Source organism: Erythrobacter sp. W302b (assembly GCF_046452395.1).
Taxonomy (GTDB): domain Bacteria; phylum Pseudomonadota; class Alphaproteobacteria; order Sphingomonadales; family Sphingomonadaceae; genus Erythrobacter.
This window is the reverse complement of sequence record NZ_JBKFDH010000001.1, coordinates 2,699,203-2,754,286: the sequence shown is the minus strand read 5'-3', so window position 1 is coordinate 2,754,286 and position 55,084 is coordinate 2,699,203. Positions and strand designations below refer to the sequence as shown.

57 protein-coding genes (2 of these 57 running past the window's edge) are annotated in these 55,084 nt (G+C 65.2%); 43 read left to right on the top strand and 14 right to left on the bottom strand.

Going from position 1 to position 55,084, the window contains the following annotated elements:
* Together ACLBKT_RS13045 and ACLBKT_RS13040 are read left to right on the top strand one after the other, a co-directional pair.
* On the top strand, positions 1-1,826 hold the 3' portion of the coding sequence (locus ACLBKT_RS13045; protein ID WP_410183342.1) for a class I SAM-dependent methyltransferase. The gene continues 217 nt to the left of window position 1, outside the view; the window shows 1,826 of its 2,043 coding nt (coding positions 218-2,043); the start codon falls outside the window, past its left edge; the stop codon is at positions 1,824-1,826.
* 17 nt (positions 1,827-1,843) lie between these two features.
* Complete coding sequence (locus tag ACLBKT_RS13040) at positions 1,844-2,245, top strand: DUF2147 domain-containing protein (protein WP_410183341.1); 402 nt, start codon at positions 1,844-1,846, stop codon at positions 2,243-2,245.
* Positions 2,246-2,359: 114 nt separating this feature from the next.
* Here ACLBKT_RS13040 and ACLBKT_RS13035 read toward each other — a convergent pair whose 3' ends face one another.
* Positions 2,360-3,898, bottom strand: coding sequence for an ABC transporter permease/substrate-binding protein (locus ACLBKT_RS13035; RefSeq protein ID WP_410183340.1), 1,539 nt, complete (start codon positions 3,896-3,898; stop codon positions 2,360-2,362).
* Complete coding sequence (locus ACLBKT_RS13030; protein ID WP_410183339.1) at positions 3,898-4,668, bottom strand: ATP-binding cassette domain-containing protein; 771 nt, start codon at positions 4,666-4,668, stop codon at positions 3,898-3,900. Before ACLBKT_RS13030 ends, ACLBKT_RS13035 begins: the two co-directional genes overlap by 1 nt.
* A gap of 114 nt (positions 4,669-4,782) precedes the next feature.
* Between ACLBKT_RS13030 and ACLBKT_RS13025 the strand changes: the two genes are divergently transcribed.
* The 7 genes from ACLBKT_RS13025 (at position 4,783) to ACLBKT_RS12995 (ending at position 11,121) form a co-directional block, all read left to right on the top strand.
* Positions 4,783-5,949: an isovaleryl-CoA dehydrogenase gene (locus tag ACLBKT_RS13025; protein WP_410183338.1), complete on the top strand. Its 1,167-nt coding sequence runs from the start codon at positions 4,783-4,785 to the stop codon at positions 5,947-5,949.
* A gap of 5 nt (positions 5,950-5,954) precedes the next feature.
* On the top strand, positions 5,955-6,623 hold the full coding sequence (locus ACLBKT_RS13020) for a TrmH family RNA methyltransferase (RefSeq protein ID WP_410183337.1): 669 nt from the start codon (positions 5,955-5,957) through the stop codon (positions 6,621-6,623).
* The gene (locus ACLBKT_RS13015) at positions 6,620-8,269 is read left to right on the top strand and encodes a carboxyl transferase domain-containing protein (RefSeq protein ID WP_410183336.1); all 1,650 of its coding nucleotides are present in this window, start codon (positions 6,620-6,622) and stop codon (positions 8,267-8,269) included. Before ACLBKT_RS13020 ends, ACLBKT_RS13015 begins: the two co-directional genes overlap by 4 nt.
* The gene (locus tag ACLBKT_RS13010) at positions 8,266-8,832 is read left to right on the top strand and encodes a hypothetical protein (RefSeq protein WP_410183335.1); all 567 of its coding nucleotides are present in this window, start codon (positions 8,266-8,268) and stop codon (positions 8,830-8,832) included. The genes ACLBKT_RS13015 and ACLBKT_RS13010 overlap by 4 nt, the downstream gene beginning before the upstream one ends.
* Before the next feature lie 97 nt (positions 8,833-8,929).
* Positions 8,930-9,565, top strand: a complete 636-nt coding sequence (locus ACLBKT_RS13005) for a lysophospholipid acyltransferase family protein (protein WP_410183334.1) — start codon at positions 8,930-8,932, stop codon at positions 9,563-9,565.
* Positions 9,558-10,358, top strand: coding sequence for a DUF1295 domain-containing protein (locus tag ACLBKT_RS13000; protein ID WP_410183333.1), 801 nt, complete (start codon positions 9,558-9,560; stop codon positions 10,356-10,358). Before ACLBKT_RS13005 ends, ACLBKT_RS13000 begins: the two co-directional genes overlap by 8 nt.
* A 124-nt stretch (positions 10,359-10,482) precedes the next feature.
* Positions 10,483-11,121: a hypothetical protein gene (locus ACLBKT_RS12995; RefSeq protein WP_410183332.1), complete on the top strand. Its 639-nt coding sequence runs from the start codon at positions 10,483-10,485 to the stop codon at positions 11,119-11,121.
* Here ACLBKT_RS12995 and ACLBKT_RS12990 read toward each other — a convergent pair.
* The 5 genes from ACLBKT_RS12990 to ACLBKT_RS12970 all read right to left on the bottom strand — a co-directional run bounded on the left by ACLBKT_RS12990 (position 11,118) and on the right by ACLBKT_RS12970 (position 17,096).
* Positions 11,118-11,627, bottom strand: coding sequence for a nuclear transport factor 2 family protein (locus ACLBKT_RS12990; protein ID WP_410183331.1), 510 nt, complete (start codon positions 11,625-11,627; stop codon positions 11,118-11,120). The genes ACLBKT_RS12995 and ACLBKT_RS12990 overlap by 4 nt on opposite strands.
* A 47-nt stretch (positions 11,628-11,674) precedes the next feature.
* Positions 11,675-12,460, bottom strand: coding sequence for a M50 family metallopeptidase (locus ACLBKT_RS12985; protein WP_410183330.1), 786 nt, complete (start codon positions 12,458-12,460; stop codon positions 11,675-11,677).
* 5 nt (positions 12,461-12,465) lie between these two features.
* The gene (locus ACLBKT_RS12980) at positions 12,466-13,608 is read right to left on the bottom strand and encodes an AI-2E family transporter (RefSeq protein ID WP_410183329.1); all 1,143 of its coding nucleotides are present in this window, start codon (positions 13,606-13,608) and stop codon (positions 12,466-12,468) included.
* A gap of 71 nt (positions 13,609-13,679) precedes the next feature.
* Entirely contained in the window at positions 13,680-16,256 is a 2,577-nt protein-coding gene (gene gyrB, locus ACLBKT_RS12975; RefSeq protein ID WP_410183328.1) for a DNA topoisomerase (ATP-hydrolyzing) subunit B, read from the bottom strand.
* A gap of 96 nt (positions 16,257-16,352) precedes the next feature.
* Positions 16,353-17,096 carry a PIG-L deacetylase family protein gene (locus ACLBKT_RS12970; protein ID WP_410183327.1) on the bottom strand — a complete coding sequence of 248 codons (744 nt, stop codon included), beginning with the start codon at positions 17,094-17,096 and terminating at the stop codon, positions 16,353-16,355.
* An 84-nt stretch (positions 17,097-17,180) separates the two neighbouring features.
* On the opposite strand from ACLBKT_RS12970, the gene ACLBKT_RS12965 reads away from it, so the two are divergent.
* Positions 17,181-18,743, top strand: a complete 1,563-nt coding sequence (locus tag ACLBKT_RS12965; RefSeq protein ID WP_410183326.1) for a class I adenylate-forming enzyme family protein — start codon at positions 17,181-17,183, stop codon at positions 18,741-18,743.
* 76 nt (positions 18,744-18,819) lie between these two features.
* On the opposite strand, the gene ACLBKT_RS12960 is transcribed toward ACLBKT_RS12965, so the two are convergent.
* Both ACLBKT_RS12960 and ACLBKT_RS12955 read right to left on the bottom strand, forming a co-directional pair.
* Positions 18,820-18,990: a hypothetical protein gene (locus ACLBKT_RS12960; RefSeq protein ID WP_410183325.1), complete on the bottom strand. Its 171-nt coding sequence runs from the start codon at positions 18,988-18,990 to the stop codon at positions 18,820-18,822.
* Positions 18,991-19,500: 510 nt separating this feature from the next.
* Entirely contained in the window at positions 19,501-19,827 is a 327-nt protein-coding gene (locus tag ACLBKT_RS12955) for a UrcA family protein (protein WP_410183324.1), read from the bottom strand.
* A 266-nt stretch (positions 19,828-20,093) separates the two neighbouring features.
* Here ACLBKT_RS12955 and guaA point away from each other — a divergent pair, with 266 nt between their 5' ends.
* The 3 genes from guaA to ACLBKT_RS12940 all read left to right on the top strand — a co-directional run bounded on the left by guaA (position 20,094) and on the right by ACLBKT_RS12940 (position 23,688).
* Complete coding sequence (guaA, locus tag ACLBKT_RS12950) at positions 20,094-21,695, top strand: glutamine-hydrolyzing GMP synthase (protein WP_410183323.1); 1,602 nt, start codon at positions 20,094-20,096, stop codon at positions 21,693-21,695.
* A 109-nt stretch (positions 21,696-21,804) separates the two neighbouring features.
* Positions 21,805-22,446 (top strand): YceI family protein, encoded by a 642-nt coding sequence (locus ACLBKT_RS12945; RefSeq protein ID WP_410183322.1) that lies wholly within the window; start codon positions 21,805-21,807, stop codon positions 22,444-22,446.
* A gap of 267 nt (positions 22,447-22,713) precedes the next feature.
* Complete coding sequence (locus tag ACLBKT_RS12940; RefSeq protein WP_410183321.1) at positions 22,714-23,688, top strand: NAD(P)H-dependent flavin oxidoreductase; 975 nt, start codon at positions 22,714-22,716, stop codon at positions 23,686-23,688.
* A 33-nt stretch (positions 23,689-23,721) separates the two neighbouring features.
* On the opposite strand, the gene ACLBKT_RS12935 is transcribed toward ACLBKT_RS12940, so the two are convergent.
* Entirely contained in the window at positions 23,722-24,183 is a 462-nt protein-coding gene (locus ACLBKT_RS12935; protein ID WP_410183320.1) for a hypothetical protein, read from the bottom strand.
* A gap of 74 nt (positions 24,184-24,257) precedes the next feature.
* Positions 24,258-24,518 carry a zinc-finger domain-containing protein gene (locus ACLBKT_RS12930; RefSeq protein ID WP_410183319.1) on the bottom strand — a complete coding sequence of 87 codons (261 nt, stop codon included), beginning with the start codon at positions 24,516-24,518 and terminating at the stop codon, positions 24,258-24,260.
* Positions 24,519-24,590: 72 nt separating this feature from the next.
* Here ACLBKT_RS12930 and ACLBKT_RS12925 point away from each other — a divergent pair, with 72 nt between their 5' ends.
* On the top strand, positions 24,591-25,544 hold the full coding sequence (locus tag ACLBKT_RS12925; protein ID WP_410183318.1) for an ABC transporter ATP-binding protein: 954 nt from the start codon (positions 24,591-24,593) through the stop codon (positions 25,542-25,544).
* A 53-nt stretch (positions 25,545-25,597) separates the two neighbouring features.
* Positions 25,598-27,199, top strand: a complete 1,602-nt coding sequence (gene nadB, locus ACLBKT_RS12920) for an L-aspartate oxidase (RefSeq protein ID WP_410183317.1) — start codon at positions 25,598-25,600, stop codon at positions 27,197-27,199.
* Positions 27,200-27,211: 12 nt separating this feature from the next.
* Here nadB and ACLBKT_RS12915 read toward each other — a convergent pair whose 3' ends face one another.
* On the bottom strand, positions 27,212-27,874 hold the full coding sequence (locus ACLBKT_RS12915) for a hypothetical protein (RefSeq protein WP_410183316.1): 663 nt from the start codon (positions 27,872-27,874) through the stop codon (positions 27,212-27,214).
* On the opposite strand from ACLBKT_RS12915, the gene ACLBKT_RS12910 reads away from it, so the two are divergent.
* The 10 genes from ACLBKT_RS12910 (at position 27,873) to ACLBKT_RS12865 (ending at position 38,627) form a co-directional block, all read left to right on the top strand.
* Complete coding sequence (locus tag ACLBKT_RS12910; protein ID WP_410183315.1) at positions 27,873-28,826, top strand: TraB/GumN family protein; 954 nt, start codon at positions 27,873-27,875, stop codon at positions 28,824-28,826. The genes ACLBKT_RS12915 and ACLBKT_RS12910 overlap by 2 nt on opposite strands.
* Positions 28,827-28,860: 34 nt before the next feature.
* Entirely contained in the window at positions 28,861-29,751 is an 891-nt protein-coding gene (locus tag ACLBKT_RS12905; protein ID WP_410183314.1) for an alpha/beta fold hydrolase, read from the top strand.
* 67 nt (positions 29,752-29,818) lie between these two features.
* A complete protein-coding gene (locus tag ACLBKT_RS12900; RefSeq protein ID WP_410183313.1) occupies positions 29,819-31,684 on the top strand; it encodes an ATP-binding cassette domain-containing protein in 1,866 nt (621 codons plus the stop codon).
* 513 nt (positions 31,685-32,197) lie between these two features.
* On the top strand, positions 32,198-34,231 hold the full coding sequence (locus ACLBKT_RS12895) for a ribonucleoside-diphosphate reductase subunit alpha (protein WP_410183312.1): 2,034 nt from the start codon (positions 32,198-32,200) through the stop codon (positions 34,229-34,231).
* A gap of 85 nt (positions 34,232-34,316) precedes the next feature.
* On the top strand, positions 34,317-34,502 hold the full coding sequence (locus ACLBKT_RS12890; protein ID WP_160760003.1) for a hypothetical protein: 186 nt from the start codon (positions 34,317-34,319) through the stop codon (positions 34,500-34,502).
* A 68-nt stretch (positions 34,503-34,570) separates the two neighbouring features.
* Positions 34,571-35,620: a ribonucleotide-diphosphate reductase subunit beta gene (locus tag ACLBKT_RS12885; RefSeq protein WP_410183311.1), complete on the top strand. Its 1,050-nt coding sequence runs from the start codon at positions 34,571-34,573 to the stop codon at positions 35,618-35,620.
* 45 nt (positions 35,621-35,665) lie between these two features.
* Positions 35,666-36,463: a HipA family kinase gene (locus tag ACLBKT_RS12880; RefSeq protein WP_410183310.1), complete on the top strand. Its 798-nt coding sequence runs from the start codon at positions 35,666-35,668 to the stop codon at positions 36,461-36,463.
* Entirely contained in the window at positions 36,447-37,346 is a 900-nt protein-coding gene (locus tag ACLBKT_RS12875; protein WP_410183309.1) for a hypothetical protein, read from the top strand. The genes ACLBKT_RS12880 and ACLBKT_RS12875 overlap by 17 nt, the downstream gene beginning before the upstream one ends.
* A gap of 637 nt (positions 37,347-37,983) precedes the next feature.
* Positions 37,984-38,280 (top strand): DUF1294 domain-containing protein, encoded by a 297-nt coding sequence (locus tag ACLBKT_RS12870; RefSeq protein ID WP_410183308.1) that lies wholly within the window; start codon positions 37,984-37,986, stop codon positions 38,278-38,280.
* A gap of 92 nt (positions 38,281-38,372) precedes the next feature.
* The gene (locus ACLBKT_RS12865) at positions 38,373-38,627 is read left to right on the top strand and encodes a YdcH family protein (protein WP_410183307.1); all 255 of its coding nucleotides are present in this window, start codon (positions 38,373-38,375) and stop codon (positions 38,625-38,627) included.
* Positions 38,628-38,693: 66 nt separating this feature from the next.
* Here ACLBKT_RS12865 and ACLBKT_RS12860 read toward each other — a convergent pair whose 3' ends face one another.
* The gene (locus ACLBKT_RS12860; RefSeq protein ID WP_410183306.1) at positions 38,694-38,870 is read right to left on the bottom strand and encodes a hypothetical protein; all 177 of its coding nucleotides are present in this window, start codon (positions 38,868-38,870) and stop codon (positions 38,694-38,696) included.
* Positions 38,871-39,017: 147 nt separating this feature from the next.
* On the opposite strand from ACLBKT_RS12860, the gene argB reads away from it, so the two are divergent.
* The 17 genes from argB (at position 39,018) to ACLBKT_RS12775 (ending at position 53,838) form a co-directional block, all read left to right on the top strand.
* Positions 39,018-39,941 (top strand): acetylglutamate kinase, encoded by a 924-nt coding sequence (gene argB, locus ACLBKT_RS12855; RefSeq protein ID WP_410183305.1) that lies wholly within the window; start codon positions 39,018-39,020, stop codon positions 39,939-39,941.
* Between the two features lie 114 nt (positions 39,942-40,055).
* Positions 40,056-40,337 carry a YggT family protein gene (locus tag ACLBKT_RS12850; protein ID WP_410183304.1) on the top strand — a complete coding sequence of 94 codons (282 nt, stop codon included), beginning with the start codon at positions 40,056-40,058 and terminating at the stop codon, positions 40,335-40,337.
* Positions 40,337-41,233: a bifunctional methylenetetrahydrofolate dehydrogenase/methenyltetrahydrofolate cyclohydrolase FolD gene (folD, locus tag ACLBKT_RS12845; protein ID WP_410183303.1), complete on the top strand. Its 897-nt coding sequence runs from the start codon at positions 40,337-40,339 to the stop codon at positions 41,231-41,233. Before ACLBKT_RS12850 ends, folD begins: the two co-directional genes overlap by 1 nt.
* Before the next feature lie 123 nt (positions 41,234-41,356).
* Positions 41,357-42,130, top strand: a complete 774-nt coding sequence (locus ACLBKT_RS12840; RefSeq protein WP_410183302.1) for a hypothetical protein — start codon at positions 41,357-41,359, stop codon at positions 42,128-42,130.
* Between the two features lie 54 nt (positions 42,131-42,184).
* Positions 42,185-42,808: a MarC family protein gene (locus ACLBKT_RS12835; RefSeq protein WP_410183691.1), complete on the top strand. Its 624-nt coding sequence runs from the start codon at positions 42,185-42,187 to the stop codon at positions 42,806-42,808.
* Positions 42,809-43,028: 220 nt separating this feature from the next.
* On the top strand, positions 43,029-43,610 hold the full coding sequence (locus ACLBKT_RS12830; protein ID WP_410183301.1) for a TerD family protein: 582 nt from the start codon (positions 43,029-43,031) through the stop codon (positions 43,608-43,610).
* Between the two features lie 60 nt (positions 43,611-43,670).
* The gene (locus ACLBKT_RS12825; RefSeq protein ID WP_410183300.1) at positions 43,671-44,840 is read left to right on the top strand and encodes a TerD family protein; all 1,170 of its coding nucleotides are present in this window, start codon (positions 43,671-43,673) and stop codon (positions 44,838-44,840) included.
* Between the two features lie 44 nt (positions 44,841-44,884).
* Positions 44,885-45,937: a DUF475 domain-containing protein gene (locus tag ACLBKT_RS12820; protein WP_410183299.1), complete on the top strand. Its 1,053-nt coding sequence runs from the start codon at positions 44,885-44,887 to the stop codon at positions 45,935-45,937.
* 78 nt (positions 45,938-46,015) lie between these two features.
* Entirely contained in the window at positions 46,016-46,594 is a 579-nt protein-coding gene (locus ACLBKT_RS12815; protein ID WP_410183298.1) for a TerD family protein, read from the top strand.
* A gap of 67 nt (positions 46,595-46,661) precedes the next feature.
* Entirely contained in the window at positions 46,662-47,243 is a 582-nt protein-coding gene (locus tag ACLBKT_RS12810) for a TerD family protein (RefSeq protein WP_410183297.1), read from the top strand.
* Positions 47,244-47,262: 19 nt separating this feature from the next.
* Positions 47,263-48,420: a S1C family serine protease gene (locus tag ACLBKT_RS12805; protein WP_410183296.1), complete on the top strand. Its 1,158-nt coding sequence runs from the start codon at positions 47,263-47,265 to the stop codon at positions 48,418-48,420.
* Positions 48,413-49,555 (top strand): phosphoribosyltransferase domain-containing protein, encoded by a 1,143-nt coding sequence (locus ACLBKT_RS12800; protein ID WP_410183295.1) that lies wholly within the window; start codon positions 48,413-48,415, stop codon positions 49,553-49,555. Before ACLBKT_RS12805 ends, ACLBKT_RS12800 begins: the two co-directional genes overlap by 8 nt.
* Positions 49,552-50,301 (top strand): sucrose-6-phosphate hydrolase, encoded by a 750-nt coding sequence (locus ACLBKT_RS12795; RefSeq protein ID WP_410183294.1) that lies wholly within the window; start codon positions 49,552-49,554, stop codon positions 50,299-50,301. The genes ACLBKT_RS12800 and ACLBKT_RS12795 overlap by 4 nt, the downstream gene beginning before the upstream one ends.
* A complete protein-coding gene (locus tag ACLBKT_RS12790) occupies positions 50,285-51,385 on the top strand; it encodes a cysteine protease StiP family protein (RefSeq protein ID WP_410183293.1) in 1,101 nt (366 codons plus the stop codon). Before ACLBKT_RS12795 ends, ACLBKT_RS12790 begins: the two co-directional genes overlap by 17 nt.
* Complete coding sequence (locus ACLBKT_RS12785) at positions 51,385-52,299, top strand: HpcH/HpaI aldolase/citrate lyase family protein (RefSeq protein WP_410183292.1); 915 nt, start codon at positions 51,385-51,387, stop codon at positions 52,297-52,299. The genes ACLBKT_RS12790 and ACLBKT_RS12785 overlap by 1 nt, the downstream gene beginning before the upstream one ends.
* 11 nt (positions 52,300-52,310) lie before the next feature.
* Positions 52,311-53,282 carry a toxic anion resistance protein gene (locus ACLBKT_RS12780; protein ID WP_410183291.1) on the top strand — a complete coding sequence of 324 codons (972 nt, stop codon included), beginning with the start codon at positions 52,311-52,313 and terminating at the stop codon, positions 53,280-53,282.
* A 79-nt stretch (positions 53,283-53,361) separates the two neighbouring features.
* A complete protein-coding gene (locus ACLBKT_RS12775; protein ID WP_410183290.1) occupies positions 53,362-53,838 on the top strand; it encodes a hypothetical protein in 477 nt (158 codons plus the stop codon).
* Positions 53,839-53,919: 81 nt separating this feature from the next.
* On the opposite strand, the gene ACLBKT_RS12770 is transcribed toward ACLBKT_RS12775, so the two are convergent.
* Positions 53,920-54,207 (bottom strand): YciI family protein, encoded by a 288-nt coding sequence (locus tag ACLBKT_RS12770; protein WP_410183289.1) that lies wholly within the window; start codon positions 54,205-54,207, stop codon positions 53,920-53,922.
* Positions 54,208-54,359: 152 nt separating this feature from the next.
* Between ACLBKT_RS12770 and putA the strand changes: the two genes are divergently transcribed.
* Positions 54,360-55,084 carry the start of a bifunctional proline dehydrogenase/L-glutamate gamma-semialdehyde dehydrogenase PutA gene (gene putA / locus ACLBKT_RS12765; RefSeq protein WP_410183288.1) on the top strand. The gene runs 2,410 nt beyond the window's last position, so only the first 725 of its 3,135 coding nucleotides appear in the window; the start codon lies at positions 54,360-54,362; its stop codon lies off the right edge, out of view.

The following is a 55,084-nucleotide window of genomic DNA, read 5'->3' as shown; positions in this document are numbered from 1 at the left end:
GCGAATTGGCCAAGGCCGAAGCCCGCGCCCGGAGCGAAGCTGCTGCCCGCGCCAAGGCCGAAGACCTCGCCCGCGCCAAGGCTGAAGCCGAAGAGCGCGCCCGCGCATTGAAGGAAGCCCGCGCGCGCGAAAAGGCGGAGGCTGAAGCGCGCGCCGCTGCCGAACGCGAGGCTCGCGAAAAAGCCGTCGCCGAAGCGCGCGCCCGCAAGCAGGCCGAAGCCGAAGCCCGCGCGCGGGCCGAGGCCGAAGCGCGGGCCAAGGCTGCCGAGGAAGCGCGGCTGCGCAAGGAAGCCAAGGCCCGCGAAATCGCCGAGGCCAAGGCGCGCGCCGAAGCCGAGGAACAGGCCCGCCGCGAGGCGGAGGCCGCGGCCGCCGCCGCAAAGGCCGCCGCCGAGGAAGCCGCGCGCCGCGAAGCCGAAGAGCGCGCGCGCGCAGAAGCCGAAGCGCGGGCCAAGGCCGAAGAAGAAGCCCGTCTGAAGAAGGAAGCAGAAGCCCGCGCCAAGGCAGAGGCCAAGGCCCGGGCCAAGGCGGAAGCGGAAGCCCGTGCCAAGGCTGAAGCCAAGGCCAAGGCCGAGGCTGAGGAAGCCGCTCGCCTCGCCGCGGAACAGGCCGCGCGGCTCGCCGCCGAGGAACAGGCCCGCCGCGAGGCCGAAGCCGCCGCCGCCGCTGAAGTGGCGCGCCTCGCCGCAGAAGCCGCCGCAGCCGAGGCTGCCGCCCGCGCCGAAGCCGAGGCCAAGGCGGCCGAGCAAGCCCGGCTCGAAGCCGAAGTCCTCGCCCGCGCGAATGTCGATGTCCCCGCCACGCTCAAACGCCTGATCCGCGAGACCGGCCCAATCAGCCTCGCGCAGTACATGGGCGAGTGCAACGCGCGCTATTACGCCAGCCGCGATCCCTTGGGCGAGCAGGGCGATTTCATCACCGCGCCCGAAGTCAGCCAGATGTTCGGCGAGCTGATCGGGCTGTGGCTGGCGGACCTGTGGGTCCGCATGGGCAGCCGCAAGCGCATCCACTATGTCGAGCTTGGCCCCGGCCGCGGGACGCTGGCGAAGGACGCGCTGACGGCGGCACGGCGTTATGATTTTGCGCCGGAGATCCACTTTGTCGAAACCTCGGCAAGCCTGCGGAAACTCCAGCGCGAGGCCTTCCCCGATTGCCACCATCACCACGACATTTCGACCCTGCCCGACGATGCCCCGCTGCTGATCGTCGCCAATGAATTCTTCGACGCGCTGCCGGTGCATCAACTGATGCGGTCCGCCGACGGCTGGTTTGACCGGCTGGTCGGGCTGGATGGCGAGGATTTTGTCTTCGTGGCGGGCAAGGAGCGGATGGATCATCTGGTGCCCCCCAGCTGGGTCACGGCGGCGCAAGGCGCGATGATCGAGACCAGCCCCGCCGCAGTCGCATTGATGGCGGAGATCGCGCGCCGCTTGAAGGAACAGGGCGGCGCGGCTCTGGTGATCGATTACGGCCACATGGAACTGCGCTCAGGCTCGACGATGCAGGCGCTGAAGTCACACAAAAAGGTCGATATTTTCGCGCATCCCGGCGATTCCGATCTTACCGCGCATGTCGATTTCGAACTGCTCCAGCAGGTCGCCGCCGATAACGGCGCGGATGTGATGGGACTGCAATATCAGGGCGAGTGGCTGCGCCAGATGGGGATCGACACGCGGATGGAAGCGCTCCAGCGCCGCAACCCCTACGAGAAAGACAAGATCAAGCGGCAGCGCGACCGGCTGGTCGAGGATTCGCAGATGGGCACCTTGTTCAAGGTGCTCGGGATGTGTGGGCGGCGCTGGCCGTTTGGCGTGGGGTTCGATTGATGATGCGACTTCGGCAAATGATACTCGTGGCCGGCCTGGCGCTGGCGGTGCCTGCCAGCGCGGCCGAGCCGGTTGCGGGGCGCTGGCTCACGGCCGAGAAAGACGCGGTGATCCTGATCGCCCCCTGCGGCAAGACGATGTGCGGCACGATCGAGAAATTCCTCGTCCCCCCGCCGCAGGGCAATGATCAGCGCGACGTCAACAATCCCGACCCCGGCAAGCGCAAACGCCGCCTGCTGGGCATCGCGATCCTCTCGGCCTTCACCGCGGATGGCGATGTCTGGCGCGGGCAGATCTACGACCCCAAGAGCGGCAAAAGCTACCGCTCGGTGATCCGCCGCAAGGGGGCAGGCGTGCTGGAGGTGAAGGGCTGCATCGGGCCGTTCTGCCAAACGCAGGTGTGGAAGAAGGCGTCCTGATTTTTGGCACGCCAACCGGCGTGCCGCATCCTCGCTCACGCCGCCTGACGGCGACATCGCTGCGTGCGGCCGGTCGGCCTTGCGGTCGCTTTGCGACCGTCGCAGCGCAACCTCCTAACGCCCAAGCTTCGCGCCCAATTCCGCCGCCGCTGCCTTTGGGGTCAGCTTCTTGGCATCCTCACGATCGACCGCAAGGTTCGCCTCGCGCATCGCTTCGACGCTGATCGCGCCCAGCAGGGGTTCGAGCGCGGCGATCACGCCCTTGTTTTCGGCGATGCGGGGGGAGAGCATCAGCAGCGCATCATAGCTCGGCAGCGCGCCCTTGGGGTCGGCGAGCACCACCAGCCTGTCCGCCGCGATGCGCCCATCCGAGGTGTAGGCGCTGATCACATCGGCCTCGCCCGAGGCGAGCGCGTTGTACATGAAGGTCGGCGCGAAATTGCGCGATTGGCCGAAGCGCAACCCATAGGCATCGCGTACCGCGAGCCATTCGGGCCGTTCGAAGAATTCGGGGTCCCCGCCGACGGTGAGCTGCGGCGCCTTGCCCACCAGATCGGTGAGCGAGGTAACGCCCAGTTCCTTGGCCCGGTCGCCGCGCATCGCGAAGGCATAGGCGTTTTCGAACCCGAGGCGGCCCAGCACCTTCACCCCGTTCTGTCGCCACTCCCAGTCTCGGATCGTCTCATACATCGCTTCGCGGCCGGGATTGTCGGCGCGTTTGAGATAATTCGTCCAGATCGTTCCGGTGTAATCGACCGAGATGTCGATGCTGGAGGCAGCGACCGCGGAATGCACCACCGCGCTGCCCAGCCCGTCGCGATATTCGACCGCGTAACCCGCTGCCTCCAGCCGCGCGCCAATCAATTGGGCGAGAATATATTGCTCGGAGAATTGCTTCGAGGCGATGACGATGCGGCGCTCGTCGCTCCCCGTACTCTGCGCCCACAGCGCGGCAAGGATGCCGAGCGCGACCACCGCCATCCCGCCGAAGGTCATCGAGCGTGATCGCTTCGCCAGCCCGACCTCGATCACCCAAAGCAGGTTGTCCGCCGCCAGCGCCAGCCCCGCGCTCGCCAGGCACCCGGCGAGCACCAGCGCCCAGTTCTGGGTCTGGAGACCCGCAAAGATCGGATCGCCAAGGCTCGGCTGGCCGATGGTCGTCGCCAGCGTCGCAGCGCCGATGGTCCAGACGCTCGCGGTGCGGATGCCGGCCATGATGAAGGGGGCCGACAGGGGGGCTTCGACCAGATAGAGCTTCTGCCACTTGGTCATGCCGACGCCGTCGGCGGCCTCGAGCACGCCCTCGTCGAGGTTGGCCTGCGCGGTCACGGCGTTCCTGAGGATCGGGAGCAGCGCATAGAGCGTCAGCGCCATCAGGGCTGGCAGGAAGCCGAGGGTCGGCAACCCCTCACCGAACACGGCGCGCAAGGACAGCAGCAGCGGGAAGAACAGCGCCAGCAAGGCGAGCGCAGGGATGGTCTGGACGAGGCTGGCGAGGCTCAGGGCAAGGCGCGAGACGATGGCGGAACGGCTCGCCCATACCGCCATCGGCAGCGCGATCAGCATCGCGAGACCGATCGCGCTGGCCGACAGCACGACATGCGCAGCGAGTTTGTCACCCAGGCCGGGGAGGATATCCCAGATGTCCTGCATCAGCCTTGCGCTTCCATCGCGGCGAGCCGCTCCGCCTGATGGCGCGGGACGGCGACAAGGCGCTGCGCCACTGCCCCGCCCGCACCGGAGAGCAAGGCGCGCGGCGTCTCGTCGGCGACCAGCTGGCCTTTGTCCATCACCAGCACCCGATCAGCCAGCAACAGCGCTTCGGCCATGTCATGCGTCACCATCACCGTGGTGAGGCCGAGCGCATCGTGCAATTCGCGCACCTTGCGGCCCAGCGCGTCGCGGGTGACGGGATCGAGCGCGCCGAAGGGTTCGTCCATCAGCAGCAGCTCCGGCCCGCCCGCCAGCGCCCGGGCCACGCCGACCCGCTGGCGCTGTCCGCCGGAGAGTTCGTCGGGCATCCGGGTGGCGTAGGCCGGGTCAAGCTCCACCAGCGCGAGCAGCTCGGCGATCCGCTGCGGGGCGAGTTTCTCCCCGGCGAGGCGCGGGCCGATGGCGATATTCTCGGCCACCGAGAAGTGCGGGAACAGGCCGATGCTCTGGAACACATAGCCGACCCGGCGGCGCAGATGCGCAGGCTTGAGACCCGCCACGTCGTCCCCGCCGAACAACACCCGCCCCTCGCTGGGCGCGACGAGTGTGTTGACCGTTTTCAGCAGCGTCGACTTGCCCGAGCCTGACGCCCCGACGAGCGCGACGAAGGTGCCGCTCGCAATTTCGCACGTGACGCCGCCGACTGCGGTGACCTCGCCGAAGCGGCAGGTGACGCCGTCGAAGCGGAGCAGGGGCGGCGCGGTTTCCATTCCTGCACGGGATTAGCGATTGTCGCAGCCCTGCGCCAGCGCCAGCGATTGGCCTTTCGCCGATCGCTTGCTATGCGGCATCACAGAACAATCATTACACCCGCAGGACATAAAATGCGCGCGACCCCCGATTTCGACTTCCACCTTGGCGAGGCCGCCGCAATGATCCGTGACACCACGGCGCGCTTTGCCGACGAGCAGATCATGCCGCTCGCGGAACGCACCGACCGCGAGGACCGCTTTCCGCGCGAATTGTGGGAGCCGATGGGCGCGCTGGGCCTGCACGGCATCACGGTGGAGGAAGAATGGGGCGGGCTGGGACTCGGCTATCTCGAACATGTCATTGCGGTCGAGGAAGTCAGCCGCGCCTCTGCCAGCATCGGCCTCAGCTACGGGGCGCACTCCAACCTGTGTCTGAACCAGATCCGCCGCTGGGGGAATGACGAGCAGAAGGCCAAGTATCTGCCCAAGCTTATCAGCGGCGAACACGTCGGCAGCCTCGCCATGTCCGAAGCGGGCGCGGGCAGCGACGTGGTCTCGATGAAGCTGAAGGCCGATGAAGTGCAGGGCGGTTACGTCCTCAACGGCACCAAGTTCTGGATCACCAACGCGCCCGAGGCCGATACGCTGGTGGTCTATGCCAAGACCGACGGCCACGCCGGGTCGCGCGGCATCACCGCCTTCCTGATCGAGAAGGGCGACGAGGGTTTCGCCATCGGCCAGAAGATTTCCAAGGTCGGCATGAAGGGCTCGCCCACCGCCGAGCTGGTGTTCACCGATTGCTTCATCCCCGAAGACCGCATCATGGGCCCCGTCAACGGCGGGGTCGGCGTGCTGATGAGCGGGCTCGATTACGAGCGCGTGGTGCTCGCGGGGCTGCAATTGGGCATCATGCAGGCGTGCCTCGACACGGTGATCCCCTACCTGCGAGAGCGCAAGCAGTTCGGAAAGCCCATCGGCTCGTTCCAGCTGATGCAGGCCAAGGTCGCCGATATGTATGTCGCCCTGCAATCCGCACGCGCCTACACCTATGCGGTGGCGAAGGCGTGTGACGCAGGCCAGACGACGCGCTTCGATGCGGCAGGCGTGATCCTGCTCGCCTCCGAGAACGCCTTCAAGGTCGCCGCAGAGAGCGTGCAGGCGCTGGGCGGCGCGGGCTACACCACCGACTGGCCGGTGGAACGCTACATGCGCGATGCCAAGCTGCTCGACATCGGCGCGGGCACGAACGAGATCCGCCGGATGCTGATCGGGCGCGAGTTGATCGGGGCGGCGGGGTGAGCGACATGCCAATTATTGAAGGCGAGGAACCCAAGAAGTCGAAGCCCTCGGTTCGTGGTCGGGCCGACGCAATAAAGCCGTTCGTCTGCAAGAACCTGATCGCGGTGATCGAAGACCCCGCCGACATCAAGAACATCGGCACAGTGATCCGCAACGTGAACGCGCTCGGTGCCGAAAAGATCTATATCGTCGATCCGCGCAAGTCGCTTCCTGACGATTGGCAGGATATGCGTGAGAAGCCTTCGCTGTCCAAAACGTCGGTCTCCGCGGTGAAATGGAGTTTCGTCAAACGTTTCGACAGCACCGATGACTGCTTCGACCACCTCGAAAAGAACAACTTCCGTTCCATGGTCACCTCGCCGCATGTGAAGGGACAATTGAACATCATTCTCCACGAGGGCGATTATACCGAGCACGCCAAGCTGGCGGTCTGGTTCGGCAACGAGAAGCGCGGGATCAGCGACCGCGCGGTCGAGCGCAGTGACGCCTGTGTCTCGATCCCGATGTTCGGAATGATCGAGAGCCTCAATCTCGGCACTTCCTCGGGCATTGTGCTCTATGAAGTGTGCAAGCAGCGCCGCGAATATCAGAGCAAGTATCGCAAGCGTGACAAGCGGGGCAAACGGGCCACGCCGTTGCCGACTGTGATGCCGCTGGAGGACAGCCAGAAATGACCGCCCCCACCCTTTCGACCAAGCTCGACCGCGAGAGCCCCGAGGCCAAGGCCCGCTTTGCGCATAACCATGCCCTCGCGCAGGAACTCCGCGCCCGCGTGGCCGAGGCCGCGCTTGGCGGGCCGGAGAAGCATCGCGAGCGCCACGTCAGCCGTGGCAAGCTGCTCCCCCGTGAGCGGGTGGAGCGTCTGCTCGATCCGGGTTCGCCCTTCCTTGAGGTCGGCCAGCTTGCGGCGAACGGGATGTACGAGGGCGACGTCAACGGCGCCTCGATCATCACCGGCGTGGGGCGCGTCTCGGGGCGGCAGTGCATGATCGTGTGCAACGACGCCACCGTGAAGGGCGGCACCTACTACCCGATGACGGTCAAGAAGCACCTGCGGGCGCAGGAGATCGCGCAGGAGAACCGCCTGCCGTGCATCTATCTGGTCGACAGCGGCGGCGCGAACCTGCCGCATCAGGCGGAAGTGTTCCCGGACCGCGACCACTTCGGGCGGATCTTCTTCAATCAGGCCAACATGAGTGCGCTGGGCATCCCGCAAATCGCCTGCGTGATGGGCAGCTGCACCGCGGGCGGCGCCTACGTCCCCGCCATGTCCGACGAGACCGTGATCGTCCGCAACCAGGGCACCATCTTCCTCGCCGGACCGCCCTTGGTGAAGGCGGCGACCGGCGAGGAGATCACGGCGGAAGACCTCGGCGGCGGCGATCTCCACGCCAAGAAATCGGGCGTGGTCGATCACTTGGCCGAGAATGACGAGCACGCGCTCACCATCGTGCGCGATATCGTCAGCCACCTCAATTCGCCGTTCGGTTCGAGCGCAGTCGAGAACCGTGGGCTCGGCAGTGTCTCGACGACGCTCGACACGAACGGGTTGCGCGACCCCCGCCCGCCGAAATACGATGCCGACGACCTCTACGCCCTCATCCCCGAGGATGTGCGCGCGCCCTATGACGTCAAGGAGGTGATCGCGCGGCTGGTCGACGGCTCCGAGTTCCACGAATTCAAGCAGCACTATGGCAGCACCCTCGTCTGCGGCTTCGCGCACATCTGGGGGATGCCGGTCGCGATCCTCGCCAACAACGGCGTGCTGTTTTCCGAAAGCGCGCAGAAGGGGGCGCATTTCATCGAGCTCGCCTGCCAGCGCCGCATCCCGCTGCTGTTCCTCCAGAACATCTCGGGCTTCATGGTCGGCGGGAAATACGAGGCGGAGGGTATCGCCAAGCACGGCGCGAAGCTCGTCACCGCGGTCGCCACCGCGACCGTGCCCAAGGTCACCGTGCTGATCGGCGGCAGCTTTGGCGCGGGCAATTACGGCATGTGCGGGCGGGCCTATTCCCCGCGCTTCCTGTTCACCTGGCCCAATGCGCGCATTTCGGTGATGGGCGGGGAACAGGCGGCCTCGGTGCTCGCCACCGTCCACCGCGATGCCGACAGCTGGACACCCGAGCAGGCCGAGGCGTTCAAGGCTCCGATCCGCCAGAAATACGAGGACGAAGGCAATCCCTACTACGCCACCGCGCGCCTGTGGGACGACGGCGTGATCGACCCGGTGCAGACGCGGGATGTGCTGGGGCTGGCGTTTGCTGCGTGCCTTGAGGCCCCCATTGCCGAGCGGCCGGCGTTTGGGGTGTTCCGGATGTGATTGTTTACGATTTCGATCCGAACGGCATCCCGGATGATTATCTCCGTGCGATTGGTCGCGTTATGCTATGTGCAGCACAGGCTGAAGACAGTGTGCGAACCGCAATCGGTGTTTTTCTGAAGATCGACAATATCGAGACTTTGGCACTCACAAACCAACTGTCCGGCCCGCTAAAAGACAAAATCCTACGAGCTGCCGCTGAGCTAAACGCTGCCTCAGCGAGCATGGTCGACACGCTCGATGATATCTTAGACGACATCAATGAGGCGATGGTGAGCCGAAACGCATATGCTCATCGGTCACTATGCCGACACCCTGACACTGGGGAAGTGTTGATTTGGAAAGAAAAAGTGAGCGGAAGCATTGAGTTAGAGCTTCAAGCGATAACCTTGGCGGAGATCAACGCTGTCGGAGATAAGCTTTTAGAAGCGTCTCACCGCCTGACCATTTTTCTTCAGCTCTGTGGCGGCCCTAAGAACAGAGAAATTGCGCTTCGTGATCCATTGAAACGCACAAAGGCAGCACGCAATGAGAGGCGTTCTGCACACGGCGATCACTATTAGGAGTAATTGAAACCCTCCCCCGCCCCCTTGCGTATCTAACCCAAGTTAGGCCACAAGGGGCCAAGCCTTTTGGGAGAGGGCAGGGACATTGCCGCACATGCCGACCGCCGCCGCGCACACCCGTGCGCCAACTCTGCTTTCGCGCATCGTGCGCCGCATCATCCTCGCGATCTGGTATGTCAGGGGGTGGAGGATCGACTCCCCGCTGCCCAAGCATCTCAAGAAATATGTGCTCGCCGGCGCGCCGCATACCTCGAACTGGGACTTCGTGTTCTTCACCGGGGCGACGCATGAAGAGGGCGTGCGGCCCAATTTCATGGGCAAGCACACCCTGTTCACAGGCGTCATGAAGAACTTCATGCTCGACATGGGTGGCATCCCGGTCGATCGCACCGCGAAGGCCAATGCCACCGAGCAGGTCGCCGCCGAATTCGCGCGCCGCGACGAACTCGCGCTGGTGATCGCCTGCGAAGGGACGCGCAAGTCTGATGGCAAGTGGAAGTCCGGATTCTACCACATTGCCCGCGCGGCGAATGTCCCGATCGTCCCCGCCTTTGCCGACAATGTGAAGAAGATCATCAGCTTCGGCCCGCCGATGATCCCCACCGGGAATTACGGCGAAGACCTGCTCAAGATTGCCGAATGGTTCCGCTCCAAGCTGCCCGATTACGAGCGCTTCAAGGTGCTGGAACAGCAGGCGCGCGACATCATTGCGGGGAAGAACGATGTTTGAACTCCTCGCGCTCAACGCCGCGATCCTGTTGGTGCTGGTGCTGATCCAGTGGGCGATCAGCGTGACAATCGACGATGTCAGCTTCATCGACGCCTTTTGGGGCGCAGGGATGGCGATCCTTGCGGTGGCGAGCTGGCTGCATGTGCCCGGCAGTCCCGGCGCTCTGGCGACGCTGATCATGGCGATGACAGCCGCGTGGGGCTTCCGGCTCGGCGGTTACCTGTTTCTGCGCTGGCGCAAGGAAGGCGAGGACAAGCGTTACAAGCTGATCCTCAAGAAAGACCGCGAGGCGGGCCGCTTTGCGCAGGCCGCGCTGACACGGGTGTGGCTGATGCAGGCGGTGCTGCTCTTTGCGGTGTCGTCACCGGCGCAGGTTGGCATTCTAGCGAGCGGTGCGCCTGCCCCGATCCCGCCACTGGCGTGGGTCGGATTCGCGGTGTGGAGCATCGGCGTATTCTTCGAATGGGTTGGCGATTGGCAGCTCGCCCGCTTCAAGGCCGATCCGGCCAATCACGGCAAGGTGCTCGACACCGGGCTGTGGCGCTACACCCGCCACCCCAACTATTTCGGCGACTTCGCCGCGTGGTGGGGCATCTGGCTCGCCTGTGCGGCGGCGGGCTGGCAATATGCCGCGGCGACGGTGATCGGCCCGCTGTTCCTCAGCTTCACGCTGACGAAATGGTCGGGCGTCACCCTGCTGGAGAAGGGCCTCGACAAGTCCAAGGGCGACAAATACGCCGAATACAAACGCCGCACCTCAGCGTTTTTCCCGCGGCCGCCGCGGAACGGATAGGCCGCTCAACCGTCTCTTGCACATGAGCTTTCCCTTGCTGCGGCGCACAAAAATCGACGAGCGCCTCTTCCGGCCTGCGCCCGCTTCGCCTATGTTGGCGCTTGCGCGAGGAGGCGCGATCGACATGGGATTGAACGAAACCGCCCGGGAAGCCGAGCGCGAGCGGATCGCGCGGCATGTGCTCGATCTGGTCAAGGAGCGCGGCTCGGAAATCCCGTGGACTGTCGCAATGGCCGAAAGCGGGCTGACCCGTGCACGCTTCGAAACGCTGTTTGCCGATTACGATGATCTGTTCGATGTGGTGGCGCAAACATGGTTCGCCCCGCAGTTGCAGGTGATGGAAGAGGTGCTCGCCACCAACCTGCCGCCGCCGCGCAAGATGTACGAATTCTTCCGCCGCCGCTTCGTCATTTCGCAGGAACGCTTTCGCGCCGATCCGCACTTCTTCAGCATCCTGTGCGAAATGGGCGCGGCCAACTTCGAACGGGTGCGCTCCTATGTCGATCTCGCCGATCACTACCTGTGCGAGTTGATCGCCGAAGCGCAGGCGGATGGCTATTTCGCCGGGCTGGAGATTGACGAGGCGCTCTCGCTGATCAACCAGATGATCTCGAACTACACCCTGCCCGATGCGCTGATCTATCTCGGCGACAAGCTGACCGAGCAGAAGCTGGCGCGGATCGTGGACACGATGTTCATCGGCCTGTCGGGTGAGGCGGGGGCCGATGCCTCGGGGGTGAACACGCTGAAGGTCGCGTCCTAGGCCGCGTCCCACCACGCTGCCGACGGATCGTCTGCCCCGCGTGCACCGCGCCGTTGCAGACCATCGAACAGCCCGCCTTCCAGCTGCATCGTCGCAGGCGCCGTGCGGTTCCAGTCCATGACATAGAGCCGCTCGGCAATCTGCCAGCGGCCTTCGCGCTTTGCCAGCGTGTCGAGATAGCGCCCGCCGACCACCAGTTCGATTGCGCCATCGGGCGTGGGGATGATGTGGAGCGCGACACAGTTTGTCTCGGCCCGCGCGGTCAGGTCCGCGATGCGGATCACGGTGTTGCTGATATTGTGCTGGGTCAGCCGCATCGCACCAAGGCCCGCCATCAGTCCGGGGATCACCTCGGCGATGGGCTTCGCACCGTCGCCATAGTCGATCACGGCGTCAGGCGTGAACACCGCGGCGAGCTGTTCGGGATCGCAGCGGTCGATCCCGCGGCAATAGAGCGCAAGGGTTTCGGCAATGGCGAGCCGGTCGGCGAGTTCGATCATGTCCATGGCGCGGTTCTAGTCGCTTGGCGCGGGCAGCGGGACTGCCGAAAGCGTCAGCGCCTGGGGTCTCGCCTGAATTGCAGCACGTTGGCGGGCAGCTTTCGCGGCGGTGGGCGCAAGCGGTGTTCGGCCAGCGCATATTTGAGTGCGGCGCCCACCATCACGCCCGAGAGCAGCAGGATCAACCCCGCCCAGAACCAGTGCGGCAGGCCCAGCGCGGCTTCGATCTGCCCGGTATCCGACATCATCGGTCGGCCGTCCACCATGCCCTGCTCGGTGAACAGGTAATTGAAATCGCGCAGCATGGACATGGCGCCCAGCACGCCCAGGAATTGCAGGCTGAAGCGCGCAAAGCCGGGGGAGGCGCGCCATGCGATCAGGGCGAGGATCGCAGCGACCAATGGCAGCACCCACAGCCCGGTCAGCGAGCGCACCCAGATCAGCACGCTGCCAAGGATCACCGCCGCGGACAGCCATAGCACCGGCCGCCACGCCTTGGGATGGGCGCTGGCGACGATCAGCAGGGCGCCCACCGCGCTCGGTGCGATCGGCCCGCCGGCAGCAATCGCCGCATGGGTGAAGCGCGACGCCTCACCCGAAACCTGACTCTCGGCCAAGCCCGAGCCATTGGGGAAGATCATCAGCTGTTCGAAATGCTGACCGAGCAGCATTGCGGTGAGGCCGTGGCCCATTTCGTGGAACCACGTCGTCAGGATCGCGAAGGGATAGATGAGGTAGGCGCCAAACGGCAACGCGGGCAGCATCGTCACCACCAGACCGGCGACGACCAGCCGTCCGATCGCTTCACCCTGCGAACCGGGAGTGACGAGCGGCTGCATCCTGCTCAGTCCGCCGCTTCCGGATCGTCGTGGACGTGGCCGTGCACATCGACCCGGATCGCGCCGCGCTCGGCAGCCTCGCGGTCCTCGTCGCGCTGTTCGCGCAGGATCGACCAGCTCGCAAGGAACAGCCCCGCCACAAGCGGCCCGAGCACAATGCCCGAAAAGCCCACGAAGCTGATCCCGCCCAGCGTGGTGATGAGGATGATCCAATCCGGGATGCCGGTGTCGCGGCCGACCAGAATCGGACGCAGCACATTGTCGGCCGAGGAGATGACGAAGAAGCCGGTCAGCAGCACGAATAGCCCCTGCCAGGTCTCGCCCGTGATCAGCAGATACAGCCCGGCCGGCACCCACACCGCGCCCGATCCGATCACCGGCACCAGCGCGAAGATCGCCATGATCACCCCGAACAGCAAGGCCGAGGGCACACCCGCGATCATCAGCGTGATCGTGCCAAGCGCGCCCTGCACCAGAGCAACGACGCCGGTGCCCTTGATCGTGGCGCGCACGATACCGAGGAACCGCTCGGCCAGCCGGTCAGCGATGCTGCGTTCGACCGGGACAGCGCACAGCACGGTGCGTCCGATCCGCTCGCCATCGCGCAGCAGGAAGAACATCACATACAGCGCCACGCCGAAGGAGAGGAAAAAGCTGAGTGCCCCGCTGCCGATCGAGACGGCCTGCGATGCGATCATCCCGGCGCTTTCGGTGAGCAGTTCCTGCAAGCGCGTCTGCACCGTCGCGATATCCGCCCAGCCGCTGCGATCCACCGCCTCGCGGGCAAACTGCGGCAGCCGCGTGTACACCGTATCGAACAGCGCCGCGAGGTCGATAGGCTGCTGTTGCAAGGTGGTGACCAGCACAAAGGCTTGCTGGATCACCATCGAGGCAATCCAGGCCGCAGGCACCAGCACCAGAATGAAGATGATCAGCAATGACAGCCCGGCGGCCGGGTTGCGCCGCCCGCGCAGGCGCCGCAACACGTTGCGATAAAGCGGCTGGAACATGATCGCCGCCAATCCCGCCCACAGCAGGGGCTGGGCGAAGGGATAGATCACTACGGCCATCAGCAGAGTGACCACCGCGAGGATGATCAGGAAGCTGGTCTGTTGCAGTTCCTCGGTGCGGTGGGGCTGGCTGGCCATTGCTGCTCCGGATCTAGGCGTCGAGATTGGCGGCGTTCAGGGCCCCCGGCGAACATTGCTGGCTGATGCAATCAGACATCAAGGTTCGCCACATTAAGGGCATTGTCCTGAATGAACTCGCGCCGCGGTTCGACGATATCGCCCATCAGGCGGGTGAAGATTTCGTCGGTCACGTCGGCATCTTCAACCTTCACCTGCAGCAGCACGCGGGCCTCGGGATCGAGCGTGGTTTCCCACAATTGCTCGGCATTCATTTCGCCCAGACCCTTGTAGCGCGCAATCGCGAGACCCTTGCGCCCGGCGGCGAAGATCGCGTCGAGCAGCTGGCTCGGACGGCTGATGCCGTCGTCCTGCGGCGGGGGCGGGGGGACAACGGCCTGCTCGGCCTCTCCGGCGAAGCCATCGCCTTCCATCGGCTCATCGCCAAGGGCGGTGTCGGTCTCCGGCTCGTCCGGCACGTCGCCCGCGCGCACCAGACGGACGGGCGAGGCATAGGCATCGGCCTGCGCGGCGGCAAGGCCGTGGAGCTTGTGGGCTTCGGTGCTGACAAGGAAGCGCGCGTCGATTTCGTGCACGTCTGTCACGCCGCGCCACAGGCGTTCGAACACGACCGTGCCATCATCGCGCTGATAGGCGCTCCAGCGTGCTTCGCGGTCGCCCGCGCCGAGGCGGCCAGCCGCACGCCCCAGCGCAGCGGCGAGCGCTTCGCCCGCCAGCCCCGGTTCGAGCGCGCCAACCAGCGCCATCTGTTCCACGATCCCGCTGTCATAGCGGCGCGGCACGAAGGCGAGCAGGTTCTTCAAGCGCAGCGCGCCATCCACCAGCGCACGCAGATCATCGCCGCCGCGCGCCCCTTCGGTGGTTTCGATCACCCGGCCTTGCAGCCCGGCATCGACCAGATAGCGATCAAGCGCCGCCTGATCCTTGAGATAGACCTCGCTTCGTCCCTTGCTCACCTTGAACAACGGCGGCTGGGCGATGAAGAGGTGCCCGGCCTTGATCATCTCGGGCATCTGGCGGTGGAAGAAGGTCAGCAGCAGCGTGCGGATATGCGCCCCGTCCACGTCCGCGTCGGTCATGATGACGATCTTGTGGTAGCGCAGCTTCTCGAGGTTGAACTCGTCGCGGATGCCGGTGCCCATTGCCTGGATCAGGGTGCCGACTTCCTTCGAGGAAATGATCCGGTCAAACCGCGCGCGCTCAACGTTGAGGATCTTGCCCTTCAGCGGCAGGATCGCCTGCGTCTTGCGGTCACGCCCCTGCTTGGCCGAGCCGCCTGCGGAATCGCCCTCGACAAGGAACAGCTCGGACTTGGCCGGATCGCGTTCCTGGCAATCGGCGAGCTTGCCGGGGAGGCTGGCGACGCTCATCGCCCCCTTGCGGCTCATTTCGCGGGCGCGGCGCGCGGCTTCGCGGGCGGCGGCGGCGTCAATGATCTTCTGGATGATGGCACGCGCGTCGGCGGGGTTTTCCTCGAGCCACTCGCTCATCTTCTCGCCCATCAGGGTTTCGAGCGGCGAGCGCACTTCGGAGCTGACCAGCTTGTCCTTGGTCTGGCTGGAGAACTTGGGATCGGGCAGTTTGACGCTGACGATGGCGGTGAGGCCTTCGCGCATGTCTTCGCCGGAGAGGCTGACCTTCTCCTTCTTGAGCATCCCCGAACGCTCGGCATAGTTGTTGAGCGTGCGCGTCAGCGCGGCACGGAAGGCCGACAGGTGCGTGCCGCCGTCGCGCTGGGGGATGTTGTTGGTGAAGGCGAGGACATTCTCGTAATAGGAATCGTTCCATTCGAGCGCGACATCGATCCCGATCCCGTCCTTCTCGGCCGACACGGCGATGGGTTCACCCACCAGCGGCTGCTTGTTGCGGTCGAGATATTTCACGAAGGCCGCGATCCCGCCCTCGTAGTAGAGATCGTGCTCGACCAGCTCCTCGTGGCGCTTGTCGCGTAGCTTGATGCGCACGCCCGAGTTCAGGAAGGCAAGCTCGCGGTAGCGGTGCTCCAGCTTCTCGAAATCGAATTCGGTGACGTTCTTGAAAGTGTCGTGGCTGGCCTTGAAGGTGACGCGGGTGCCCTTCTTGAAGCCGTTCGGGTCGGCATTGCGATCAGACTTGGGCGCATCGCCGACGACCTTCAGCGGCCCGACCGCATCGCCATGCTCGAAGCGCATCCAGTGTTCCTGGCCCTCGCGCCAGATGGTAAGTTCAAGCCATTCGGACAGCGCGTTCACCACCGAGACGCCCACGCCATGGAGGCCGCCCGAGACCTTGTAGGCGTTGTCGTCCGAGGTGTTCTCGAACTTGCCGCCCGCGTGGAGCTGGGTCATGATCACTTCGGCGGCGGACACGCCTTCTTCGGCATGCATTCCGGTGGGAATGCCCCGGCCATTATCTTCGACCGATACGGAACCATCGGGGTTCAATTCGATCAGAACGAGGTCGCAATGACCCGCCAATGCCTCGTCGATGGCATTGTCTGAAACTTCAAAGACCATGTGATGCAGGCCCGACCCGTCGTCGGTGTCGCCGATATACATGCCGGGGCGCTTGCGGACCGCATCGAGGCCCTTGAGAACCTTGATGGAATCAGCGCCATACTCGTTGGCATTGGGCACTTTGGCGGGGGGGTGATTGGTGTTCTCGTCCATGGCCCATCATATAGGGGCTTGGACTGCGAAACCCAACCGCGGGACGCCCCTTGGGAGCGCTTTTCCACGGGTGACAAGGGCCGTTGGTCGAGCGTTTCAGAAAGCGGGTCGGAAATGCACTGTACCGCGCCACATGGTCGCATCGAAGAGCGGCATTATCCCGGCGCGGGTCGCGGCATCGAACTGGGTCACATGGCACGCGGCAGCGGCTTTGGCGGCGTCGAGATCGGCGGGGGTATAGGCGATGCTTTGGGTCAGCAGCGCCGGATCGGTTGTGCCCCAGCTGGCCATGTCTGGCACCGGCGGCAGGCTGCCTGCGGGGATGCCGACATAGAGCAGCGTCGGACGGTCGGCGGCGGGCATGGCCTGCACGATCTGCGTCGTCAACGCGCTCACCAGGCGGTGATCGGCATGGCCATAGCCGCCGTCCGGCCCCCAGGTCAGCACCGTGTCGGCGGAGGCCAGGTGCGGGACCATTGCGCCTGTCAGAGCATTGTCGCGAACTCGCTCGGCCAGCCGCCCGTCGCCGAAGCCGAGATTGTCCACTGCGGCCACGCCCAGCGCGCGTCCGGCGCATTGCGCTTCGCCGCGGCGCGTATCGGCCAGCGCCTCGCCCTTGGCCATTCCTGACACGCCCGGCCCGGCATCCCCCGGCGTTGCGTGGATGATGGTGACCGTGGCCCCCTGCCGGGCCAAGGCGGCGATCGCAGGCGCCATCGGCAATTCGTCGTCCGGGTGGGCCAGCATGACGACCACGCGCCTCGGCGCGGACGTTTCCTGCGCAGTGACAGGTGTCATCGCCAGTGCAGCGAGTGCGATTGGTGCAGCAATGCGGTTCATCCGAGCCTCTCCCTCGCCGCGCTTCCTGCCACTTGTGCAGGCCCCTTCGCAAATCCTTTGCGCCAGAGGCTGGGCTGATTATGCATGGCGCCCATGAGCCACGACCTGATGATGAGCCGCCTTGCCGAACCCTTCGGCAGCTTCCCCGACATCCTGATGGAATGGAGCCGCATCAAGGGCGATGACCTCGCCCTCGTCGACGAAAGGCGCGAGGTTTACTGGGCGGAACTCGTCGGGCTGGTCGAGCGGCTGGCGGCGCGGCTGGTGGAGACCGGGTTGCAACGCGGGCAATCGGTCGCGATCCTCGGCACGTCCACGGTCGAATATGCGCTGGTGTTCCTCGCCGCCGTGCGCGCCGGGGGCGTGGCCGCACCGCTGACGACCAGCGCCTCGCCCGAACAGCTTGCGGGGATGGCGAAGGATTCGGGGGCGATCCATCTGTTCATCGATGCAGCCAAGGCGGCGGAACTCGGCACTGACTTCATGGCCGATCTGATCCGCGTGCCGCTCGAGAGCATCGATCAGTGGATGGCCCCTCCCGGCACCCGTGCGCCGGCCTTTGTGCCCGAGCCCAAAGACCCGTTCAACATCATCTATTCCTCCGGGACGACCGGCATTCCCAAGGGCATCGTCCATTCGCACCAGATGCGCTGGCGGCAATTTGCCTCCACGGCGCTTTCGTACCTTGGTGCCGGACTGGAAATCCGCTCGCTCGCTTCGACACCGCTCTATTCGAACACCACAATGGTCGCCTTCTTGCCGGTGCTGCTGGCGGGGGGCTGCGTGCGGGTGATGGGCAAGTTCGACTGCGCCAAGTGGCTGGCCTTTGCGCAAGCCGACCGCACCACGATCACCATGCTCGTACCGGTGCAGTATCAGCGGTTGATGGATTTCGAGCGCTTCGATGCGTTCGACCTGACGAGCCTGAAACTCAAGTACTGCACCTCCGCGCCCTTCTCCGCCGAATTGAAACGCGAAGTGCTCAAACGGATGCCCGGCGGTCTCATCGAGATCTATTCGATGACCGAGGGCGGGGTCGTGTGCCTGCTCGCGGCCCACGAATTCCCCGACAAGCTCCACACCGTCGGCCGCCCCGCGCCGGGGAGCGAGCTCAAGGTGCTCGACGACGAGGATCGCGAAGTCCCACCCGGCACTCCCGGCAATATGGTCGGCCGTAGCCTCACCATGATGAGCGGTTACAAGAACCGCCCCGACAAGACCGCCGAAGCCCAGTGGATCGACCCTGCCACGGGCGAGGCGTGGATGCGGATGGGGGATATCGGCCGGGTGGACGCGGAGGGCTTCGTCGAACTGGTGGGCCGTGCCAAGGACATGATCATCTCGGGCGGGTTCAACATCTACCCCTCCGATCTCGAAGCCGAATTGTGCCGGGAACCCGGCGTTGCCGAGGCGGCGGTGGTCGGGATGCCGTCGCGCAAGTGGGGCGAGAGCCCGGTCGGCTTCGTGGTGCTGAAGGACGGCGCTGGCGATCCGGCGACCATCATGGCGGCGGTGAATGCGCGGCTCGGCAAGACCCAGCGCCTCGCGGCGCTGCACCCGATTGCCGAAATGCCGCGCAGCCACATCGGCAAGCTGCTCAAGACCGAGTTGCGCGAGGAAGCCGCGCGACTGGGCGGGATCGACTGACGGGCGCCACAAACAGCTCGGCCCGGCTCCTCGGATGAGGAACCGGGCCGGTTGAGGCGTGTGCCTGCTGGCGCGCTTACACGATGAGCGTGTTGAACGCGGTGCCGCTGATGGCGACGGCGAGCAGCAAGGCGACAACCTTTTCGCTGATCATGTTCATGGTTCGGGTTTCCCTGTTTTGTTGTTGTTTGGGAGTCCGGGCAATCGGGGGGAGTTGGGGAGAGGACTGCCCGGACCGAAGCATCATATACAAAGCGTCGCGCAATTTTCAATTACCAAAAAGACTGAAAATAATTCATCACCGCAATCGAAAAAGGCAATCACCGGGCGTCGGTGCGGCTTGCTGTGGTCCGATCCGGGGAATGAGCGGCTTGAGACGCGGCCACCTTTTAAGGGGGGGGAGGGCGGTGGCCGCGTCTCGTTCGCTGCATGTCCGGCGCTGGGCCGAACGGAGACAGGGCGGGAGGGCCAAGCAGGGGGGGAGCGCTGGCCGCTCCTGCCGGTCAGGCAGGCAGGCAACGGGTCCGTGTTCGGATGCCGCACCCTGGCGATGGCTCCGCATGGGAGAATGCCGGTTTGGAGAGAGGGGCCCGGCAACGCATCGCTCGGATGGCGAAGTGGTGTTGCGCAGGCCCGAATTCAAATGCGAAAACACCAAGGTCAGTTGCAAAGGATGCAACGATCTGCCCCCTCGCCGGAATCAAGACGGCCGCCAGATCGCTCCGGCGGCCGTTTCGGTTCAAAGGCTTGGCCTGCCTCAGTTGGCGGCGACAGTGCGGCCGCTGCGGGCCTGCTGCATCATGGCGACCCGCTCAACTTCGGCGAGCGCGGCGGTGCGGGCTTCAGCCACGCACTTGCTGTCGACCGAGGTGCGACCGCTGCTGTAGCGGCCGGCGGCTTCGACGGTGCAGGCCTGACGCAGCTTGGCATTGATGCGCGCTTCGAGCGCGGCGCGGCCTTCCGGCGTGGTCACGTCGACATCGCCATAGGCAATGCGAACGGTCACGGCCTGCTCAGCCGCCGGTTCTGCGGCAACGGGCGCTGCGACGGCAGCGAGGGCGATCAGGGGGAGAGTGAAACGCATGGTATACTCCGATTTTGCGAGAGGGTGTCGGTAGGACGATGCCGCTGACCGGCATTCGGTTGCTGTTTGAAACTCTGGTGCAGTGCACAAGAATAATGTGCAAATGCGAAAGGTGCAGAATTGGTTCCAAAGATTGCAACGGATCCGGGCGCTTTTTCCGGGAACCTATTGAAAACTAGCTGTCACTTTTATGCTGCACTGCAAAAGTGTTGGCCGGTGATGCGGCGATGCTGGACAGCACGGGGCCTGCTTCGTAATCCGCCGCCATGAGCGCGCACCCTTCAAGCCCCGCAGCGGGCGATTCTGCCGTCCCCGAATCGATCCTGATCGTCGATTTCGGGTCCCAGGTGACGCAGTTGATCGCGCGCCGCGTGCGCGAGGCGGGGGTCTATTCCGAAATCGCCCCCTTCACGCAGGCCGAAGCTGCTTTTCGACGGATGCAGCCGAAGGGCATCATCCTGTCCGGCTCCCCTGCCAGCGTCCCCGAAGAGGGCAGCCCGCGCGCGCCGCAATCGCTGTTCGATGCGGGCCTGCCAATTCTCGGCATCTGCTATGGCCAGCAAGTGATGAGCCATCAGCTTGGCGGCGAAGTCCGGCCCGGCCATGAAACCGGCGAGGGCGGCGAATTCGGCCGCGCTTTCCTGACCGTCACCGGCGAATGTTCGCTGTTCAACGGCTTGTGGGAGGTGGGGGAGCGCCATCAGGTCTGGATGAGCCACGGCGACAAGGTGACGCAGTTCGCCCCGGGCTTTGAAATCGTCGCCACGTCCGACGGCGCGCCCTTCGCGGTGATCGCGGACGAGGCGCGCAAGTTCTACGGCACCCAGTTCCACCCCGAGGTGGTCCACACCCCCGATGGCGGCAAGCTGATCGCCAATTTCGTGCGCCATGTCTGCGGCCTCAGGGGCGACTGGACCATGGCCGAGTTCCGCAAGACCAAGATCGCCGAAATCCGCGCGCAGGTGGGCGACAAGCGGGTGATCTGCGGGCTTTCGGGCGGGGTCGATTCGGCGGTCGCGGCGGTGCTGATCCACGAGGCGATCGGCGACCAGCTGACCTGCGTCTTCGTCGACCACGGGTTGATGCGCATGAACGAGGCCGAGCAGGTCGTCACTCTGTTCCGCGACCACTACAACATCCCGCTCGTCCACGTGAACGCAGAGGAGCTGTTCCTCGGCGGGCTCGCGGGCCTCACCGACCCGGAAGCCAAGCGCAAGTTCATCGGCAAGACCTTCATCGACGTGTTCGAGGCCGAGGCGAAGAAGATCGGCGGGGCGGACTTCCTCGCGCAGGGGACGCTCTATCCCGACGTGATCGAATCGGTCTCCTTCACCGGCGGGCCTTCGGTGACGATCAAGAGCCACCACAATGTCGGCGGCCTGCCCGAACGCATGAACATGGCGCTGGTCGAGCCGCTGCGCGAACTCTTCAAGGACGAGGTCCGCGATCTGGGCCGCGAGCTCGGCCTGCCCGATGCCTTCGTCGGCCGCCACCCCTTCCCCGGCCCGGGCCTCGCCATCCGCATCCCCGGCGAAGTCACCAAGGAGCGCTGCGACATCCTGCGCAAGGCCGACGCGATCTATCTGGAGGAAATCCGCAACGCGGGCCTCTATGATGCGATCTGGCAGGCCTTTGCGGTGCTGCTGCCGGTCAAGACCGTGGGCGTGATGGGCGACGGGCGCACCTATGATTCGGTCTGCGCCCTGCGCGCCGTGACCTCGACCGACGGGATGACGGCGGACGTCTTCCCCTATGACGCCGGGTTCCTGACCCGCGTCGCCACCCGCATCGTCAACGAGGTCAAGGGCATCAACCGGGTGGTCTATGACTATACGTCAAAGCCGCCGGGGACGATCGAGTGGGAGTGATAAGCCGGGCGGTCGCAGTGCCGCTACGTTGATCCGCCCCTTCCGCCTGCGCGCAGAATCGCATATCGCTCAGCGCCGCACTTCCTGCATGAGAGGTCCTGTGATCGTGATGTCGAACCTTCGTCCCCTTGCCCTTGCCGCCGCATTCGCTGTGGGGCTGGCTGCCTGCGCCGAGCAGGGCACAAGTGCTCCGACGGACGCTGCCGCCGATGCAGCGCCGCTGACCGAGGGCGACTGGACTCTCGACCCGGCAGGCTCGCGCCTGTCCTATGTCAGCATCAAGGCGGGCGAGGTGGCCGAGGCCAACCGCTTCGACACGCTGTCGGGCAGCGTTGCGGCGGACGGCACGGCGACACTCGATATCGATCTCGCCTCGGTCAACACGGGTGTTGATATCCGCAATGAGCGGATGCGCGAAATCTTCTTCGGCGTGGCCGAAAACCCTAAGGCGACGGTGACCGCCAAGCTCGACCCGGCGGCGTTCGCGGGGCTGGCGGTCGGCCAGTCGCTCACCCGGCCCTTGAAGGCCAGCGTGGCGATCAAGGGTGCGTCCAGCGATGTCGAGACCGAAGTGCTGGTCACCCGCGCTTCGGCTGACCGGGTGACCGTGGTGCCGACCGCGCCGGTGATCATTTCGACCGACATGTTCGGCCTGACCGACGAACTGGGCGAATTGCGCGCGCTGGCGCAACTGCCCTCGATCACGCCTGCGGTGCCGGTAACCTTCACCCTGTCGTTCAAGCGCGGCTGAGGCGGAATTTACGCTTCAAATCAGGAGCCTTGCGCTGGATCAATGTGGTCTGGCGGGCGGTGTCGCATAGGCTGACGTGCCGGGCAGCTGGCGAGCGGGCCGATCCCACCGCATCCCCGCCGCCCGGCGACCTTCCGGAAATTGCACGCAACCTGACGCTACGGCGCGCGGCCTGCATCGCGCTCTCCCCAAAAGCGGGCTTGAAAGCGCGGCGCAACTCGGCTTGTCTCCCGCGCAAACACGCATTCCAACGGGAGAGACCACGCCATGAAGACCGCCATCACCGAAATGTTCGGCATCCAGCACCCCATCATCCAGGGCGGGATGCACTATGTCGGGTTCGCCGAAATGGCGGCGGCGGTCTCGAACGCCGGGGGTCTCGGCATCATCACCGGCCTCACGCAGGGCACGCCCGAAAAGCTCGCCAATGAAATCGCGCGCTGCAAGGACATGACCGACAAGCCGTTCGGCGTGAACCTCACCATTCTGCCGACCCTGACCCCGCCGGACTATCCGGGGCTGGTCAAGGCAGTGATCGACGGGGGCGTGAAGGTGGTCGAGACCGCCGGGCGCAACCCGGTCGATCTGCTGCCTGCGCTGAAGGACGCGGGGATCAAGGTGATCCACAAGTGCACTTCGGTGCGCCACTCGCTCAAGGCGCAGGACATCGGCTGCGATGCGGTGAGTGTCGACGGGTTCGAATGCGGCGGCCACCCGGGCGAGGACGATGTGCCGAACTTCATCCTGCTGCCGCGCGCGGCGGACGAGCTGGAGATCCCCTTCGTCTCCAGCGGCGGGATGGCTGACGGGCGCAGCCTTGTCGCGAGCCTTGCGATGGGGGCGCAGGGGATGAACATGGGCACCCGCTTCATCGCCACCAAGGAAGCCCCGGTGCACGAGAATGTGAAGCAGGCGATCCTCGCCGCATCCGAACTCGACACCCGCCTCGTCATGCGCCCGCTGCGCAACACCGAACGCGTGCTCAACAACGCCGCGGTCGAGCGCCTGATCGTCAAGGAGAAGGAACTGGGCGATGCCATCACCATTCAGGACATCCTGCCGGAAGTCGCCGGGGTCTATCCCAAGATCATGATGGAAGGGACGATGGACGCAGGCGCGTGGAGCTGCGGCATGGTCGCCGGGCTGATCCACGACATCCCGACCTGTCAGGAACTGATCGACCGGATCATGCTCCAGGCCGAGGAAATTATCGCCCGGATGACCGCGATGGCCCGGGCCTGAACCGAACGGCGCGGGCGACCGGGGGCGGGTGGCTCAGCCTTCGCCGCCCTCGTTCGCTTTGACGCGGGTGTAAGGCACGAAATCCTCGAAGAACACCGCGCCGGTGAAGAACCCGAGGACCCGGTCAACCGTGGTCATCTGGTCGAGCCGGCACAGTTCGCTGGGGTTGAAGCGCTGGGTGACCAGCGCGTCATTATCGTCGATCTGATCGGGATCGCGGGTGCGCTGGACATAGATCGTGTTGCCCGAGCCATAGACATAGGCGGTGCGATCGATGGTGGTCATGCGCTGGCTGGGCAGGCTGCGGATGCAGCGCACCGGCTCACCCGCGACGCGGCCTTCGAGCAGCTTGGCAAGGCGCGCTTCGCCCTTGGTCGGGGGCGCGGCTTCGGCGGAGGTCTCGGTTTCGACGTCCTGCGCGGCAAGCGGGCTCAGGCTTAGGCCCACCAGCGCGAGCGGCACAGCGGCGATCAGGGCAGGGCGAAAACGGTTCATCGGGCGATCCTCGCAATCAGGGATACAGCACGCGTAGAGCACAGCCTGCCTTAACCGTCGCTGAGCGCGCCGAATCAGCTGTGCGCGGCGCTGGCGCCGGCAGCAATATCGGGCAGGCCCGCCTGATCCGCGCCATCGGCCGGTCCGCCGCGCAGCACGAAGCGGCGGTCGCAATAGCCGCAATCGACATAGCCGTGCTCGTCGATTTCGAGGAACACGCGCGGATGGCCGAGCGCGGAGGGGCGATAGCCCGCGCGGGCGCGGATGCCGCTGGCCCCGTCGCAGGAAACGCGCCGCGTATCGACCAGCAGGACTTCGGGAGGAGGAATGCTCATGGCGCCTGCCGATACAGGGCGCCGCCTCTGAGTTCAATTGCCTTTGCAGGCGCGTTTGCCTAGGCGGGAGGCATGTCCGCCGAACCCGCCATCCGTATCGACAATCTCGTGAAACGCTACGCCCCGGCCAAAGGCGCGAACGGCACGGTTACTGCAGGCAAGCTGGCGCTCGGCGGGGTGAGCTTCGATGTCCCCGAAGGCGCGATCTTCGGCCTGCTCGGCCCCAATGGCGCGGGCAAATCGACGCTGATCAATATCCTCGCCGGGCTGGTCAACAAGACCTCCGGCAGCGTCGACATCTGGGGTTTCGACATTGATCGCAACCGTCGCAACGCCAGCCGCTCGATCGGGATCGTGCCGCAGGAGATCGTGTTCGATCCCTTTTTCACGCCGTTCGAGGTGTTGGAGAATCAGGCCGGGTTCTACGGCATCGCCGCCGCCTTGCGCCGCTCCGAAGCGCTGCTGGAGGCCGTGCGGCTTGCCGACAAGCGCAATGCCTATGCCCGGACGCTGTCAGGGGGGATGAAGCGGCGGCTGCTGGTGGCCAAGGCGATGGTCCATTCTCCGCCCATTCTGGTGCTGGATGAACCCACCGCCGGGGTCGATGTCGACCTGCGGCGTCAGCTATGGGAGCTGGTCAGCGAATTGAACCGGGACGGCGTGACCGTGGTGCTGACCACCCACTACCTCGAAGAAGCCGAGGAGCTGTGTGACCGGATCGCGATCATCAACAATGGCCAGCTGATCGCCAACAAGCCCACCCGCGAGCTGGTCGACATGGCGCGCGAGAAGATCGTCACCGTCACCGCCGCCCAAGACCTCGCCTCGGCCCCTGCGCATGAGGCGTTCGTGAAAGTGCAATGGGACGGCGCGCGCGGGGTCGAGGTGACCTATGACAAGGACCGCCTCAGTGCCGGTCAGGTGCTGGGGATCCTTCAGGCGCAGGGCCTGACGGTGGAAGACGTCACCACCCGCGAAGCCGATCTTGAGGATGTCTTCGTCCAGCTGACCGCCAGCGCCGGCTGAACACCGCGCGCATCCCGCTTGCCGACCGTGCAATTGCACGTCATGGCAAGCAGATGGCGATGGAAGACGGGTTGCAACAGGCGCATGACGTTGTCGTGATCGGCTCGGGCGCGGCGGGGCTGACCGCCGCGCTGGCTTTGGCGGAAACGCGCCGGGTGCTGGTGTTGGCGAAGGGTTCGCTGACCGGCGGGTCGACCGCCTGGGCGCAGGGCGGGATCGCCGCCGTGCTCGACACCGGCGACACTTTTGAAAACCACGTGCGCGATACGATGGTGGCGGGCGCTGGCCTCAATGACCTTGCCACGGTCGAATTCGTGATCGAGCGCGCGCCGGCCTCGATCGACCGGCTGTGCGAGCTGGGCGTGCCGTTCAACCGCGACGCCGACAGTCTCCACCTCACCCGCGAGGGCGGGCATTCGCACCGCCGCATCGTCCATGTCGACGACGCGACTGGCTGGGCGGTGCAATCGGCGCTGGTAAAGGCGGCGGAGGCCCATCCCAACATCACCCTGCTGCCGGGCCGCACCTGCATCGACTTCATCACGGATCGCCACCGCGAACAGTTCTCGGCGGCCGGGCGCGTCTGGGGGGTCTATGCCCTGTGCGAGGAAACCGGGCGGGTCGAACGTCATGTCGCCCGCGCCACGATCCTCGCCACGGGAGGTGCCGGGCGCGTCTATCAATTCTCCACCGCCCCGCGCGGCGCGACGGGGGACGGGATCGCGATGGCCTGGCGGGCGGGGGCCCGCGTCTCCAACATGGAGATGATGCAGTTTCACCCGACCTGCCTCTACAATCTCGATGTGAAGAACTTCCTCATCACCGAGGCCGTGCGGGGCGAGGGCGGGCATCTGCTCCACCCTGAAACCGGACGGCGCTTCATGGTCGATTACGACCCTGAGCGGATGGAGCTGGCCCCGCGTGATGTGGTCGCCCGCGCGATCGATGACCAGATCAAGCGCTTCGGCCTCGATTATGTCCACCTCGATATCAGCCACCAGCCCGCCGACTTCGTGAAGGGACACTTCCCGACGATCTACGAGAAGCTGACGGGCCTCGGCATCGACATGACCGCCCAGCCGATCCCGGTCGTCCCCGCGCAGCATTACACCTGCGGTGGGGTGGTGGTGGATTTGCAGGCGCGCACCGACATCCCCGGATTGTGGGCGGCAGGCGAGTGCACCGAAAGCGGTCTCCACGGTGCAAACCGCCTCGCCTCCAATTCCCTGCTCGAATGCTTCGTCTTCGGCGAGGCGGCGGCACAGGACATTCTGGCGCGCTGGGACACGCTGGAGGCCCCGCCTGCGATTCTCCCATGGGACGAAAGCCGCGTGACCGATTCCGACGAGGAAGTGGTCATCAAGCAGAACTGGACCGAAATCCGCCGCTTCATGTGGAACTATGTCGGCATCGTGCGCACCACCAAGCGGCTGGAACGCGCCGCCAGCCGCATCGACCTGCTGAAGCGCGAGGTCGAGGATTACTACGGCGCCTTCCGCGTGACGACCGACCTGATCGAACTCAGAAACCTGCTCCAGGCCGCCGAGCTGATCGTGGCTTCGGCCCTCAAACGCAAGGAGAGCCGGGGGCTGCACTATACGCTGGATTACCCGGCGCTGGCGGATCAGGCGAAGGATACGGTGCTGGTGCCCTGAGGCGGGGTGGACCTAGTTATCCTCCTCAAGCGCGCCGGTTTCGCTGTGCTTTCGCAGGTGATTGATCTCGACAATGCCTTTGCTCTCACCTTCGGTGAAGGTCACCCGCAACTCCATCTCACTGTCGGTAAGGCGCGTCACAACGCATTCTTCGAGTGTGGTAATCTCTTGATTGTTCGCCTGCCGGCTAAGAACCGATCGTTCCGAATCAAACCGCCAATCGCCCCGTTCACTATAGACCGGAACCAGGTTGCCAGTATTCCCGGTCAGGACTTCGTGACTGTATGACCCATCGCTGTTCAGCCGGGTTACGATCGCGATCTTTCCCTGCCGGATGTCTTCCTTGACCTTGGCCTGCCTTTCGCGTGAGCGCGCCAATGTTTCGGATGCTTTCGAACCCACCCCATTGGTTTCGTCCAACGCGAAGACGACCTCGACCAGGTGCCAGCGCCCGTGAATCTGCGCGTCTTTGATTGTCACAGGAGGGGGCGGTGGCCCGGTGTCTGCCGCAAACAGGGCAGATGGGAGCGACACAGCGAACAGGGCCACGCATGCAAGGACAAGGGCGACCGGTCGTGAATGCCGTTGAATCCGGGATGCAATCACGTGCCTTACCTCTTTGATTTTTCGCGTTAAGCTAAGGTATAGGCTTGCTGCGTCATCGATATCAATCATGAACTCTCCACAACGATATCTTGCGGCTTTTCAGGGTCTGGCGCTCTTGCTTGCTGCGTCACAATCGGTTGCGCAGGAACCTGCTGCATCCGAAAACGCCGCCGACAATGCCATCGTCGTCACCGCCCAGCGCTCCGGCGCGCCGATGTGGACGATTGATACGCCCTCCGGCACCATCATCCTCGTCGGCGAGATTCGGGCGATCCCCAAGACCACCCCGTGGGAGCCTGCGCGGCTGGAGGAGGCCACCAGGCAGGCCGACCGCGTGATCCTCGGCGCGCGGCCCAGGATTTCGCCGGGCGATGTGCTGCGGCTGCTCTTCAGCGGCTCCAAGTTCACAAAGCTGCCCGACAAGACCGTCGCCAGCGAATATCTGACGGCGGACCAATGGGCGCGGCTCTCTGCGCTCGGCGCCGTGCATGAGGAGGATTACGCAAGGCAATCCTTCCTCCTCACGTCGTTCCAGATGCTGCGCAAGGAACTGCGCTTCAACCGCGACACTGCTGATGAACCCTCCGAGGTGGTCAGCAAGGCGGCGGACAAGGCCAATGTTCCGACCACCCGCGCGGCCACGCTGCGGGGCGAGGATATCATCGACAGCCTCGCCGATGCCCCGCCCGCCGCGCATATCCCCTGCCTCAATGCCGCGATGGACGCGGTCGAGGCTGGCCCCGCTATCGTCGAACAGCGCGCGGCGGACTGGCGGCGCTACGATATTCCCTCGGTCATGGCGAACCCGCTGGAAAGCGCGCTCGGCCAGTGCTGGCCCTGGGCGGACGAGACTTTGGGCAGTGAATTGAGGACCATCTGGGTCGATAAAATCGCCGAAGTCAGCACGGCCAAGGGCACAACCCTCGCCGTGGTGCCCTTGAGAGTGTTGGCGGAAAGCGGCGGAGTGCTTGACCAATTGGACGCGCGCGGCTTCGATATCGCCGGACCCGAATGGAAGTGACCATTTGGGCCACCTGAGAGGATGAGCCCGCACCATGCCCACCGTCACCACGCCCAACACCGGCATCGAAATCTTCTACGAAGACCGGGGTGATCCGTCCGCCGAGGTGATCCTGCTGGTGATGGGCCTCGGCGCGCAGATGACGCTGTGGCCGGACGAGCTGGTCGCCGCGCTGGTCGGCGATGGGTTCCGGGTGATCCGCTATGACAACCGCGATATCGGGCTCAGCCAGAAGTTCGAAGGCGCCCGCGCGCCCAGCCTGCCGATTCAGGTGTTGCGCAAGAAGATCGGCTTCCCGGCCAAGGTACCCTATACGCTCAAGGACATGGCCGATGACGGGATTGGGCTGCTCGATGCGCTCGGGGTCGAGCGCGCCCATGTCGTCGGAGCGTCGATGGGCGGGATGATCGCGCAGCTGATGGCGGTGCATCATGGCGCGCGGCTGGCAAGCCTCACCTCGATCATGTCGACCACCGGCAATGGCAAGCTGCCCCAGGCGGAAAAACATGCGATCGATGCGCTGGTGGCGCCGATCCAGAGCATGGAAGAGGAGTCGCTGGTCGCCCACGGGCTCAACATCGCCAAGAATATCGGCAGCCCCGGCTATCCCTTCGACCCCGACCAGCAGCGTGAGCGCGTGCTGCTCAACATGCGCCGCTCCGTTTACCCCGCGGGCCTGCCGCGCCAGCTCGCCGCGATCATCGACGACGGCTGCCGCCGTTCGCGCCTCGCCAAGGTCACCGTGCCGACGCTGGTGATGCATGGCGAGGCCGATCCGCTGGTCAAGCTGGCGGCAGGCGAGGATACCGCGAAGCACATTTCCGGCGCGCGGCTGGTGACGATCCCGGGCTGGGGCCACGACCTGCCTCTCGCCCTGATCCCGCGCATCGCCAGCGAAATCGCCGGTCACGCGCGCGGACAATAGAGCCGCTTTCGCACCTGCGAAGGGATTTTCTTTGGGACGCGCCCGATAGGCTGTTAAGGGCGCGCCCATGCTTACAATCGACGGTGTCACAGTGCGGCTTGGTGGCCGGGCCATTTTGGAACGCGCCAGCGCAACCGTGCCGGTGGGCGCGCGCGTCGGCCTGATCGGCCGCAATGGCGCGGGCAAGTCCACGCTGATGAAGGCGCTGATCGGCGAGATCGAGCCGGATGACGGCGAAATCTCCAAGCCTGCCCGCGCCAGGATCGGCTATATTGCGCAGGAAGCCCCCAGCGGCTCCATGACCCCCGAAGAGGTCGTGCTCGCCTCCGCCACCGAACGCGCGGAATTGCTGGCGGAGCTCGAAACCTGCACCGACATGGACCGCATGGGCGACGTTCACGAACGCCTGCTGGCCATCGACGCCTATTCCGCCCCGGCGCGCGCGGCCAAGATCCTCAACGGGTTGGGCTTTGACGAGGAGATGCAGCAACGCCCGGTCGACAGCTTTTCGGGCGGCTGGAAGATGCGCATCGCGCTCGGTGCGTTGCTGTTTTCCGAGCCCGACATCCTGCTGCTCGACGAGCCCAGCAACCACCTCGATCTCGAAGCGACGCTGTGGCTGGAGAACTTCCTCAAGTCCTATCCCGCGACGCTGGTGGTGATCAGCCACGAGCGCGACCTCCTCAACAAGGTGGTCGATCACATCCTCCACCTGCAAGGCGGGCAGCTGACGCTCTATCCGGGCGGCTATGACGCCTTCGAGAAGCAGCGGGCCGAGCGCGCGGCGCAGCTCGCCGCCGCCAAGGCCTCGCAGGAGGCGCAGGCCGCGCGGCTGCGGGATTACGTCGCCCGCAATTCCGCCCGCGCCTCGACCGCCAAGCAGGCGCAATCGCGCGCCAAGATGCTTGCCAAGATGCAGCCCATCGCCGCGCTCATGGAAGACCCGACGCTGAGCTTCGATTTCCCCGATCCGGCCGAGATGAAGTCGCCGATGATCACGCTGGAACAGGCCGCGGTCGGCTATGGCGCAGCGCCGCCGATCCTCAAGCGGCTCAATTTCCGCATCGAGGCCGATGATCGCATCGCGCTGCTGGGCCGCAATGGCAATGGCAAGACCACGCTCGCGCGGCTGCTCGCTTCGCAATTGACGCCCGTTGAGGGTGAGGTGAACGCGCCCGGCAAGCTCAAGGTCGGATACTTCACCCAGTATCAGGTCGAGGAACTGGCGGGCGAGGATACCCCGCTCGATCTGATGAACCGCGCGATGGAAGGACAGTCGCAAAGCGCAGTGCGGGCGCAGCTGGGGCGCTTCGGCTTTTCCGGCCCGCGCGCGAACCAGCGGGTCGACAAGCTGTCCGGCGGCGAGCGCGCGCGGCTGGCGCTGGCGCTGATCACCCGCGATGCGCCGCACCTGCTGATCCTCGACGAGCCGACCAACCACCTCGACGTCGATGCGCGCGAGGCGCTGATTCAGGCGCTCAACACCTATTCGGGCGCGGTGATCCTCATCAGCCACGATCGCCATATGGTCGAATTGACGGCGGACCGCCTGATCCTCGTCGATAGCGGAACGGCGCGCGAATATGCCGGCAGCATGGAGGATTACATCGACTTCATCCTCGGCCGGAACCAGCCCAAGGGCGCGCGCGACGGCAAGGTCAAAGGCGCGAAGGGCGGGGCATTGGCCAGCACGGATTTGCGCGCGGCTCAGAGCGACCTCAGCAAAGCCGAAGCCGCCATCGCCCGCCTGTCCGCCGAGGTGGAGCAGCTCGATAGCGAGATCCTCGCCCTCAGCGCCAAACCGGGCGGGCAATCCGGCAATGCAATGCAGACCCTGCTGACCAAGCGGGCGCGGGCGGCCGGTTCTCTGGATGAAGCGGAACGCAGGTGGCTGGCCGCCGGAACCGTGCTCGAGGCGATCGGGCAAGCCTGATTCTCCCGCCCGGGGGTCGCCGCACCCGCCCGCCGCGCAACAATCCTACCGTGAGCCATGCAAAAGATTCACGGGTGGATTCGAATGATTCAATCACCATATTTTTCTTCACAGATTCAATTTGGGGCTTGCGGCCCGCGCGACTCAAGCTTGGTCCACGCGTCGCGGGTGTGACGCGGGTCTGACATGGGCTGGAAACCGACCCGGCATGGTAACCAGGTGATTAAACGCCCGTTGACGGGAGTCCTGCAGTGATTCATCATCTAGTGGTTCGGCGCTGATCGGACCCCCAAGCCTTGGTGAAACGTCCCCGCCCCGTGAGAGGGCAGACGGGGATCGATTCGCCCCGGCCCACAGGTTCGCATCACGCCGCAAATGGGACCAACCGATGCGCCAACAGGCCCGACAACCGGGCAGCCTGTTGGCAAGTCTGTGGACCAAGCGGTATAGAACAGAATCGGAACATGGCCCCTTGCGTCCATGGTCTGATTCGGGGGACAACAGGGGCTTCAGATGGATTTCAAGGCGAGCGAAAACGTGCCCAGTGATGCGGTGACTAGCGATGTGACGAATGAACTGGATGCGGGCGTGATGGCCGAGACGTCCGTGAAGGATGAAAAGGCGGTAAGCATGAACAAGATCGATATGGGCACAGATGCCCTGATCGCGGCCAAAGCCGGTGAGGCGCTGGCCGGTGCCATGGTCGAAGCGGCCAAGGATGCCGCCAAGACCGACAGCAAGAAGGTCAACGACCGCCGCTTCACGATCGTGACCGACGCCAGCCGCGACGCGCGCCTCACGGATTTCGGCAAGGAAACGCTGACCGATCGCTATCTGCTCCCCGGCGAGACTTATCAGGACCTGTTTGCCCGCGTGGCTGATGCCTATGCCGATGATGAGGCGCATGCCCAGCGGCTTTATGACTACATCTCGAACCTGTGGTTCATGCCCGCGACCCCCGTTCTCTCGAACGGCGGTACCAACCGCGGCCTGCCGATTTCGTGCTATCTCAACTCGGTTGAGGACAGCCTCGAAGGGATCGTCGGCACGTGGAATGAAAACGTGTGGCTGGCGTCCAAGGGTGGCGGGATTGGCACCTATTGGGGCAATGTCCGCGGCATTGGCGAGCCGGTGGGGCTCAACGGCAAGACCTCGGGCATCATTCCCTTCGTGCGCGTGATGGACAGCCTGACGCTCGCGATCTCGCAGGGCTCGTTGCGGCGGGGCTCGGCCGCCTGCTATCTCGACATCTCGCACCCCGAGATCGAGGAGTTCCTCGAAATCCGCAAGCCTTCGGGCGATTTCAACCGCAAGGCGCTGAACCTGCATCACGGCGTGCTGGTCACCGACGATTTCATGAATGCGGTCCGCGAAGGTGCCGAGTTCGAGCTCAAGTCGCCCCGCGACGGCTCCGTGCGCGGCAAGGTCGATGCGCGTTCGCTGTTCCAGAAGCTGGTCGAAACCCGCCTTGCCACCGGTGAGCCCTATATCGTCTTCTCCGACACCGTGAACCGCATGATGCCCAAGCATCACCGCGATCTCGGCCTCAAGGTCTCGACCTCGAACCTGTGCTCGGAAATCACCCTGCCGACCGGTATCGACCACCTCGGCAATGATCGCACGGCGGTGTGCTGCCTGTCGTCACTGAACCTCGAAACCTGGGAAGAGTGGAAGGGCGACAAGCAGTTCATCGAGGACGTGATGCGCTTCCTCGACAACGTCCTGCAGGACTATATCGACCGCGCGCCGGACGAGATGGCCCGCGCCAAGTACTCCGCCGCGCGCGAGCGCAGCGTGGGCCTCGGGGTGATGGGCTTCCACTCCTATCTCCAGCAGAAGGGCGTCGCCTTCGAAAGCGCGATGGCCAAGGCGCTGAACCTCCAGATGTTCAAGCACATCCACGCCAAGGCCTCGGAAGCCTCGATGCTGCTGGCGCAGGAGCGCGGGCCCTGCCCCGACGCGGCCGACATGGGCGCGATGGAGCGCTTCAGCTGCAAGATGGCAATCGCGCCGACCGCGTCGATCAGCATCATCTGCGGTGGCACCTCGGCGTGCATCGAGCCGATCCCGGCCAATATCTACACCCACAAGACCCTGTCGGGCAGCTTCATCGTCAAGAACCCGTACCTGGAAAAGGTGCTCGACAAGAAGTCGAAGAACTCGACCAATGTCTGGAACTCGATCCTCGAACGCGGCGGCTCGGTCCAGCACCTCGATTTCCTCACGGCTGAGGAAAAGGCGACCTTCAAGACCAGCTTCGAGATCGACCAACGCTGGCTGCTCGAATTCGCGGCCGACCGCACGCCCTATATCGATCAGGCCCAGTCGCTGAACCTGTTCATCCCGGCCGATGTCGACAAGTGGGATCTGATGATGCTGCACTATCAGGCGTGGGAGCGCGGCATCAAGTCGCTCTATTACCTGCGCTCCAAGTCCGTGCAGCGCGCCGGCTTCGTTGGCGGCGTCGAGGCGGACAACACCTCGGAAGCGCCCAAGATCGAGCTCAGCGCCGAGACCGATTACGAGGAATGCCTGAGCTGCCAGTAGGCGCTCACGGCCGGGACGCGGGTGGGCATCGCGCCCGCCCCGCGCCTGCGGCCGCGGCATCATCGTTCACAGGGGGACCACATACATGAATCTGCCGTTTGTCATGGGGGTTATCGGGCTGATCGTCAGCGCCGTCTTCGCCTTCAACGCGTGGCGCGAATTGAAGCGCAACGTCGAGGGCCATTCGCGCAACGCCGCCATGATCCACGTGGCGATGGTGTCGATGTTCGTGCCCTTCTGCATCTACGTCGTCATCGCCTACGCGCCCTGACGCCGCCGTGAATCCGGAAGCGCGCGCGCTTCGTATCTGCTATTCTCATTCGTTCCAGGAGACCGCCCATGTCGCTTCTCGAAGCCCGCTCGACCTACAAGCCCTTCCAGTATCCCTGGGCCTATGACTTCTGGAAGCGCCAGCAGCAGATCCACTGGATGCCCGAAGAGGTGCCGCTGGGCGAGGATTGCCGCGACTGGGCGCAGAAGATCACCGAGAACGAGCGCAACCTGCTCACCCAGATCTTCCGCTTTTTCACTCAGGCCGACGTCGAAGTGCAGAACTGCTATCACGAGAACTACGGCCGGGTGTTCAAGCCGACCGAGGTGAAGATGATGCTCGCCGCCTTTTCCAACATGGAGACGGTGCACATCGCGGCCTACTCGCACCTGCTCGACACCATCGGGATGCCCGAGAGCGAATACAGCGCCTTCCTCGAATATGAGGAAATGAAGGACAAGCACGATTTCCTCGGCCAGTTCGGCGTCGACAGCGATGAGGACATCGCCCGCACCCTCGCCGCGTTCGGCGGCTTCACCGAGGGGCTCCAGCTCTTCGCCTCCTTCGCCATGCTGATGAACTTCCCGCGCTTCAACAAGATGAAGGGCATGGGCCAGATCGTCAGCTGGTCGGTGCGCGACGAATCGCTGCACTGCGAAGGCATCATCAAGCTGTTCCACACCTTCTGCGAGGAACGCCAGTGCCTCACCAAGGCGGTGAAGGAAGACCTGATCGACATCTGCCAGAAGACCGTGCGGCTGGAAGACGCCTTCATCGACCTCGCCTTCGAAATGGGCCCGATCAACGGCATGAGCGCCAAGGAGATCAAGCGCTACATTCGCTACATCGCCGACTGGCGCCTGAAGCAGCTCGGCCTGCAAGAGATCTACATGATCGACGAGCACCCGCTGCCGTGGCTTGCGCCGCTGCTGAACGGGGTGGAGCACGCGAACTTCTTCGAAACCCGCGCGACGGAATATTCGAAGGGCGCAACGCGCGGTGACTGGAACACCGTGTGGTCGTCGTTCGACAAGCGGCAGAAGGCGAAGGCGGCGAACGAGCCGGGCGCCGAGGGCGCGGCTGAGGCTGGGCTGTTTGGGGTGCAGGCGGCGGAATAACGAGAGAAGGCGATGCCGACGAGTCCTTATCAGAGGATCGCAGAAATGAAGTCCACCCGCGGCACTTCATCTCTTGCGACCGGTCAAGGCGAGCTCATGCCGCTTGCCCTGACTGGGATTCGGCCGAGCCAACCCCAAGGTCAACACATCAAGTTGGTCGGCGAGGTTGGCGGTAGCGTCTACTACTGTAAGAGCGCCCTGAACGGCAAAGACGTATGTGCCAATGAGTGGATTTACTCGAGCCTAGCTCGCCACGTAGGCATTCCGGTGCCGGATTTTTGCCCTATCATTGATTACCGAACCGGCGAGACGTTGTTCGGGTCTAAGGAGACATGGGGTACAGCTGACGAGTTTGAAGTCCAAACTTTGCTCACAACTCCGCCTAACGCCGACCCTGTAATCGGCGATCCGTTCGCATGGCTAGGGTCATATCTGTCTCAGGTTTATGCCTTTGACGTGTTCGCTGGCAACGTTGATCGCCATCTCCGAAACTTCCTGTTGATACCAGGCTCCCCTGCCCGGCGACTGCTGGCGTACGATTTCGCTTCGTCACAGCTTATCCACCGGGCTTCAGATCACTTCCCCATTGCGCAGACACGAACGCAACTTGTAGGGAGACAGCTTCGGAAGCTACGCAAATTCGACATCGAAAGCGCGATAGAGATCCTTGAGCGTATCAGGGCGGTTCCGATCTCGCAAATCGCTTCGTTTCTGTCATCGATTCCTGATGAATGGATTACTGAGGATCAGAGGGGACAAGTTTATGAACAATGGTCAGGCGATGTGGTCACCGAAAGAGTCAAAGCTCTTATCAGTGGCTTGAGAGATGGCTCACTGCTATAAGTACGCCATCGCTCAACTCCGTGCCAACCCGGTGCGGGGGGAAAGCCTGAACATTGCAATCGTGGTGTTCGATCGTGATAACCTCCAGATCCACCGTGCGCGAAACTTAGACAAGCTTCGCGCGATTTCGGGAGCGCTGGACTTAAGCGTAGTCGACCAAGCACTCACTAACCTCGCAGTGATCGACCAAAGTGTTTTGCTGGACCGGGAGACTGGGCCAGAGGCGCGGCTTGACGTGCTCCAAGCTATGTCGCCAATCGGATTCTCCGCTTTCGGCGAGTTTATCGCGGAAAATGCGCTCTCCTATGATCAGAACGTAGCAAGGCTACTCAACCAACTGGTTGAACCCGAACCGGCCCCCCGGCCGATAATGACGCAGCGAAAAACCCGCCTTGTGAGTTCACTTAAGGCTGCGTTCCGGGCGGAGAGAATACTCGCCGCAAAGGGAGAAGGCATTGATTCCCAAAGGATTGTTGCTGACGAGCCGCTTGCTGATGGCCTGAATGCCGATTTCCTTTTGAAGAACGGTGCTATGCACATCGTGCAAACGGTTGATGCATCAAACACAGATAGAATTCGGAAGGCCATTCAGGAGATTGGTGTCTCGTCACTCGTTTTTGAACACGCCAAAATGCATTTTGGAGAAGCTCAAACTCAGGCGCGGCTTGTTTACTCGGCTAGTTCGCAATTGGAGGTGGCTCTGACCCCGGCGCTCTGTGCGGCTGAGCACCAAGGCGTAGAGCTTGTGAATTGGGAAAGCCAAGACCAGCGGGTCAAATTTATTGTCCGCATGAGCTCACTGGCCGAGCCGTCTGGTAATCAGACGCGTGCGGATTTCGGGCCGATCAATGCGAGCGGCAAAGATTCAAGATTGCTCAACTGATTTGCAGAGTCCCGGGCTCGCCCGGGACTCTGCTTTCTAGTTCGTATCTCAGCGCAGGCCCAACCCGCTGCGACTAAGGCGGCAGAGCCGCCAGGTGTCCTTAGGACAGCTTCGCTTCCTCGCGCCCTTCCCGCAAGCGGGAAGGGTTGTCGGAGAGACCCGATCTCGATCGCTTGCCGCCGTTCGTCCCCCTCGCGCTTGCCGCCGGGTCAAGCCCGGGGCGGGTATCGAGGTTAGGGGTGGGCGCGGGGCCACTGGGGCTGGCGGCTTGTCCCGACGGCGCGACGCAGGCCCACCCCGCTGCGACTAACTTCGCTTTCCCGGGCTTGACCCGGGACCCCGCTTTTCCTCCCTATGAGCTAAAGGCAGCGGGACCCCGGATCCCCGGCCTGCGTCGGGGCAGGCAAGTCCGGGGAGACGAGAATGGGAGCGCCCCCCTCTTCGTCACCCCGGCGCCATAAATTTCTGGGGCCGGGGTCCCGCTTGCTTCCGCAGATGCTTGCACGCTGTCGCCCTGGGCCCCGGCCTGCGCCGGGATGACGCGGGCATGTCATGCGTCGCCATGCGACCACGGGGCGGATGAAGGCGAAGCGCCCCATCAACCCTTCCGCAACCCCTCCCGCGCTACGCCGCGCGCATGGCTTTGCTGCACACCCTGCTCTCCCCGGCCAACATCATCACCGCGCTCGCCGTGATGAATTTCCTCGCCTTTGCCGCTTTCGGGCTCGACAAGGCGCGGGCCGAGCAGGGGGCCTGGCGGATCAGCGAGGACACCCTGCTCCAGCTGGCGTTCTTCGGCGGCACTCTCGGCGCCTATGCCGGGCGCGCGCTGTTTCGGCACAAGACGCGCAAGCAGCCGTTCTGCGGGCGGCTGCATTTCATCGCCGGGCTGCAATTGTGCCTCGCGGTGTTTCTGGTGGTGTTCCTGTGGTGATCGCCGCCGACCTGCGCGCCGGAATTTGACCGCGATCAAGTACGCCCGCGGTGCGAGCGCCTAGGCTGGGGACATCACCTCAGGAGAACACCATGTCCGCGCACACCCCCAACGAACTCGCCGATGTCTTTCCCGACAAGGCCGAAGCGCTCCACCAGCTCAAGCTGACCGATGCGCATTTCGCCCGGCTGGCCGAGCAGCATCACACGGTGAACCGCGAAATCCACCGGATCGAAACCGAGATCGACGCCGCAAGCGATGACCGGCTCGAAGCGCTCAAGAAAGAGCGGCTGCATCTGCTGGACGCCGTCGCCGAAATGCTGCAAGCCGCGCCGGACGCGGCCTAGCATCCCTGGGCTTGTGCGGGCGGGGCAACAGGCGATGCTCCGCCCGCAACCCTGCAGTGGTCGAGGCTACCCCTCGATCTCGCCCTCCGCGCGCGGGGTGGTGCGCCGGTCCGTGCCGGTGCGGCGATCGCCCTTGCGGCGGTCAGGGCCGTCAAACGGCACCTGCGCCTTGCGCCGATCACTCTGCCGCCGCCCTCCGCCGGACGGGTCAGCCGCCGACTTGTCGCTGTCACTCTCGCTCATCGTTCCCTCTCTCGGGCGGGAAGCTATCACTATGGTCCAGAATTTCCTAATCCTTTGGGCGCGTTCCACCAATCGGCTTGGCCCGGGGGCCGCGAGCGGCTAGGGGCCGCGCGACATCGCAAAGCGCGCGCAGGGGTTTGAACACCGGTGACCGACAAGCTGAACCATACGCCGCCTCGTTCCGGGGCCGAGACGCCGGACCTCTCGAAGGCCGAAGTGCTGATTGAGGCGCTGCCCTATTTCCAGCGCTACGCCGGGCGCACTTTCGTGGTGAAGTATGGCGGCCACGCGATGGGCGATCCCGAAGCGGCGCGCGATTTTGCCGAGGATATCGTGCTGCTGAAAGCTGTCGGCATCAACCCGGTGGTGGTGCATGGCGGCGGCCCGCAGATCGGGCAGATGCTGAAGCGGCTGGGGGTGGAGAGCACCTTCGTTGACGGGCTGCGGGTCACTGACGAAGCCACGGCGAGGGTTGCCGAGATGGTGCTCTCGGGCGCGATCAACAAGGAACTGGTCGGCTGGATCGCGGCCGCAGGCGGCAAGGCGATCGGGATCTCGGGCAAGGATGGCGGGATGGTGACCGCGCGCAAGGTCAGCCGCACCACGCGCGATCCCGACAGCAATATCGAACGGGTGGTCGACCTCGGCTTCGTGGGCGAGCCTGCGGCGGTCGACACCAGCGTGATCGACACAATGGTGGCGGCCGGGATGATCCCGGTGATCGCCCCGATTGCGCCGGGCGCGGACGGGGCGACCTACAACATCAACGCCGACACCATGGCGGGCGCGATCGCGGCGGCGCTGGGCGCGGCGCGGCTGTTCCTGCTCACCGATGTGCCGGGCGTGCTCGGCGCGGATGGCGAACTGCTGACCGACCTCACCCCCGCCGACATCACCAAGCTGCGTGATGACGGCGTGATCCGCGGCGGCATGGTGCCCAAGCTTGAGACTTGTGTTGCCGCAGTCCAATCGGGCTGCGAGGCGGCGGTGGTGCTTGATGGGCGGGTCGGCCACGCGATGCTGCTCGAATTCTTCACCGCCCGCGGGGCCGGGACGCTGGTGCGCGCCTGAAGCAGGAACTGAGGTGTAGCGCGAGGCGTATTAACAAGCTAATACGCCTGCCAAGGGACATCACCGGGGCGAGGACCACACCGGCCCGCGCCTTCGCAACGGAAATGGATCGCAATGACTGACGCACTTTTCCAGATACTCGCGATGATCATCAGCACCGCCAACATGCTGCTGATCATCTGGTTCATCATCGGGCTGCTGTTCGCGTTCAACGTGGTGAGCCCCAGCAACCAGTTCGCCTATGCGGTGCATGATGCGCTGAGCCGCCTGTTCGAGCCCGTTCTGCGCCCGATCCGCAAGGTCATGCCCGATACCGGCGCGATCGACTTTTCGCCGATGGTGTTCCTGATGATCCTCAATGCCATCGGCTATATCCTGCAAGGTGCCGTGCGCTGATGGGGGACGCGGCACTGATCGACGGCAAGGCGTTTGCGGCCAATCTGCGCGCCCGGATCGGCGCGCTCGCGGCGGACTTCGCGCAAGTGACCGGGCGGCGGCCGGGGCTTGCGGTGGTGCTGGTGGGTGACGATCCGGCGAGCCAGGTCTATGTCGGAGCCAAGGCGCGCGCCTGCGAGGAAGCCGGGATTGCCAGCTTTGAGCACCGCCTGCCCGCGGAAACCAGCGAGGCGGAACTGCTCGCACTGGTCGAGCGGCTGAACCGCGATGACACGGTTGACGGCATTCTGGTGCAGATGCCGCTGCCGAACGGGCTGGACGAGCAGGCCGTGATCGCCGCGATCAGCCCGGACAAGGATGTCGACGGGTTCCATGTCATCAACGCCGGGCGGCTGAGCGTCGGCCAGCCGGGCTTCGTCCCCTGCACCCCGCTCGGCTGCATCATGCTGCTCAAGGACCGGCTGGGCGATCTGTCGGGACTGGAAGCGGTGGTGATCGGCCGGTCGAACATCGTCGGCAAGCCGATGGCGCAGCTGCTGGTGGATGCGAACGCAACCGTCACCGTGGCGCATAGCCGCACGAAGAACCTCGCCGAGGTGGTCCGCCGCGCCGATATCGTCGTCGCCGCCGTGGGTCGGCCCGAGATGGTGCAGGCCGACTGGATCAAGCCGGGGGCGACCGTAATCGATGTCGGCATCAACCGCCTGCCGCCCACTGACGAGAAGCCGAAGGGCCGGCTGGTGGGCGATGTCGCCTTTGCCGAGGTCAGCGCAGTCGCAGGCGCGATTACGCCGGTGCCGGGCGGGGTTGGGCCGATGACGATTGCGGTGCTGCTGCGCAACACTCTGGTCGCCGCGCATGCCCACGCCGGGCTGGCGCCGCCGGTCGGGATATAGCGTTCCGTTCGCCCTGCGCTTGTCGAACGGCTGGAGTTTCTTCAATCTGGGGCGAACAGAAGGGCAGGGCTTCGACCCCGGCCTGCGCCGGGGCAGGCAAGCTCAGCCCGAACGGAGGAAGGTATGAGGATCGCAGCCAGCGTCGTCGCCATCGCCATCGCGCTGGGGCTCACCGCCTGCGCTGGCGGCGGGGGGCCGCCCAAACCGAACAAGCGGCAGGTCGCGATGATTGATCGCGCGCTCGCCGTCGCACCGGGGGCCGCGCAGCCAAGCACCATCGTTGCCACCGAAACCGCCTTCTCACGCGCGGCGCGCGAGCGGGGGCAGTGGACCGCGTTCAGAATGTTCGCCGCCCCCGGTGCCTTGCTCCACGGGGCCAATGGTCCCTTCCTGATCGAGCCCTGGCTCGCCACGCAGACTGATCCGCCCGCCGCCGTTCAGTGGGACGCGCGCGTTGTCGTGATGAGCTGCGACGGGGCGCTGGCGGTGAGCAAGGGCCGCTACCGCGATCCCGAAGGCAAGGTCGGCAGTTTCGTCACCGTGTGGGAACGGCAAGCGGACAATTCCTATCGCTACACCTACGATGCCGGCGGCGATGATGTGCCGCAGCCCCCGCCGCGCAAGGCGGTGCCGGAGGGCGATATCGTCGTGACCGAGATCGACGCCGTGACCGGCCTCGTCGCGACCTGCCCGCGCGGCGCGAATGGCACGCCCCCGCCGCCCGCGATCCCGATCGGTGACGATGGCAAGGCCGATGCGAGGCTGTCGCGCGATGGCACGCTGCGCTGGCGCTGGGAACACCGGGCGGATGGCACGCGCTATGTCGCCGCGGATTACTTCTACCAAGGCCGTTGGGTCACCGCGATCGAACAAAGCCTTGTGCCGACCGGCGATTGATGTGAGGGGCGCGGAACGCTCCCCCTATCGACCTGCGAAACCCCTGCCATGGTGCTGACCGAACTCTTCCTTTCCGCCTTTGTCACCCTGTTCGTGGTGATCGACCCGCCGGGGTGTGCGCCGATCTATGCCGGGCTGACCAAGGGCGCGACGCCGCAACAGGCGCGCAGCATGGCGCTGCGGGCGACGGGGATCGCTTCGATCATCCTGTTGATCTTCGCGCTGTTCGGGCAGGAACTGCTGGGCGCGCTGCATATCGAATTGAACTCCTTCCGCATCGCGGGCGGGCTGATGCTGTTCTTCATCGCTTTCGACATGGTGTTCGAAAAGCGCACCCAGCGCCGCGAGGAACGCGCCGAGAAGATCGCCGCCACGCCGGAGATCGAGGACGTGTCGGTCTTTCCGATGGCGATGCCGATGCTGGCCGGGCCGGGCGCGATTGCGGCGATCATGCTGCTGATGAACGAGGCCGAAGGCTGGCCCGAGATGTTTGAAGTGCTCGCCGCGCTGGCCGCCGTTCTGGCGATTACGGCGGCGGCGCTGGTGGCGGCCGGGCCGCTGATCCGGCTGCTGGGCGACAAGGTCGAAGCGGTCATCACCCGCCTGCTCGGCGTGCTGCTGGCCGCGCTCGCGGCGCAATATGTGATCGACGGCCTGAAGGGCAGCTTCGGGCTTTAGAACGAAGCGAAAAGGGCGGAGCACGCCTTCCCTCAACGCCAGTCAGGACACAAGATAAGGGCGATGGGCTGACCCTTTCACCCGCGCGCAATCCTTTAATGAAAGCGTAATGATAACAGCCGTAAGTCCCCTGCAACCCCCTCGGGCGTAGGGTTGACACCCCTATGGCCTTCGGGGATATCCCGATTTGGGACAAATAGCGCAGTTACGCGGGGGATCAGTGGGAATTTCGCTTCAGAAGAGCCAGTCGGTCAGCCTCGCGAAAGAGGCCCCCAACGGGCTGACGCAGATCAGCCTCGGCGTGGGCTGGGATGTGGCCAAGAAGGGCTTCTTCGGCGGCCTGCTCGGCGGCGGGGGCGATATTGATCTCGACGCCTCGTGCATCACCTTCGATGGCGACAAGACCGTGCTGGAATCCGTCTGGTTCGGCAAGCTCACCAATGCCTCGGGCACGATCCGCCACAGCGGCGACAATCTGACGGGTGAGGGCGACGGGGATGACGAAAGCATCGCGATCGAGCTCGACCGGCTCGACAGCAAGGTCGAATATCTTGTCCTCACCGTGAACAGCTTCCGCGGGCAGACCTTTGACAAGGTTGCCAATGCGTTCGGCCGGGTGGTCGACAAGCGCAGCGGCAAGGAACTGGCGCGGTTCGACATTTCGGACTCGGGCTCGCACACCGGGCTGATCCTCGCGAGCCTGTCGCGCAATGGCGGACAGTGGGATTTCAAGGCGATTGGCGAACGCACCGGCGGGCGCACGGTCCATGACCTGACGGCACCGGCCCGCGCGATCCTCTGATGGGCCGCAGCGCCCGGCGGCGCCGCACCCTTCCTTTCATCTTTAGCCGGAGCCAGTCACATGCAGCTGCAACGTGGGGAAAAGCGGTCGCTGGCCGATCTCGGAATTGGCGCGCAATGCGAGGTCACGGTCGCGTTCGGGATGGACGGGATCGACATCGCCGCCTTCGGGCTCGAACCCGGCCAGAAGATCGGCGATGATCGCTATGTCGTGCTGTTCTCCAACCCCGCCACCCCCGGCGGCGAGGTGCGGATGACCAGCAGCGGCAACGCCGCCAGCTTTGCGCTCGATCTCGACCGGCTGCCCGCGAGCATCGACCGGATCGTGTTCACTGCCACCCATGATAGCCGCGCGGTGGGCGAATCCCGCCCGCTGACGGTGAGCATTGATGGCGGCAAGGCCACCTTCGATGCGGCCGCCGCACTCTCCAACGAAAAGGCGGTGATGTTGGCAGAGATTTACCGCCATGCCTCCGGCTGGAAGATCGGCACCATTGCCGCCGGTTTTGCGGGCGGGCTGGCCGCGTTGATCGGGCATTTCGGCGGCGAGGTGGACGAGCCTGCACCGGCACCAGCCCCGCCTCCTCCGCCTCCGCCGCCGCCTCCGCCTCCGCCCGCAGCGCCGGTCAGCCTGAAGAAGATCAGCCTCGACAAGGGCAATTCCACGGTCAGCCTGAAGAAGCAGGGCAACAGCTTCGGGGAGATTGTGCTCAACCTCAATTGGACCGCGCGGACCCAGAAGAAGGGCTTCTTCGGCGGATCGCAGCAGCTTGACCTTGATCTCGGCGTGATCTTCGAACTGGCCGATGGCATGGGCGCAGGCTGCATTCAGGCGCTGGGGCGCAGCTTCGGCGCGTACAATCAGCCGCCCTTCATCGAGCTGTCAGGCGATGACCGGACCGGCGCGGTTGCCGCGGGGGAGACGATCCGCGTCAACGGCCAGTATTTCGACTATATCCGCCGCATTGGCGTGTTCGCGCTGATCTATGAGGGTGCGCCCAACTGGGCCGAGACCGATGGGGTCGTACGGCTCAACATTCCGGGCCAGCCGGAAATCGAGGTGCGGATGGACGAAACCGGCAGCCGCGAGCGGTTGTGCGGGATCGCGACGATCGACAATGTCGGCGGCGAGCTCAAGATGAGCCGGTTGATGCGCTTCTATCAGAGCCAGAAACCTTTTGCCGAGGATATCGGCGTCTATCTTCAGTGGACGCGCGGCAGTAAGGACTGAGCAACAAGACTGCCGTATCGTGCGGCCAGAGGGAAGATTTTTCGATGTTCAAACATTTCGGCGGTTCGCTGCTGTTTACTCTGTTCGGTCTGATCCTGGGCGGCTGGTATGGCTGGGAGCTGACCGGCACCGTCGACGGCATGCTGGGGATCGTGTGGATCTGCGCGGTGCTGGCGGTGCTGGAAGTGTCGCTGTCCTTCGATAACGCAGCGGTCAACGCGTCGGTGCTCAAGGACATGGACCCGGTCTGGCAGCAGCGCTTCCTGACCTGGGGGATCGCGATTGCGGTGTTCGGGATGCGGATCGTGTTCCCGCTGGTGATCGTGATGGTCGCCGCATCGCTCGGCCCGGTCGAGGCGATGAAGCTCGCGCTGAATGAGCCGACCGAATATCAGCGCATCGTCAGCGAAGCGCATATCGGGTTGATGGGCTTTGGCGGCGCGTTCCTCGGGATGGTGGGCCTCAAATATTTCTTCGATTCCGACAAGGAAGTGAACTGGATCGACGCGATCGAGCGCCCGCTGGCGAAGGTCGCCGATATCGAGGCGATTGCCATCGGCCTGGTGCTGGCCGGCACCTGGGCAACGTCGACCATGCTGGCCGATGCTGACGCGCTGACCTTCATCATCGCTGCGATTGCCGGTCTGCTGACCTATCTCGGCGTGGAGATCATCAACCACCTGCTCGAACCGCCCACGCCGACCACCGGCGATGTCGCCAAGGCGGGCTTCGGGGCGTTCCTCTATCTCGAAGTGCTGGATGCCAGCTTCTCGTTCGACGGGGTGATCGGGGCCTTCGCGCTCACCAACAACCTCATCATCATCGCCATCGGTCTGGGGATCGGCGCGATGTTCGTGCGCTCGATGACGATCTTCCTCGTGCGCAAGGGCACGATGTCGGAATATCGCTATCTCGAACACGGGGCCTTCTATGCGATCATGGCGCTGGCGGTGATCATGTTCATCAACACCTTTGCGCACATCCCCGAAGTCGTCACCGGGCTGATCGGCGCGGTGCTGATCGGGCTCGCCTTCTGGTCGTCGGTGCGGTGGAACCGGGCCAACCCGGACGGGGCGCCCGAAGACGCGCTGGCCTGATCGGCGGCGCAGCAATCATTGTGGGTCGCGGCCGGGGTAGTCCCGGCCGCCGCCGGACTTGGGAAAGGAAGACGGATTATGGCTATCTCGCTGTCAAAGGGTGGCAATGTCAGCCTGTCGAAGGAAGCCCCCGGGCTTGACCGCATCATCGTCGGCCTCGGCTGGGATGTGCGCGCGACCGATGGCAAGGATTTCGACCTCGACGCGTCGGCGTTCCTGTGCGCGGCGGGCGGCAAGGTGCGCAGTGACACCGATTTCTGCTTCTACAACAACAAGAACGTCGCCGGCGGCGCAGTCATCCATCAGGGCGACAACCGCACCGGCGAAGGGGACGGCGATGACGAGCAGATCGAGATCACCCTCTCGAAGATGCCCGCCGATGTCGACAAGGTCGCGGTCGTGGTGACGATCTACAATGGCGACGAGAACGGCCAGACCTTCGGTCAGGTCTCCAACGCCTTCATCCGTCTGGTTGATGCCAGCAACAACAATGAAGTCGTGCGCTATGACCTGTCGGAAGACGCTTCGGTCGAAACCGCGATGATCCTCGGCGAAGTCTATCGCCACGGCGGCGAGTGGAAATTCCGCGCGGTCGGTCAGGGCTTCAAGGGCGGGCTCGGCCCGCTCGCGGGGCATTTCGGCGTCAATGTCGGCTAAGGGCTTGGGCGCGCGGTCGGGGCAGGTGTCCGGGCCGCGCCCCCGTTAACACAGGGAAGCACAGAATATGGCGGTTTCGCTCAGCAAGGGCGGCAATGTCTCGCTGTCGAAGGAAGCCCCGGGTCTCAACGCGGTCATGGTGGGCCTCGGCTGGGACGTGCGGCGCACCGATGGCGCAGCGTTCGATCTTGATGCCTCGGCCTTTGTGCTCGGCGCCAATGACAAGGTGCTGTCGGACGCGCATTTCGTCTTCTACAACAACAAGACCTCGCCCGATGGCGCGGTGGTCTATAGCGGCGACAACCGCACCGGCGACGGCGAGGGTGATGACGAGACGATCCGCGTCGACTTCAGCAAGCTCTCGCCCGATGCCAAGAAGGTCGTGATCGCCGTCACCATCCACGATGGCGAGATCAACGGGCAGAATTTCGGTTCGGTCCAGAACGCCTTTGCGCGTGTGACCAATCTGGCCGATGGCAAGGAGCTCGCCCGCTACGACCTGTCCGAGGATGCGTCGATGAACGTCGCGATGATCTTCGTCGAGCTCTATCGCGGCGCTGCGGGCGACATCAAGGTCAAGGCCATCGGCGAAGGCTGGCGCAGCGGGCTTGCGGGTCTGGCAGGCGCGATGGGTGTCAACATCGGCTGAGCCGGGACAGGACGCGGCCATGCAACCTGCCCAGCCCGGCCAGCGCCTGCCGGTCAGCGCCAAGGCTGACTGCCGCATCCGTCTGCAAGGGCCGGAAGGCCAGCGCATCGCGCTTGCCGCCATCGGGACAGGTCAGGGCCAGAGCGGGCGCGTGCTCGCCTTTGAACGGATCGATCCGCAGCACTGGTTCATGGACGGCATGGCCGAGCTCGAAGGCGACTTCGAGATCGTCGCCTATGTCATGGATGACCGCCACGGCGGCTTCACCAATGCCGCCTACCCGATCCACATGGAGGTGGACGGCACCACCCACGTGATGCCCCCGCCAACCGAACAGCTTGCCGCCGTGATCCTGGCCGAGGTCTATACCCGCAATGGCGAGCGGCGGATGAAGCTGTCGAACGAGGGCTTCACCTTCGGGATCGACGCCTATGTTCGGGCGCGCAATCTCGGCGCGGTGACGGTGCCGTTCCGCAATGTGCCGGATGTGCCGCCGCCGGGGAACGGTCCGATCCCGCATCCCGACGGGCGCGGGCATAACCGTCCCAAGCCGGTGCCGGGCCAGCTGATCGGTTCGGGCAGCGGCGTGCTGATCGCGCCCGATCTGATCGTCACCAATGCCCATGTGGTCGAGGACGGCCAGCGCTTCGAGGTCGGCCCCGCGCGCGATCCCGGCATCGTGCTCGCGGTCGATGTCCAGCACGATCTGGCGCTGCTGCGCTGCCAGACGGCCGGCGCGCCGCTGCCGCTCAGGATCGGATCGCCGCTGTTTCTGGGTGAGGATATCATGGCGGCGGGCTTCCCGCTGATCGACGTGCTGGGGGCGGATCTCAAGGTGACCACCGGCAATGTCTCGGGCCTGACGGGCGGGGGCGGGGACATTTCGCGCTTCCAGTTCAGCGCGCCGATTGGCTCGGGCTCGTCCGGCGGGGCGATTATCGACGAATTCGGCAACCTCGTCGGCATCACCTCGGCCAGCCTGGCGCATGACAATATGCGCAACCGGGGGTCCATTTCCGAGAACGTCAATTTCGGCATCCGCGCTGCGATGGTGTTCGAAATGGCAGCGGCGGCGGGGGCGGAACTGCCGCCGATCGCGATTGCGACCGATAACGTGCGCCGCAATGTCGTCGCGCGCGCGCGCAGTGCGGTGGTCAGCATCATCATCCATGCCTGATCCGGTGCAGGATGGCGTCACGGTCGACCTGCCGACCGGGCAGCTTGTGCTGCGCGGGGTCACGCCGGAACGCGTGGCCGCGCTGTGCGATTTCGCCGCCCGGGCCAATCCCAGGCGCGGGTTCCTGATCGTCTCGCGGGTGCTGGGCCGCCATTTGCCGACACCGCCGCAGGCCCTGCGCGCCGCTGCGGATGCGCTCGCCGCGCAGATCCCCGGCGACCTGCCGGGGCCGGTGCTGTTCTGCGGCATGGCCGAGACGGCGACGGGCCTTGCGCAAAGCGTGTGGGCGGCATGGCGCGCCCGTCACCCGGAAGCCGCCAGCGCCTATATCCAGAGCAGCCGTCAGATCGTGGCAGGCGCGCGCATCCTCACCCGGTTCGAGGAAGGCCACAGCCACGCCGCTTCGCACATGGTGCAGGTGAGCGCGGACGTCGAACCCACACTCGCCGCCGCGCGAAGTCTCGTCATTGTCGATGATGAATGCAGCACCGGCAGCACCTTCGTCGAGGCGGCCGAGGCGCTGATCATGGCCTTGCCGCAGATCGCCGCGGTGCATTGCGCCAGCCTCACCGATTGGAGCGGGGGCGGGTTTCTGGCCCGGATGCCGCGCCCCGCTGCGACGCATTCGCTGATCGCCGGAACGCTCGTATGGACGCCGGGCGCTGGTCAGGCCGCCGCGACCCTCGCGCCCACCGCCAACCGCCACGGCACTGCGCCTGCCACCGGCATGCGCAGCCGCACCGGCCTGCTCGCGCCGGAAGCGGCGGATCGCGAGCCTCTTTCCGCCGCGCCGGGCGAACGGGTGCTGGTGCTTGGCGATGGCGAGCACGCCTATGAAGCGCTGCGGATCGCCGAAGACCTCGCCGCGCAGGGCGCGATCACCGCCGTCCAGTCGATCACCCGCACGCCCGCACTGATCGGCCATGCGATGCGGAGCGTCACCACGCTGGAAGACGCCTATGGCTCGGGCGCGGCGTGCCATGTCTACAACCTTCTCGCCCACCGGCCCGACCGGATCGTCATCGCGGCGGAGATTGCGGGGGCGCAGGCCGACACCCTGGCGCGCTGGGTCGCGGAAGCCGGCAGCAGCGCCATGGTCGAACTCGCGCTTTGCCGCTACGGGGCGCAGGCATGACCATCCGCCCGCTTATCCTGGCCGACCTTGACGACAGCCTGTTCCAGACGCGGCCCAAGTGCGGCGACTGGCCGGAGGACACGCTGCGGCTGATGAGCCGCCTCGTCGATGGCAGCCCCAGTGGGTACGCAACGCCGCCGCAGCAGGGGCTGATGGCGTGGCTGGCGCATGGCGAGGTGGTGCCGGTCACCGCCCGCAGCCGCGAAGTGCTGTCGCGGGTCGACATCGCGCAGGCCCCGGCGATCTGCGCCAATGGCGGCTGCATCCTGATGGCGGACGGCACGCCCGATCCGGTCTGGCATCGCCACCTCGAAGCGCAGGCGCAGACCGGGATTACGCCCGCCGCGCTCCATCCCGAACTGATTGCCGGGCTGGACGGCGCGGCGTTCCGCCACTGGATCGTCAGCGAGGACGGGCTCGATCTCTATTGCGTCATCAAGAGCAATCACGGCGATGTCCCCGCGCTGACCGCCGTGGCCGAGGCGCTGAGGCCGCGTCTGCCCCACGGCTGGCGCATCCACGCCAATGGCAACAACCTCGCCTTCCTGCCCCCGTGGCTGAGCAAGCGGGCAGCGGTGCGCTACATGCTGGAACAGGTCCGCTGCGACACGCCCGAACGCCCGGTGATCGGCATTGGCGACAGCTGGTCGGATGCGGGCTTCCTCGACCTCACCGATATGGCGATGATCCCGACGGGCGCGCAGTTGTGGCAGCACATTGCGCGCGGGCATGAGTGGATCGATTGAGCGCGTGGCCATGACCCCGTTCCACGGCTCCTACGCCCCCGAAGACGTAACCTTCCTGCTGAAACCCGCAGCCATCGGCCTGACCGACGTGCGCGCCAAGGAGGCGCTGATCCAGTCGGGCGCTCGGCATTATTCGGAAATGCTGTCGGAAGAGCGGCTGCCGGACGGGCGCTATCTCGATCTCTACCACGCCGCGCTGGCGCGGAATGGGGGGCGGCTCAGGGCTGACGTGGCGGCGCTGGCCGATGCGATTGCCGCGCGGCCCGCAACGTCGCAAAGCTGCACCATTATCTCGCTCGCCCGCGCGGGTACGCCCATCGGCGTGCTGCTGCGCCGGGCCTTGCTGCGGCGCGGGGTCGAGGCGGTGCATTACGCGGTCAGCATCATCCGGGGCCGCGGGATCGACCGCGTCGCGCTCGCCCACATCGCCGCCGCACGCGGGACAGCGGACGCGGTGTTCGTTGACGGCTGGACGGGCAAGGGCGCGATCACCGGGGAACTGGACGCGAGCCTTGGCGACGGGAGCACCGGCTTCGCCCCCTTCCTCGCGGTGGTGGCCGACCCGGCGGGCTGCGCCAGCCTCGCGGCGACGGCGGCGGACTATCTCATCCCCTCCGGCATCCTCGGCGGGATCGTATCCGGGCTGGTGAGCCGCTCGGTGCTGTCCGATGCGCTGGTGGGTGAGGGCGAGTTCCACGCCTGCCGCCACCTCACCGAATTCGCCGCAGCCGACCAATCGCGCGCCTTCATCGCCGCCATCGAGGCCGCACCGCCTTCCGCCCACCCCCACCCCGGCTGGACAACGGAAGGGGCCCGCCACAGCCGCCTTGCCTGCGAGAGGCTGATCGCCAGCCTGATGGACGAATTCGCGGTCAGCGATCGCAACCGCATCAAGCCCGGCATCGCGGAGGCGACCCGCGCTGTCCTGCGCCGCGTGCCCGAGGCCGTGCTGGTGCGCGACACGGATGACGCGGAAGTTGCTCATTTGCTTCATCTTGCCACACAAACCGGGGTAAGTGTGCGGCAACGGGAACTCGGCAACTATCGCGCCGTAACTGTGATTGCGAAAGCAGGAGACGTGTGATGACGAAAGCGGTCGAGCTCGGTGCGACGCTTTATATCCCGGTGCAGCACCCGCGCCTTGCCGAAGTGCTGGCGGGCGACAATCCCGATCTGCGTTCGGTGGTGATCTGTCTTGAGGACTCGCTGCACGAGGCCGAGGTGGGCGCGGCGCAGGACGTGTTCCGTGCAACGCTCCGGGCGCTGGAGGCCGCGCCGCCCGCGCTGATCGCCTACACCCGCCCGCGCAGTCCCGCGATGCTGACCTGGATGCAGGCGCAGCCGGGAATCGAGCGGCTGGCCGGGTTCGTCCTGCCCAAGATCACGACCGCCAATCTGGGCGACTGGCTCGCGCGGCTGGAAAACCCCCGGCACGGGATCATGCCCACCATCGAAGGCGCCGAGGCCTTCGACCGCACGGCGCTGACCGCGATGGCGCGCAGGCTCCAGCCGCTGGGCGATCAGGTTCATGCGGTCAGGATCGGTGGGAACGACATCCTCAACCTGCTCGGCGTCCGCCGCTCGCGCACCCGCACCGCCTATGACGGCCCGCTCGGCCTGGCGATTGCGACCATGGCGAGCGTGTTCCTGCCCGAGGGCATGGCCCTGTCCGCTCCGGTGTTCGAGCACTACGCACAAAGCGATCTGCTGCGTGAGGAGGTCGCCCGCGATCTCGAGCATGGCCTGCTCACCAAGACGGCGATCCATCCGGTGCAGGTCGGCATCATCCACGAAGCGCTGCGCCCCTCGGCCAGCGAAGCGGAAGAGGCGCGCGCCATCCTTGCGCGGGAAGCGCGGGCGGTGTTCAGCCACGGCGGCAGCATGTGCGAGCCGACCACCCACGCGCGCTGGGCGGCAGGCGTGCTGGACCGCGCCGCGGTGCACGGCCTGCGCGGTGCTGCGCCCGGCGTTCCCGAACAGCCGACCCGGGTCGCCTGACGCTGCCGCCAATGACCCACCCCGCCTCCGCGATCACCAAACGGCGCCACGCCGAACTGGCCGGGCAGGCGATGAAATATGTCGCAGAGTTGCTGCTGATCGAGCCGCTGAGTCCGGCCTTCGATCACAAGCTCGAAGCGATTGAGGCGCTGGGCCGGGATGACATCGCGCAGCTTTCCGCGCGCCATGCGGGCAGCCTCGCCCATGTCGCGCCGCCGCCGACCGGCGGGATCGCCCGCGCGATTGCGGGGCTGCGCAACCTTGCGGAAAGCCTCGAACCGCTGCGCCAAGGCAATCTCATCAGCGGGGCCAAGCGCTTCGGCCTGATCCCGGCCAAGCCCGACCCCAAGGCCTATTTCCGCCGATATCGCGCGGCGCAGAGCGAGATCGAGGCGGCGCTGACCGCGCTGACCCGCGAACGTGACGCGCTGATCCGCGCCAATGTCACGCTCGAAGCCGAGCAGGCCGGGCTGACGCCGCTGATCGCTGCCCTCAGCGAACACGCGCTCTTCGCCGAGGAAATCGCGCTCACCCTCACCGCCCGCGCTGAGGCGCTGGCCGCGCGTGAGCCGATGAAGGCGCGGCGGCTGCAATCGGATGCGCTCCACACGGTCCAGACCCGGATGCGCGACATGGCCGAGGCCCGCGCGCTCGCCATGCAGGCCGCGGCCCTGCGCGAGATCGTCAGCGCCACCAACACCCGGCTGATCGAAGGCATTGATCAGGCGACCGCGACCATGGTGCTGGTGCTGCGCACCGCGATCGAGGCGGCGCGGATGATCGCCAGTCAGGAACTGGTGCTCGACGGGATTGCCAGCCTGCGCCGCGCGGCCAGCAATCTGATCGAGGAGGATGATCCCGTCAGCACGGACGCCAGCGCCGAAGCCTTGCAGTCGGCCTTTGCCAGGCTCTACGATGCGCTCGACCGGCTCGACACCGAACGCGCAGGCAGCGCGGCACGGCTGGGCGATCCGGCGCGCTAAGCTGCTGGTGGCACTTGCCGGGGTGTGATGTTAGGACGGCACGCCGGACAAGCGCCGGTCAAGGGAGACGTGACGGTTCGTGGGCCTGTTTGATTCGATCAGGAAGATGTTTGCGGCGCCCGAGCCGGGGGCGGACCCATTGCCCGGTGCTGCGGCGCCCGCGCCTCGCAAGCCCGCATTCGATTACGACGACCCGCGCGTGCCGACTGGCGCGCGGGACAAGATCCGCACGATCCTCTCCAGCCTCGCCGAAGTCGAAGGGATGATGGACCGCGAACAGGTGCAGGCCGTCAGCCGCACCGAGATCGAGCTGATGCGCGACGAACATCTGCCCAAGCTGGTCAAGAGCTATATCGACATCCCCAGCGCCCACCGCGCCGAAATCTTCCGCAAGACCGGCAAGTCGGCCAGCTTTATCCTCGAAGAAAGCCTCAGCACCATGCAGGCCCGGATCGACGAGATCGCCCGCAATCTGGCGCAACACGATCTCGACGCCTTTTCCAGCAACGCGGCCTTCATCAGCCGCCGTTACAGCGACAACGACCCGTTTAGGTAAGTGCTTTCGAACTGGGCGACCCTTATGGGCCCCTCCCCAAGGAAAGGGGAGGTGAAAAGCATTTGGTTTGCGGTTTGCCTGTTACGCCCAGTCGCCCAGCAGCGGCGTAAATTCATCCACCCGGATCAGCTGCCACACCCCGCCGGTGAGATAGGGATCGTCCGCCAGAATGGCGCGGGCGGCGGCTTCGTCCTCGGCCTTCACGATCAGCAATGAGCCGATGATCAGCCCGTCGCTGCGCTTCAACGGGCCAACGATCACGAAATGCTCGGCATTGGCGTGGACGAAGTCGAGGTGTGCGGGCCGATGGATTGCGCGCAGGCGGCCACCGTCTTCTCCGTCGCGGCAGTGGAAGCAGAACATGCGCATGATCGAAAAGCCCCCGTTGGTCGCCAGCGCAAGGCTAACCGCGCAAGCTGCGGCGGGCAAGCGGGGCGTTGCAAAACCCGCGCTTGAAGCGCAGCCTCAGCGCGTTCAGAGGGCCGGGCATTCTCCCCGCGAATCGTTTCAGGTGAAACCAGATGGCTGACTACTCCGCTGCCCCCAGCATCGACCGCACGGACCTGCGCCGCGCCTACCGGCAGGAGGAAGAGGCCTGCATCGCCGAGCGGCTGGATCAGGCCGCCCCGGCCGCGCGGGTTCATGCCGCAGCGGCGCAATTGGCCATCGATCTGATCGAAGGCGCGCGCGGGAAGAAGGCGAGCGGGATCGACGCCTTCCTTCAGCAATATGGCCTCGATACCGAGGAAGGCATCGCGCTGATGTGCCTCGCCGAAGCGCTGCTGCGCGTGCCCGATGCCGCCACCGCCGATGCGCTGATCCGCGACAAGATCGGCAGCATCGAATGGGGCGAGCATCTGGGCGAAAGCTCTTCCACTTTCGTCAACGCCGCGACCTTCTCGCTGATGCTGACCGGCGAAGTGCTCGATCCGCCCGATGCCCGCCAGCGCGGGATGGGCTCGGTGCTGAAGCGCGCGATGAACCGGCTGGGCGAGCCGGTGATCCGCACCGCGACCGGTCAGGCGATGAAGATATTGGGCGGGCAATTCGTGTTCGGCCGCACCATCGACGAGGCGCTGAAGCGCGCCGCGCCCGAGCGGGCGCGGGGGATCACGCACAGCTTCGACATGCTGGGCGAGGCGGCGATGACCTTTGCCGATGCCGAGAAGTACCGGCAGGCCTATGAAGCGGCACTGACCCGGCTGGCGCGCGAAGCGGGCGCTGGGGTGGCCGGATCGCCGGGCAT

Bases quoted from the DNA above. Each gene is read 5' to 3' on its own strand.
- ACLBKT_RS13040 (WP_410183341.1), top strand. From the start codon at position 1,844: ATGATACTCGTGGCCGGCCTGGCGCTGGCGGTGCCTGCCAGCGCGGCC.
- ACLBKT_RS13035 (WP_410183340.1), bottom strand. From the start codon at position 3,898: ATGCAGGACATCTGGGATATCCTCCCCGGCCTGGGTGACAAACTCGCT.
- ACLBKT_RS13030 (WP_410183339.1), bottom strand. From the start codon at position 4,668: ATGGAAACCGCGCCGCCCCTGCTCCGCTTCGACGGCGTCACCTGCCGC.
- ACLBKT_RS13025 (WP_410183338.1), top strand. From the start codon at position 4,783: ATGCGCGCGACCCCCGATTTCGACTTCCACCTTGGCGAGGCCGCCGCA.
- ACLBKT_RS13020 (WP_410183337.1), top strand. From the start codon at position 5,955: ATGCCAATTATTGAAGGCGAGGAACCCAAGAAGTCGAAGCCCTCGGTT.
- ACLBKT_RS13015 (WP_410183336.1), top strand. From the start codon at position 6,620: ATGACCGCCCCCACCCTTTCGACCAAGCTCGACCGCGAGAGCCCCGAG.
- ACLBKT_RS13005 (WP_410183334.1), top strand. From the start codon at position 8,930: ATGCCGACCGCCGCCGCGCACACCCGTGCGCCAACTCTGCTTTCGCGC.
- ACLBKT_RS13000 (WP_410183333.1), top strand. From the start codon at position 9,558: ATGTTTGAACTCCTCGCGCTCAACGCCGCGATCCTGTTGGTGCTGGTG.
- ACLBKT_RS12995 (WP_410183332.1), top strand. From the start codon at position 10,483: ATGGGATTGAACGAAACCGCCCGGGAAGCCGAGCGCGAGCGGATCGCG.
- ACLBKT_RS12990 (WP_410183331.1), bottom strand. From the start codon at position 11,627: ATGGACATGATCGAACTCGCCGACCGGCTCGCCATTGCCGAAACCCTT.
- ACLBKT_RS12985 (WP_410183330.1), bottom strand. From the start codon at position 12,460: ATGCAGCCGCTCGTCACTCCCGGTTCGCAGGGTGAAGCGATCGGACGG.
- ACLBKT_RS12980 (WP_410183329.1), bottom strand. From the start codon at position 13,608: ATGGCCAGCCAGCCCCACCGCACCGAGGAACTGCAACAGACCAGCTTC.
- gyrB (WP_410183328.1), bottom strand. From the start codon at position 16,256: ATGGACGAGAACACCAATCACCCCCCCGCCAAAGTGCCCAATGCCAAC.
- ACLBKT_RS12970 (WP_410183327.1), bottom strand. From the start codon at position 17,096: ATGAACCGCATTGCTGCACCAATCGCACTCGCTGCACTGGCGATGACA.
- ACLBKT_RS12965 (WP_410183326.1), top strand. From the start codon at position 17,181: ATGGCGCCCATGAGCCACGACCTGATGATGAGCCGCCTTGCCGAACCC.
- ACLBKT_RS12960 (WP_410183325.1), bottom strand. From the start codon at position 18,990: ATGATGCTTCGGTCCGGGCAGTCCTCTCCCCAACTCCCCCCGATTGCC.
- ACLBKT_RS12955 (WP_410183324.1), bottom strand. From the start codon at position 19,827: ATGCGTTTCACTCTCCCCCTGATCGCCCTCGCTGCCGTCGCAGCGCCC.
- guaA (WP_410183323.1), top strand. From the start codon at position 20,094: ATGAGCGCGCACCCTTCAAGCCCCGCAGCGGGCGATTCTGCCGTCCCC.
- ACLBKT_RS12945 (WP_410183322.1), top strand. From the start codon at position 21,805: ATGTCGAACCTTCGTCCCCTTGCCCTTGCCGCCGCATTCGCTGTGGGG.
- ACLBKT_RS12940 (WP_410183321.1), top strand. From the start codon at position 22,714: ATGAAGACCGCCATCACCGAAATGTTCGGCATCCAGCACCCCATCATC.
- ACLBKT_RS12935 (WP_410183320.1), bottom strand. From the start codon at position 24,183: ATGAACCGTTTTCGCCCTGCCCTGATCGCCGCTGTGCCGCTCGCGCTG.
- ACLBKT_RS12930 (WP_410183319.1), bottom strand. From the start codon at position 24,518: ATGAGCATTCCTCCTCCCGAAGTCCTGCTGGTCGATACGCGGCGCGTT.
- ACLBKT_RS12925 (WP_410183318.1), top strand. From the start codon at position 24,591: ATGTCCGCCGAACCCGCCATCCGTATCGACAATCTCGTGAAACGCTAC.
- nadB (WP_410183317.1), top strand. From the start codon at position 25,598: ATGGCGATGGAAGACGGGTTGCAACAGGCGCATGACGTTGTCGTGATC.
- ACLBKT_RS12910 (WP_410183315.1), top strand. From the start codon at position 27,873: ATGAACTCTCCACAACGATATCTTGCGGCTTTTCAGGGTCTGGCGCTC.
- ACLBKT_RS12915 (WP_410183316.1), bottom strand. From the start codon at position 27,874: ATGATTGATATCGATGACGCAGCAAGCCTATACCTTAGCTTAACGCGA.
- ACLBKT_RS12905 (WP_410183314.1), top strand. From the start codon at position 28,861: ATGCCCACCGTCACCACGCCCAACACCGGCATCGAAATCTTCTACGAA.
- ACLBKT_RS12900 (WP_410183313.1), top strand. From the start codon at position 29,819: ATGCTTACAATCGACGGTGTCACAGTGCGGCTTGGTGGCCGGGCCATT.
- ACLBKT_RS12895 (WP_410183312.1), top strand. From the start codon at position 32,198: ATGGATTTCAAGGCGAGCGAAAACGTGCCCAGTGATGCGGTGACTAGC.
- ACLBKT_RS12890 (WP_160760003.1), top strand. From the start codon at position 34,317: ATGAATCTGCCGTTTGTCATGGGGGTTATCGGGCTGATCGTCAGCGCC.
- ACLBKT_RS12885 (WP_410183311.1), top strand. From the start codon at position 34,571: ATGTCGCTTCTCGAAGCCCGCTCGACCTACAAGCCCTTCCAGTATCCC.
- ACLBKT_RS12880 (WP_410183310.1), top strand. From the start codon at position 35,666: ATGAAGTCCACCCGCGGCACTTCATCTCTTGCGACCGGTCAAGGCGAG.
- ACLBKT_RS12875 (WP_410183309.1), top strand. From the start codon at position 36,447: ATGGCTCACTGCTATAAGTACGCCATCGCTCAACTCCGTGCCAACCCG.
- ACLBKT_RS12870 (WP_410183308.1), top strand. From the start codon at position 37,984: ATGGCTTTGCTGCACACCCTGCTCTCCCCGGCCAACATCATCACCGCG.
- ACLBKT_RS12865 (WP_410183307.1), top strand. From the start codon at position 38,373: ATGTCCGCGCACACCCCCAACGAACTCGCCGATGTCTTTCCCGACAAG.
- ACLBKT_RS12860 (WP_410183306.1), bottom strand. From the start codon at position 38,870: ATGAGCGAGAGTGACAGCGACAAGTCGGCGGCTGACCCGTCCGGCGGA.
- ACLBKT_RS12850 (WP_410183304.1), top strand. From the start codon at position 40,056: ATGACTGACGCACTTTTCCAGATACTCGCGATGATCATCAGCACCGCC.
- folD (WP_410183303.1), top strand. From the start codon at position 40,337: ATGGGGGACGCGGCACTGATCGACGGCAAGGCGTTTGCGGCCAATCTG.
- ACLBKT_RS12840 (WP_410183302.1), top strand. From the start codon at position 41,357: ATGAGGATCGCAGCCAGCGTCGTCGCCATCGCCATCGCGCTGGGGCTC.
- ACLBKT_RS12825 (WP_410183300.1), top strand. From the start codon at position 43,671: ATGCAGCTGCAACGTGGGGAAAAGCGGTCGCTGGCCGATCTCGGAATT.
- ACLBKT_RS12820 (WP_410183299.1), top strand. From the start codon at position 44,885: ATGTTCAAACATTTCGGCGGTTCGCTGCTGTTTACTCTGTTCGGTCTG.
- ACLBKT_RS12815 (WP_410183298.1), top strand. From the start codon at position 46,016: ATGGCTATCTCGCTGTCAAAGGGTGGCAATGTCAGCCTGTCGAAGGAA.
- ACLBKT_RS12810 (WP_410183297.1), top strand. From the start codon at position 46,662: ATGGCGGTTTCGCTCAGCAAGGGCGGCAATGTCTCGCTGTCGAAGGAA.
- ACLBKT_RS12805 (WP_410183296.1), top strand. From the start codon at position 47,263: ATGCAACCTGCCCAGCCCGGCCAGCGCCTGCCGGTCAGCGCCAAGGCT.
- ACLBKT_RS12800 (WP_410183295.1), top strand. From the start codon at position 48,413: ATGCCTGATCCGGTGCAGGATGGCGTCACGGTCGACCTGCCGACCGGG.
- ACLBKT_RS12795 (WP_410183294.1), top strand. From the start codon at position 49,552: ATGACCATCCGCCCGCTTATCCTGGCCGACCTTGACGACAGCCTGTTC.
- ACLBKT_RS12790 (WP_410183293.1), top strand. From the start codon at position 50,285: ATGAGTGGATCGATTGAGCGCGTGGCCATGACCCCGTTCCACGGCTCC.
- ACLBKT_RS12785 (WP_410183292.1), top strand. From the start codon at position 51,385: ATGACGAAAGCGGTCGAGCTCGGTGCGACGCTTTATATCCCGGTGCAG.
- ACLBKT_RS12780 (WP_410183291.1), top strand. From the start codon at position 52,311: ATGACCCACCCCGCCTCCGCGATCACCAAACGGCGCCACGCCGAACTG.
- ACLBKT_RS12770 (WP_410183289.1), bottom strand. From the start codon at position 54,207: ATGCGCATGTTCTGCTTCCACTGCCGCGACGGAGAAGACGGTGGCCGC.